The organism is Solimonas aquatica (assembly GCF_900111015.1).
Lineage (GTDB): Bacteria > Pseudomonadota > Gammaproteobacteria > Nevskiales > Nevskiaceae > Solimonas > Solimonas aquatica.
Window position 1 is genome coordinate 167786 of record NZ_FOFS01000007.1, and the last position, 55585, is coordinate 223370.

The 55585-nt window shown below is 66.9% G+C and carries 52 protein-coding genes and 1 riboswitch (1 of these 53 only partly in view); of the genes, 10 read left to right on the forward strand and 42 right to left on the reverse strand.

What is annotated here, in order from left to right; translation table 11 throughout:
* Nucleotides 1-138: 138 nt before the first annotated feature.
* The 9 genes from BMY12_RS10310 to pip form a co-directional block, all read right to left on the reverse strand.
* Entirely contained in the window at nt 139-1194 is a 1056-nt protein-coding gene (locus tag BMY12_RS10310) for an FAD-binding oxidoreductase (RefSeq protein WP_093285520.1), read from the reverse strand.
* 62 nt (nt 1195-1256) lie between these two features.
* Complete coding sequence (locus tag BMY12_RS10315; RefSeq protein ID WP_093285523.1) at nt 1257-1553, reverse strand: hypothetical protein; 297 nt, start codon at nt 1551-1553, stop codon at nt 1257-1259.
* Nucleotides 1550-1792: a zinc ribbon domain-containing protein gene (locus BMY12_RS10320; RefSeq protein WP_093285525.1), complete on the reverse strand. Its 243-nt coding sequence runs from the start codon at nt 1790-1792 to the stop codon at nt 1550-1552. Before BMY12_RS10320 ends, BMY12_RS10315 begins: the two co-directional genes overlap by 4 nt.
* A 115-nt stretch (nt 1793-1907) precedes the next feature.
* Nucleotides 1908-2414: a hypothetical protein gene (locus BMY12_RS10325; protein ID WP_093285528.1), complete on the reverse strand. Its 507-nt coding sequence runs from the start codon at nt 2412-2414 to the stop codon at nt 1908-1910.
* A 10-nt stretch (nt 2415-2424) separates the two neighbouring features.
* Nucleotides 2425-2841 carry an MmoB/DmpM family protein gene (locus tag BMY12_RS10330; protein WP_093285530.1) on the reverse strand — a complete coding sequence of 139 codons (417 nt, stop codon included), beginning with the start codon at nt 2839-2841 and terminating at the stop codon, nt 2425-2427.
* Between the two features lie 14 nt (nt 2842-2855).
* Nucleotides 2856-4031, reverse strand: coding sequence for a ferritin family protein (locus BMY12_RS10335; protein ID WP_093285533.1), 1176 nt, complete (start codon nt 4029-4031; stop codon nt 2856-2858).
* A 158-nt stretch (nt 4032-4189) separates the two neighbouring features.
* Nucleotides 4190-4597, reverse strand: a complete 408-nt coding sequence (locus BMY12_RS10340; RefSeq protein ID WP_093285536.1) for a GFA family protein — start codon at nt 4595-4597, stop codon at nt 4190-4192.
* A 54-nt stretch (nt 4598-4651) separates the two neighbouring features.
* Nucleotides 4652-6244 (reverse strand): aromatic/alkene/methane monooxygenase hydroxylase/oxygenase subunit alpha, encoded by a 1593-nt coding sequence (locus BMY12_RS10345; RefSeq protein WP_093285538.1) that lies wholly within the window; start codon nt 6242-6244, stop codon nt 4652-4654.
* 467 nt (nt 6245-6711) lie between these two features.
* Nucleotides 6712-7659 carry a prolyl aminopeptidase gene (pip, locus tag BMY12_RS10350; protein WP_093285541.1) on the reverse strand — a complete coding sequence of 316 codons (948 nt, stop codon included), beginning with the start codon at nt 7657-7659 and terminating at the stop codon, nt 6712-6714.
* 148 nt (nt 7660-7807) lie between these two features.
* Here pip and BMY12_RS10355 point away from each other — a divergent pair, with 148 nt between their 5' ends.
* Nucleotides 7808-9664 (forward strand): lytic transglycosylase domain-containing protein, encoded by a 1857-nt coding sequence (locus BMY12_RS10355; RefSeq protein WP_245732442.1) that lies wholly within the window; start codon nt 7808-7810, stop codon nt 9662-9664.
* On the opposite strand, the gene BMY12_RS10360 is transcribed toward BMY12_RS10355, so the two are convergent.
* From BMY12_RS10360 to BMY12_RS10410, 11 genes are all read right to left on the reverse strand, one after another.
* Complete coding sequence (locus tag BMY12_RS10360; protein ID WP_093285544.1) at nt 9665-10156, reverse strand: DUF456 domain-containing protein; 492 nt, start codon at nt 10154-10156, stop codon at nt 9665-9667.
* A 39-nt stretch (nt 10157-10195) separates the two neighbouring features.
* Entirely contained in the window at nt 10196-10606 is a 411-nt protein-coding gene (gene mscL / locus BMY12_RS10365) for a large-conductance mechanosensitive channel protein MscL (protein ID WP_093285547.1), read from the reverse strand.
* A gap of 30 nt (nt 10607-10636) precedes the next feature.
* Nucleotides 10637-11506 (reverse strand): NAD-dependent epimerase/dehydratase family protein, encoded by an 870-nt coding sequence (locus tag BMY12_RS10370; protein WP_093285699.1) that lies wholly within the window; start codon nt 11504-11506, stop codon nt 10637-10639.
* A gap of 100 nt (nt 11507-11606) precedes the next feature.
* A complete protein-coding gene (locus tag BMY12_RS10375; protein WP_093285550.1) occupies nt 11607-12980 on the reverse strand; it encodes a DUF1501 domain-containing protein in 1374 nt (457 codons plus the stop codon).
* 39 nt (nt 12981-13019) lie between these two features.
* Complete coding sequence (locus BMY12_RS10380; protein ID WP_093285553.1) at nt 13020-14684, reverse strand: DUF1800 domain-containing protein; 1665 nt, start codon at nt 14682-14684, stop codon at nt 13020-13022.
* A gap of 203 nt (nt 14685-14887) precedes the next feature.
* On the reverse strand, nt 14888-16078 hold the full coding sequence (locus tag BMY12_RS10385) for a heme biosynthesis protein HemY (protein WP_093285555.1): 1191 nt from the start codon (nt 16076-16078) through the stop codon (nt 14888-14890).
* Nucleotides 16075-17106, reverse strand: a complete 1032-nt coding sequence (locus BMY12_RS10390) for a uroporphyrinogen-III C-methyltransferase (protein WP_177188940.1) — start codon at nt 17104-17106, stop codon at nt 16075-16077. The genes BMY12_RS10385 and BMY12_RS10390 overlap by 4 nt, the downstream gene beginning before the upstream one ends.
* 36 nt (nt 17107-17142) lie before the next feature.
* Nucleotides 17143-17898, reverse strand: a complete 756-nt coding sequence (locus BMY12_RS10395) for a uroporphyrinogen-III synthase (protein ID WP_177188941.1) — start codon at nt 17896-17898, stop codon at nt 17143-17145.
* On the reverse strand, nt 17895-18821 hold the full coding sequence (gene hemC, locus BMY12_RS10400; RefSeq protein WP_093285563.1) for a hydroxymethylbilane synthase: 927 nt from the start codon (nt 18819-18821) through the stop codon (nt 17895-17897). Before hemC ends, BMY12_RS10395 begins: the two co-directional genes overlap by 4 nt.
* A gap of 86 nt (nt 18822-18907) precedes the next feature.
* Nucleotides 18908-19651: a LytR/AlgR family response regulator transcription factor gene (locus BMY12_RS10405; protein WP_093285565.1), complete on the reverse strand. Its 744-nt coding sequence runs from the start codon at nt 19649-19651 to the stop codon at nt 18908-18910.
* Nucleotides 19652-19686: 35 nt separating this feature from the next.
* Entirely contained in the window at nt 19687-20763 is a 1077-nt protein-coding gene (locus BMY12_RS10410; RefSeq protein WP_093285568.1) for a sensor histidine kinase, read from the reverse strand.
* A gap of 452 nt (nt 20764-21215) precedes the next feature.
* Here BMY12_RS10410 and argH point away from each other — a divergent pair, with 452 nt between their 5' ends.
* Entirely contained in the window at nt 21216-22598 is a 1383-nt protein-coding gene (argH, locus tag BMY12_RS10415; RefSeq protein WP_093285571.1) for an argininosuccinate lyase, read from the forward strand.
* 83 nt (nt 22599-22681) lie between these two features.
* A complete protein-coding gene (locus tag BMY12_RS10420) occupies nt 22682-24409 on the forward strand; it encodes a sulfatase-like hydrolase/transferase (RefSeq protein ID WP_093285573.1) in 1728 nt (575 codons plus the stop codon).
* A 137-nt stretch (nt 24410-24546) separates the two neighbouring features.
* On the opposite strand, the gene speA is transcribed toward BMY12_RS10420, so the two are convergent.
* The gene (speA, locus tag BMY12_RS10425) at nt 24547-26445 is read right to left on the reverse strand and encodes a biosynthetic arginine decarboxylase (protein WP_093285576.1); all 1899 of its coding nucleotides are present in this window, start codon (nt 26443-26445) and stop codon (nt 24547-24549) included.
* Between the two features lie 85 nt (nt 26446-26530).
* Between speA and speE the strand changes: the two genes are divergently transcribed.
* Nucleotides 26531-27382 carry a polyamine aminopropyltransferase gene (gene speE / locus BMY12_RS10430; RefSeq protein ID WP_093285579.1) on the forward strand — a complete coding sequence of 284 codons (852 nt, stop codon included), beginning with the start codon at nt 26531-26533 and terminating at the stop codon, nt 27380-27382.
* A 106-nt stretch (nt 27383-27488) separates the two neighbouring features.
* On the opposite strand, the gene BMY12_RS10435 is transcribed toward speE, so the two are convergent.
* The 4 genes from BMY12_RS10435 to glnK all read right to left on the reverse strand — a co-directional run bounded on the left by BMY12_RS10435 (nt 27489) and on the right by glnK (nt 31368).
* Complete coding sequence (locus tag BMY12_RS10435; protein ID WP_093285582.1) at nt 27489-28778, reverse strand: ammonium transporter; 1290 nt, start codon at nt 28776-28778, stop codon at nt 27489-27491.
* A 79-nt stretch (nt 28779-28857) separates the two neighbouring features.
* The gene (locus tag BMY12_RS10440) at nt 28858-29196 is read right to left on the reverse strand and encodes a P-II family nitrogen regulator (RefSeq protein WP_093285584.1); all 339 of its coding nucleotides are present in this window, start codon (nt 29194-29196) and stop codon (nt 28858-28860) included.
* Between the two features lie 157 nt (nt 29197-29353).
* Nucleotides 29354-31012 carry an ammonium transporter gene (locus tag BMY12_RS10445; RefSeq protein WP_436278861.1) on the reverse strand — a complete coding sequence of 553 codons (1659 nt, stop codon included), beginning with the start codon at nt 31010-31012 and terminating at the stop codon, nt 29354-29356.
* Nucleotides 31013-31029: 17 nt separating this feature from the next.
* A complete protein-coding gene (glnK, locus tag BMY12_RS10450) occupies nt 31030-31368 on the reverse strand; it encodes a P-II family nitrogen regulator (RefSeq protein WP_093285587.1) in 339 nt (112 codons plus the stop codon).
* A 226-nt stretch (nt 31369-31594) separates the two neighbouring features.
* Here glnK and BMY12_RS10455 point away from each other — a divergent pair, with 226 nt between their 5' ends.
* Both BMY12_RS10455 and BMY12_RS10460 read left to right on the forward strand, forming a co-directional pair.
* Nucleotides 31595-31852 (forward strand): accessory factor UbiK family protein, encoded by a 258-nt coding sequence (locus tag BMY12_RS10455; protein WP_093285589.1) that lies wholly within the window; start codon nt 31595-31597, stop codon nt 31850-31852.
* 20 nt (nt 31853-31872) lie between these two features.
* Entirely contained in the window at nt 31873-33375 is a 1503-nt protein-coding gene (locus BMY12_RS10460; RefSeq protein ID WP_093285593.1) for a YifB family Mg chelatase-like AAA ATPase, read from the forward strand.
* Nucleotides 33376-33440: 65 nt separating this feature from the next.
* On the opposite strand, the gene BMY12_RS10465 is transcribed toward BMY12_RS10460, so the two are convergent.
* Nucleotides 33441-34187: a TorF family putative porin gene (locus BMY12_RS10465; protein WP_093285595.1), complete on the reverse strand. Its 747-nt coding sequence runs from the start codon at nt 34185-34187 to the stop codon at nt 33441-33443.
* 264 nt (nt 34188-34451) lie between these two features.
* Entirely contained in the window at nt 34452-34910 is a 459-nt protein-coding gene (locus BMY12_RS10470; protein ID WP_093285706.1) for a c-type cytochrome, read from the reverse strand.
* Nucleotides 34911-35077: 167 nt separating this feature from the next.
* On the opposite strand from BMY12_RS10470, the gene BMY12_RS10475 reads away from it, so the two are divergent.
* Both BMY12_RS10475 and BMY12_RS10480 read left to right on the forward strand, forming a co-directional pair.
* The gene (locus BMY12_RS10475; RefSeq protein ID WP_093285598.1) at nt 35078-36799 is read left to right on the forward strand and encodes a potassium/proton antiporter; all 1722 of its coding nucleotides are present in this window, start codon (nt 35078-35080) and stop codon (nt 36797-36799) included.
* A 207-nt stretch (nt 36800-37006) separates the two neighbouring features.
* On the forward strand, nt 37007-37513 hold the full coding sequence (locus tag BMY12_RS10480; protein WP_093285600.1) for a DUF1993 domain-containing protein: 507 nt from the start codon (nt 37007-37009) through the stop codon (nt 37511-37513).
* A gap of 6 nt (nt 37514-37519) precedes the next feature.
* Here BMY12_RS10480 and atzF read toward each other — a convergent pair whose 3' ends face one another.
* From atzF to BMY12_RS10550, 13 genes are all read right to left on the reverse strand, one after another.
* Nucleotides 37520-39274 carry an allophanate hydrolase gene (atzF, locus tag BMY12_RS10485; RefSeq protein ID WP_093285603.1) on the reverse strand — a complete coding sequence of 585 codons (1755 nt, stop codon included), beginning with the start codon at nt 39272-39274 and terminating at the stop codon, nt 37520-37522.
* Nucleotides 39271-42789, reverse strand: a complete 3519-nt coding sequence (locus BMY12_RS10490; protein ID WP_093285605.1) for a 5-oxoprolinase/urea amidolyase family protein — start codon at nt 42787-42789, stop codon at nt 39271-39273. Before BMY12_RS10490 ends, atzF begins: the two co-directional genes overlap by 4 nt.
* Nucleotides 42790-43131: 342 nt before the next feature.
* Nucleotides 43132-43767, reverse strand: a complete 636-nt coding sequence (locus tag BMY12_RS10495; protein ID WP_093285608.1) for an urea amidolyase associated protein UAAP2 — start codon at nt 43765-43767, stop codon at nt 43132-43134.
* A gap of 14 nt (nt 43768-43781) precedes the next feature.
* Nucleotides 43782-44597 (reverse strand): urea amidolyase associated protein UAAP1, encoded by an 816-nt coding sequence (locus BMY12_RS10500; protein WP_093285611.1) that lies wholly within the window; start codon nt 44595-44597, stop codon nt 43782-43784.
* An 11-nt stretch (nt 44598-44608) separates the two neighbouring features.
* Nucleotides 44609-45430 carry an ABC transporter ATP-binding protein gene (locus tag BMY12_RS10505; RefSeq protein WP_093285613.1) on the reverse strand — a complete coding sequence of 274 codons (822 nt, stop codon included), beginning with the start codon at nt 45428-45430 and terminating at the stop codon, nt 44609-44611.
* Nucleotides 45427-46245, reverse strand: a complete 819-nt coding sequence (locus BMY12_RS10510; protein ID WP_093285616.1) for an ABC transporter permease — start codon at nt 46243-46245, stop codon at nt 45427-45429. Before BMY12_RS10510 ends, BMY12_RS10505 begins: the two co-directional genes overlap by 4 nt.
* 32 nt (nt 46246-46277) lie before the next feature.
* The gene (locus BMY12_RS10515) at nt 46278-47351 is read right to left on the reverse strand and encodes a putative urea ABC transporter substrate-binding protein (RefSeq protein ID WP_093285619.1); all 1074 of its coding nucleotides are present in this window, start codon (nt 47349-47351) and stop codon (nt 46278-46280) included.
* 96 nt (nt 47352-47447) lie between these two features.
* Nucleotides 47448-47551, reverse strand: a riboswitch (guanidine-I (ykkC/yxkD leader).
* Nucleotides 47552-47600: 49 nt separating this feature from the next.
* Nucleotides 47601-49133, reverse strand: coding sequence for a DHA2 family efflux MFS transporter permease subunit (locus tag BMY12_RS10525; RefSeq protein ID WP_093285625.1), 1533 nt, complete (start codon nt 49131-49133; stop codon nt 47601-47603).
* Nucleotides 49130-50194, reverse strand: coding sequence for an HlyD family secretion protein (locus BMY12_RS10530; protein WP_093285628.1), 1065 nt, complete (start codon nt 50192-50194; stop codon nt 49130-49132). Before BMY12_RS10530 ends, BMY12_RS10525 begins: the two co-directional genes overlap by 4 nt.
* Before the next feature lie 14 nt (nt 50195-50208).
* Entirely contained in the window at nt 50209-50676 is a 468-nt protein-coding gene (locus BMY12_RS10535; protein ID WP_093285630.1) for a MarR family winged helix-turn-helix transcriptional regulator, read from the reverse strand.
* A 100-nt stretch (nt 50677-50776) separates the two neighbouring features.
* Nucleotides 50777-51223, reverse strand: a complete 447-nt coding sequence (locus BMY12_RS10540; RefSeq protein WP_093285709.1) for an acyl-CoA thioesterase — start codon at nt 51221-51223, stop codon at nt 50777-50779.
* Between the two features lie 50 nt (nt 51224-51273).
* On the reverse strand, nt 51274-51621 hold the full coding sequence (locus tag BMY12_RS10545) for a carboxymuconolactone decarboxylase family protein (RefSeq protein WP_218140161.1): 348 nt from the start codon (nt 51619-51621) through the stop codon (nt 51274-51276).
* Between the two features lie 43 nt (nt 51622-51664).
* A complete protein-coding gene (locus tag BMY12_RS10550; RefSeq protein ID WP_093285633.1) occupies nt 51665-53101 on the reverse strand; it encodes a WS/DGAT/MGAT family O-acyltransferase in 1437 nt (478 codons plus the stop codon).
* A 114-nt stretch (nt 53102-53215) separates the two neighbouring features.
* Between BMY12_RS10550 and BMY12_RS10555 the strand changes: the two genes are divergently transcribed.
* Nucleotides 53216-54232, forward strand: a complete 1017-nt coding sequence (locus tag BMY12_RS10555) for a right-handed parallel beta-helix repeat-containing protein (RefSeq protein ID WP_093285635.1) — start codon at nt 53216-53218, stop codon at nt 54230-54232.
* Entirely contained in the window at nt 54232-54798 is a 567-nt protein-coding gene (locus tag BMY12_RS10560) for a DUF2946 family protein (RefSeq protein ID WP_093285638.1), read from the forward strand. The genes BMY12_RS10555 and BMY12_RS10560 overlap by 1 nt, the downstream gene beginning before the upstream one ends.
* Nucleotides 54799-54947: 149 nt before the next feature.
* Here the strand turns inward: BMY12_RS10560 and BMY12_RS10565 are convergent, their stop codons facing one another.
* Together BMY12_RS10565 and BMY12_RS10570 are read right to left on the reverse strand one after the other, a co-directional pair.
* Nucleotides 54948-55400 carry a metallophosphoesterase family protein gene (locus BMY12_RS10565; RefSeq protein WP_281242419.1) on the reverse strand — a complete coding sequence of 151 codons (453 nt, stop codon included), beginning with the start codon at nt 55398-55400 and terminating at the stop codon, nt 54948-54950.
* Nucleotides 55401-55425: 25 nt separating this feature from the next.
* Nucleotides 55426-55585, reverse strand: the 3' portion of a protein-coding gene (locus BMY12_RS10570; protein WP_093285643.1) for a hypothetical protein. Its footprint extends 383 nt past the window's final position; 160 of the gene's 543 nt are visible here — the last part of the coding sequence; its start codon lies off the right edge, out of view; the stop codon is at nt 55426-55428.

Genomic DNA, 55585 nt, shown 5'->3' on the forward strand with positions numbered 1-55585 from the left:
CCCTTTCGGGACGGGGCCGTTTTGCCGCAGGGCGGCGTTGGCAGCCGCTTGCTTGGAACCACCAAGCGGCGCGTCTGCCGCCTTGCCCTGCGGCAAAACGACCTCCGTCGCAGACGCGCGCAATTCACGGATAGGTTCTTAGCCGCCACTGGCCACGAACTCCTCGCGGTGGACCCTGTGTTCCGGAATGTTCAGGCGTTCGCAGCTGGCACGCGTGGCCTCGACCATCGCGGCCGGGCCGCAGATGTAGACCTCGGGCTTGCGCGCGAGCGCAGCGAAATGCTGCTCGAAGGCCGTCACCGCATTGCCGGTGTAGCCCTGCCATTGCGGCGGCGGATCCATCAGCGCCAGATGCAGGGTCAGGCGCGGCATCGAAGCCGCCAGCTCGCGCAGCTCGTCTTCGTAGTACAAGGCCGCCTGATCCTGCATGCCGAAGAACAGATGGCATTCGCCGCGATAGTCCTGGCGCGCCAGCCCACGCAGCATGCTCAGCAGCGGCGCAAGGCCGGTGCTGCCGCCGACGAAGGCATGGAGCCCTTCGTCCTGATCGCCGGGCTGGAAGGTGAACGCGCCGAGCGGGGCGCGCAGCTTCAGAACGTCGCCGGGCACGGCGCGCTGCTGCAGATAGGTGGAAAAGCAGCCGCCCGGAACCAGGCGGATGAGGAATTCCAGAAGTCCGGAATCGTCCGCAATGTTGGCGAAGGAGAAGGCGCGCGTCTGCTCGCCGTCCGGCAGCTGCAGCTCTGCATACTGCCCCGGCTGGAACTCGATGCGCTTGGCTTCGTGGCTCACGGGGTCGCGCACCTGCAGCAGCAGCTTGTAGACCGTGCTGGACAGGCGTTCGACGATTTCGACCTGCGCTTCAAGATTCTCGCTGCTGCAGCTGCCCAGGCGGTCGCTGGTGTAGGGGAAGGCCAGCGCCATGTCGCTGCGCGGGAAGGTGTCGCAGGCAACCACGACGCCATCTTCTTCTTCCTTGGGCGAGAGCACCTGCACATTGACGCGATCGCCGAAGGCATATTCGCCTTCCATGCATAAGGCCTTGCAGCTGCCGCAGAAGGCCTTGCGGCAGGAGCACAGCAGAACCACCTGCTGGCGCAGGGCGGCGCTCAGAATGTCTTCGTTCTCCGCGCATTCGAACTGGTGCAGAGCGCCATCCTCGAAATTGGCGGTAATGGTGTAACGGCTGTCCATGCTTTGAAAAAATCCCCGGAAATGAAATTGAATTGACTGGTTCTGATGGCTGAGCGGCCGGCTCAGCTCGGATCGTTCGGCGAAGCTTCATCGCCCGCCGCGATCAGCCGCGCCACCGTGGGGCGCCTGAAGAAGCCGATCTTGCCTTTGGCACTGACGATGCAGCTCTCCACCCGCAGGGCGCTGCCGGTGTGCAGGTGACGGTCGCCTTGAAACAGGTCCCAGCGCAGCAGCATTTCGAGTTCTGTCGCGTAAACCCGGAACTCGCCGTCCTCGTGGATCAGAACGGTGGCGCCGACTGCCTGCGGGAGTCCATCCAGCCTCGGAATGGCCGGGGTGTCGCCGCTTCTGGTGTTCACGATTCGTCTCCGCCCGGCGCGATGATCGAATGAAAGCGGTCGTTGCGGGTGTGCGCGATGTAATCGTTCTTGCGCACATCCTCATCGCTGGGAAACGACACGATCTGCTCCTTGCATCGCGGGCAATGCAGCCTGCCGCCGACGCTCAGGGTCATGCCCGCGGAAAACTTGTGCGCGCAGGCGCCGCACTTGTAGCTGTATTCGAACTGCTTCGTGCTCAGCTCGTCTGGATATTTCATCTCGCTCCTCCCTCGCGCCGGATGACGATGCGGGCCAGCCCGCCGCACTTGGCGAGCGTCCCTCGTGAGCGGGGCGCGCAGGCGCACCCCGCTCACGAGGGCTCGCGCATCGTGGCTACTGGACGTGTATGGGCGTCACGTTACGGGCCTTGCGCAGTTCCTCGATCGGCGTCACCAGATAGTTCTCGGCGCGCAGCTTGAGGAGCTTGCTGACCAGCTTCTTCTCCACCGGGGCGAAGTAGTTGATCGGCATCATCGGCGGCTTGCAGGCCTTGCGGTACGCAACGCAGAGCTGGCCCAGTTCGATGGCGGAGTCGACTTGCGCGGCTTTCTCCCACCAGCTGTTCGCGACCTCGCGGGCGCAGCGGCCGTCGATGGTCTTGTGCAGCAGATCGTCATCGGACAGCGTTTCCTCGGCGTGCAGCTGCGAAACCCGCATCTCGATGCGCGATTCGATCCAGTTGGCTTCCTTCTTGAGATCGTAGGTCTTGCGGTCGGGACCCAGATGCTGCTCGCGGAAGTTGCGCAGCATCTCGATGCCCTCGCGGGCGGTGCGCAGGGTGCCGATCCGTTCCAGCCACTCATCGCGCGTGGGAGTGTGGTACCAGTGCTGTTTGGACATTGTCGTCTCCTCAGTAGACGCTATCGATCTTCGTTTCCAGGCCCAGCAGTTCGTTGGTGAGGACGAACTGATTGCCCAGTGTCATGGCCCGGCCGATGGTGGTGCTGACGTTGACCAGGAAGTCATAGACCGTGTACTTCTTGCCCAGGATTTCCGTGGCTTCGTCGCAGTCGATCACGATCTTGCCGTTGACCTTGATCCACCAGTAGCCGCCCCTGTCGTCGACGGCCAGCGCGGGGTTGTCATCCATCATCGGCCGGATCATTTCATCGACGATGACGTTGATCTCCTCGGTCTTCATCAGCGCCAGCACCACCGCGTCACTGGTGGGCAGCGTGCAGTTCTTCTCCGAGAGGAATTCGTCGACGAAGGCCTGTCCGGTCTTGTTGTTGGTTCCGGAGTTGTATCCGTTGATATTCGTGCTCATGGTCGATCCCCTTCTCAGTAGCCTTGCATCACGTCGGCGATGAATGCTTCGGCGTCGAAGCGGTAGTCGATCGGCTCGGCGAAACGGCGCGCCCAATCGTTGACGATGCGCCGCACCGCGGCCTCGACGCTCGCCTTGCAGGTGATGCCCTCGACCTGCAGCGGCAGCGTCTTGTAGATGGCCAGGAAGGCCTTGAGGGCGGCCTGCGTGCCGGGCAGATAGCGCTTGGTCCAGGCGCGCAGGTAGCGACGGTTGTGCGCGCCGTACACCGGCTCTTCATCGATCAGCATCTTCACGCAGAAGGCCTGCAGGGCATCGCTGGCCTGCTGGTGATAGGTGAGTGCCTGCGACTGGATGAACGGCGTCAGGGTGTCGCCATGCAGGCCCGCCAGGCGCTGGAAGAACTCGCGACGCACGAACTGGCCGAAGATGTGATCGTAGATGCCGTGAATCGCCCACAGCTGCTCGACCCAGTCATAGACGCCCATCCAGATGTGCTGGACGAACTCGCGCGCCGGCTGCCAGATCGGGTCCTGCATCCAGGCCTGCTTGGCGGCGGCCAGGCTCGGGTCGAAGTCGGCGAACAGCTTGCCGAGCAGGATGCGCTCCATCTGGATCATCTGGCCGGCGTCGTTCTTGTCGAAGCCCGCCTCGGAAATCCAGGTCTTCAGCAGATCGGACAGTGCGCTGTAGACGGTGGTCGAGTGCGCGCTGAACAGGCCGTACTCGTTGTAGACCAGGGCGCCGTAGTGCGTGCCGAGAATCTGGTTGCGCCAGTCGGCATTCATCATGCCGGCGTCGCCGCTTTCCGCCCAGCTCTTCATGGTGCGCTCGGCAGTCTGACCTTCCTCGGTCTTCTGCTTGACGTAGGGCATGAACCAGCGCTTGGCCGGATCGCGGAAGTAGAACCAGTTTCCGGCGATCACCGCGGTGGATTCGATGCTGTAGTTGGGACGCCCGCCCGGCCACTTCTGCACCGACTCGCCAACCTCCTGGCTGCCGGGCACCGAGTCCACGGAGTTCTGTGCGTGCAGCATCACGGCCTCATACTCGGTGAGGCGCCGCCAGCCACGCTTGGCGAAGGGAATGTGATCGCGCTTGCTCTCGAGCGGCTGCTCGGGAATGGCGGCCTGGATGATGGTCTGGCGATAGGGATCGACCATTCCTCTGACAAAGCTATTGGAAGACATGTTCTGTTCCTTCGTGAAAGACGTCGAAGTAGCAGGAGCCCACCCCTGCCCGTGCTGGGGCAAGGCTCCGTAAGCGCTGAGGGAGAAACCGGGCCCGGCTCGCGTCGGCGCCGCCAGAGACGGCGAGCCGGGCGCGGCCGGTTCCCGGCCACCGCTGTTCAGCCGGGCATGCGCGCGAAGCTCGGCAGGCCGGCGGCGATCTGATGGAACGGTTGCTGGTCAACCGTGAAGATCGCCACCTGCGGGCCGCCAAAGGCGTCCGGGCGGTCCAGCGTGCCGAGCTTGATCACCGTGGTGCCGGGCAGTGCCGGGGAGTGCGTCACCATGTGGGTGCCGCATTCCGGGCAGAACTCGCGGCTCACCGGATTTTCCAGATCGCTGCGCCGGAACTGCTTGACCTTGCCTTGCAGATAGCGGAAGCCGGAATCCGGCACCACCACGCAGACATTGGGACTGCCACCGGAAATGTACTGGCATTCCCGGCAGTGACACTGGGCGACCAGTGTCGGCTCGGCGTCGATCTCGTAACGCACGGCCTTGCAGTAGCAACCGCCCTGGATTTTCATGCTTGCTCTCCTCTTTGTGATGGATGCGGTGTCGTGCCGCATCCCGCTGGGTGGTCAGTGCGCAGGCTGCCAGTTCAGGATCCGCATCGGATCGGGAACGGTGAAGTTGATGCGCTTGAGATCGTCCAGTGTCCACATGTCGGTGGAACGCAGATGCGGCTGCGCCATCAGGGTCTTGCCGTCGCTGCGCACGCCGCCCGCGGCCTTCACCAGATCCGACAGTTCCCAGCCTTCGAACTGCTCGAAGAAGTTCTGGAATTCATAACGCTCCGGCTCCTGCAGCCACATGCGCTCGCCGTGCGGTTCGGAGAAGGCGAAGCGCTTGCCGTTCTTTTCCAGGAAGCTGGGCTTGAGCGCGCCCTTACCCAGCGTCGGGCAGAACGGCAGCGAGGAGGTGTGGTCGATGAAGATGCCGTGTCCGCGCTGCAGCATCCAGACCGCGCCGCTGAATCCGGAGCGGGGATCCTCGAAGCCCAGGGCGCGCCACTCTTCGTAGATCTTGCCGTAGTGCTCGTACCAGCCCGGATAGTTGGCTTCGAACCATTCCATGTCCTGACGGTCCGGCAGCTCCAGGCGGATGCCGGTCAGCGGCCACAACGCGAAGGCCAGCAGCGCCAGATCGTGATGCGCCCACACCGCGTCCTTCTTGGCATCGGCCAGGCACTTGGGCGACTTCAGGCCGAACTGCTGCAGGCGGCCCAGCCAGATGCCGGCCCAGTCCTCGTACACCCAGCGGTTCCAGGACTTTGCCCAGGGCTCCACCTTGAAGCGCGAACCGTACTCCAGCGCCGCGCCGACGAAAGGCGTGAGGAACTTGTGCTGGGTCCAGAACGCGTTGTCGAGATCGGTCTGCAGATACTTCATCGTGTCCGGGTTGTTCATGATGGAGACGATGGTCTGATAACCGTTGGCCATGTGCCGCAGCTCATCGGTTTCGATCGACAGGAACACGGTCGGGGTGATCTCGTCGCCATTGGCGGCCGCCCATTCGGTCAGCGCCACGATCAGCGGATTGGTGAAGCAGGCCTCGGCCACCAGCTGCAGATTAATCGAGCTTTCCACCGCGTCGCCGGCGAGGAAGCCTTCGCCGAAGGCGCGCTTGACGCCCGGGTACAGCGGGTTGATCGCGCGCAGCTGGCGCATGTTGGTGAAGCCGGCCGGATCGTAATAGTGCTTGCTGTAGTAGTAGCTGACCGAGGCGCACTGATTGACGTGGCGGACCTCGTCGATGACCTGCGCCAGATAACCGTTGCGCTGTTCCGGCGACTGCGCCGTGTCCCACAGCAGCGCCGAACCGGCGAGCGCGCCGTATTCACCGGTTTCGAGGAAGTTGGCAACCAGCTTCATGAACTCGCCCCAGCGCGGATGCACCTTGTTGCCGGCGTCGAGACGATCGAGTCCGTCGAGCAGGGTGCCGAACTGGCGTTCTTCCTTGGCCGACTCCATGCGCGCGTACTCCTTGGCGGTGAGCTTGAACTGCTCGCGCGTGTTGACGTCCATGTCGTACTTGGTCGGATACTTTCCGGCCTTTTCCTTGAAGTCCCAGGTGAAGTCCTGCAACCACTTGTGGACTTCCTGCGGATCGACGCTGCTGGGCGCCGGATTGTTCTTGAGGGCCTGCTTCACAGCCAGGTTCGATGCTGCCATGAGTACTTCCTCCAGTCTTGGTGATACCGCTTGCCCGCCTCAGTCTCCGGCGTCCTCGTTCATTCGCGGTATCGCGGACCATCCTCCTGCGGGATCGCCTGCTCGCGGACTTCAGATCGCAGCCGGTGCTTCTGACGCTATGGCGGCGACATTAGGCAGTCGCGGCAGGCTTGTCGCCTATCATTTGTTAGGAAATATCAGGGGGTGCACCGGGGCGAGAAAACGCAGTGCTGATGCGCCTTTCGCGTTTACATTCTCATTCACATTGGCGGCGTGAATGCCCGCTTTACACGGTGCTTCCGCTGCCCGCCTTGATCCAGGTCAAGCAAGGCTTCGGCTGATCGATGCAGCGCTGCGGCGCCGCCCGGACGCGTCACGCCGCCCTTGCAAGGCGGTGGATGCCAGCGGTGCGTGACGATGCCGCTTGCGGCCGGGCCCGGGCAAGCGCAATAAGAGGAAGCGGTGTCCTACAGCGCGGCGAAGCGGTCCGTGGCGTCCACCAGCCTGGCCAGCGTGCCCGGCTCGCTGGCGGCGTGACCGGCATCGGCGACGATCTGCAGCTCGGCTTCCGGCCAGGCGCGATGCAGATCCCAGGCCGAACGCATGGGGCACACCACATCGTAGCGGCCCTGCACGATCACGCCGGGAATGTGGCGGATGCGGCCGATGTCGGCCAGCAGCTTGTCGTCGCGATCGAAGAAGCCCTTGTTGACGAAGTAGTGACATTCGATGCGGGCAAAGGCCTCGGCGAAATGATCCTCGCCGAAGCGCGCCACCATATCGGTGTTCGGAAACAGCTTGCTGGTCGCGCCTTCCCAGATGCTCCAGGCGCGCGCCGCAGCGACGCGCACGGCTGCGTCCTCGCTGGTAAGGCGGCGGTAATAGGCGCTCAGGTAGTCGTGACGCTCTTCGCTCGGAATCGCGGCCTCGTAAGGTTCCCAGGCATCCGGGTACAGGCAGTTGGCGCCGTGCTGATAGAACCAGTCGATCTCCTGCTTGCGCAGCAGGAAGATGCCGCGCAGCACCAGCGCGCTGCAGCGCTCGGGATGCGTCTCGGCATAGGTGAGCGCCAGCGTCGAACCCCAGGAGCCGCCGAACACCAGCCAGCGCTCGATGCCCAGGTGCTCGCGGATGCGTTCCATGTCCGCGACCAGATCCCAGGTGCTGTTCTCGCGCAGCTCGGCATGCGGTGTGGAGCGTCCGCAGCCGCGCTGATCGAAGAGCACGATGCGGTAGCGCGCCGGATCGAAGAACTGGCGATGCCAGGCTTCGCTGCCGCCGCCGGGGCCGCCGTGCACGAAGATCGCCGGCTTGCCTTGCGGATTGCCGGATTCCTCCACATAGATCTCGTGCAGTTCGCTGACGCGCAGGCGCAGTGTGCGATAGGGCTCGATCGGAGGATAAGGCTTGGCCATGGTGGGGCTCGGTTCGGAACGCCGTCGTCGGAGTGTTTGATTCTCCCGGTACGCGCCGTTTGCAGCAAGCCGCCGGGCCGCTGTCGTTAGACATTCGCGCCGGCAGTTACTACCATCGATTGCAGCCCGCGCCACACCTCGATACAGGATGCTGAACTTGCTGCACGCCGCAAGAATTTCGCTGCCGCGAGGCCTCGCCCTCATCGCTGTGCTGATGCTCTGCGCGGCGCGCAGCGGGGCACAGGAGTCGGCAGGCGCTGGCGCAGGCACCGCGCTCAGCAACCCGACGCCAGCAGCTGCGGCCCCGGCGCCCGTCAGCACGGGTGCGCCGCCGGCTTCGATCGCCGCGCCGGCGGCGCCTGCAGCCCCCAGCGCCGTGGTGATGCCGGCGGTGGCACTGCCGCAGACCGTGCTGCCCGACAACCGCTTCCCGCGTTACGAGGCGCTCAAGCCGGCGGTGAGTTTCTGGACGCGCGTGTTCGGCGAATACTCCGAGCTGCAGAGCGTGGTGCATTCCACGCTCTATCCCAATCGCGTGTTCAAGGTGCTGGATTACCGCCAGGACGCCTTGTGGCAGGACCGCTTCCAGCTCGACAAGCGCCGGCGCGGCGAGGAGCAGGACGCCAAGGAAGAGTTCGACCGTCTGCTCAAGCAGGTGGACGAGCAGCGCTACGCGCCGCAGAACCTCAGCGGCGAAGCGCGGCGCCTCTACGATCTCTATGCCGATCTGCCCGGCGAGGACAAGTACCGCAAGCTGATCGGCACCGCGCGCGTGCAGCGCGGTCTCAAGGAGCGCACCGACAAGGCTCTGGAAGTCTCGGACCGCTATCTGCCGTCCATGGAGAAGACCTTCCGTGGCTACGAGCTGCCGGTGACGCTGACGCGTCTGCCGCTGGTGGAATCCAGCTTCAATCTCGATGCCTATTCCAAGGCCGGCGCCGCCGGCATCTGGCAGTTCATCCCCTCCTCGGCGCGCATCTACATGCGGCTCAACGAGGTGGTGGACGACCGCCGCGATCCCTGGGCCTCCACCGATGGCGCGGCGCGGCATCTGAAGGACGATTACACCCTGCTGCAGGACTGGCCGCTGGCGATCACCGCCTACAACTACGGCCGCGCCGGCATCGCCCGCGCCCTGGACAAGGTGCAGGGTGCCAGCCTCATGGACCTGATCAATCGCTTCGAAAGCGATCGCTTCGGCTTTGCCTCGCGCAATTACTACGCGGAGTTTCTCGCGGCGGTGGACGTGGAGCGCGCCTATCGCGCGCGCGCGGCCCTGAGCGCAGCGGCCAAGCCGCTGGAGTTCGAGGTGGTGGAAACCCAGCACTACGTGCCCTACGACACCCTGCGCCGCCTCTGCGGTGCCAGCGACGAGGCCTTCCAGCGCCTGAATCCCGCGTATCGGCCCGAAGTCATCGAAGGCAAGCTCTACGTGCCGCCGGGCCATCTGATCCGCGTGCCCTACGGCAGCGCGCGCGCCTTTGAGGTTGGCTACGCCAAGCTCGGCGAGCACGAACGCTTCGACAGCCAGCGCGTCATGTATCTGCTGCACAAGGTTGCCAGCGGCGAAACCCTGGGCCGCATCGCCCACGACTATCACGTGCCGCAGAAGGCCATCATCGCCGCCAACGAGCTGAAGTCGGTGCACGCGCTGCGCGTGGGGCAGGTGATCCGGATTCCGCCGCGCGAGGAAGCGCGGCCCGGTCCGATCACGGTGGCGCTGGGCGAGGCCACGCCCTCGCAGACCCTGGAGCAGAAGCTCAAGCAGGCGCGTGAGGAACAGCGTGAGGACGCCGCTTCACGCCAGTACGAGCAGAAGCAGAAACAAAAGCAGAAGGACAAGGCCAGGCTCAGCGTCGCGCGCACCCACAAGGTCGCCGCCGGGCAGACGCTCAGCGGCATCGCCAAGCGCTACAAGGTGTCGGTGACGGCGCTGCGCGAGGCCAACAACCTGCCCGAATCGGCCACGCTGCGCGTGGGGCAGAAGCTCAAGGTCCCCGGCTGATCACAGCCAGTAGGAAATCAGGAAGATCCCGATCATCGCCAGGCTCAGCGCGAGCTTGGCCAGGGTGCCGATCAGCATGCCGAACCAGGTGGCAAAGCCCACGCGTGCGGCTTGTGTGACATGGCTGCGCGCCATCAGCTCGCCGATCACGGCGCCGGCAAACGGCCCGATCAGCAGACCCGGAATGCCGAAGAACATGCCGGCGAAACTGCCGATCAGTGCGCCGCTCAGCGCCTGCTTGCTGGCGCCCACGCGCTGCGCGCCCAGCGCCGAGGCGACGAAGTCGATGGCCACGGTCAGCAGCACCAGCACGCCGAGCAGAATCAGGGTCGGCGTGCCGACGTGCCGGTAATCATCCAGCAGCGCCGCCAGCCATAGGCCGAAGAACACCAGCGGCGGACCGGGCAGTACCGGCAACAGCGTGCCGACCAGGCCGCCGGCAATCAGCAGCGCGACGCCGGTCCATCCCAGCAGCTGCAGCAGCGTGTCCATGGGCAAGGCTCCTGCGCCGCGGCATCGCGGCGACGGTGCTTATTTCTGCTTGAGCAGATCGCGGATCTCGACGAGCAGCCTGGCTTCCGCGCTCGGTTCCGGCGGAGGCGGCGGCGGCGCGGGCGCAGCTGCCTGCTCGCGCTTGAGGCGGTTGATCAGCTTCACGAACATGAAGATCGCAAAGGAGATGATGATGAAGTCGAAGACGGTCTGGATGAACTTGCCGTAGGACAGCAGCACCGCTGCCTTGTCGCCTTCAGCGGCCTTGAGCGTGAGCGCGAGATCGGAGAAATCCACGCCGCCGATCAGAACGCCGATCGCCGGCGTGATGACGTCGCCCACCAGCGAGGACACGATCTTGCCGAAGGCGGCGCCGATCACCACACCGACGGCGAGATCGACGACATTGCCGCGCATCGCGAATTCGCGAAACTCCTTGATCATGCTCATCGGCTCTTCCTTTGGTTCCCGGGTGCTGTGTTATTGGATGCAGGACGGCAGACCGCTGGCCAGATCCGGATAGCGCGGCGTGAACTTCAGCTCGCTGCGCAGGCGATCCGTCTTCAGACGCCTGGATTCTTCCATAAACGACCACATCGCGGGAGACAGTGCGGCTTGTGCCTGCGCGTAATCCAGCTGCGGCGGCTGCGGCAGGCCCAGCAGCTGCGCGCAGCGGATGAAGTAGTCCGCCATGCTGCTGGGCGTGCCGTCGCTGACGTGATAGGCGCGACCGGCGCGGCCGTATGCCGCCGCGTGCAGCGCGGCGCGCGCCAGATCATCGGCATGGATGCGATTGCTGCAGGGCGACTGCTCGGGCTTCACGATCGGCAGCCCCTGGCGCAGACGTTCGATGGGCAGACGTCCGGGGCCGTAGATGCCGGGCACGCGCAGGATGATGACCTCGCCCGCGCCCTGCGACTGCCAGTGCAGCAGCGCGCGTTCCGCATCCAGGCGCCGGCGGCCACGCGCGCTGCGCGGCGCCAGCGCTTCGTCCTCGTCGATCCAGCGGCCCTGGCAGTCGCCGTACACCGCCGGTGTGGAGATGTAGACGATGCGCGTGATGCGGCCGCGCTGCGCCGCCAGCCAGCCGCGCAGGCGCGCATCGCCTTCATCCTGCGTGGACGGCGGCGCGAACCAGAACAGCAGCGGCCAGTCGCCGATGTCCTGCGGCTGATCCAGATCGTGCAGCTGCCGCTGCGCGACGTCCGGCTGCAGCAGGCGTCGGGCATCGCGCAGCAGCGCGTGGGGCGTGCAGGGCGAGTCGTGCAGCAGACGCGCGACGCGCATGCCGATATCGCCGTAGCCGGCGATCAGCGCACGTGGCGGCAGCAGGGAGAAAAGTCCGGACATGGCCGGCAGTGTAACGCCGGCCTGCTGCGTCAGCGTGCAGCGGCCGCGCCTTTGCGAAGCGACAGGCCCAAGGGCAGCGATGCCCTTGGCCATCGCCCTGTCAGCTGCTCATGAAACCGATGTTGCGCGTGCTGAAATTGCGCAGATTGGGGAACACGGTGTCGAGATCGGCCGAGGACACGCCGAACCAGCTGGCCAGGGTCGCGCCCAGCTGTTCGGTCGAGTAGTAGGGAATCACGCGGCCGGAGCCGGCATCATCGCTGTTGTTGAGCAGCAGCGAGGGCATGGCGCCGTAGACGCCGCCGCCGGTCACGCCACCGCCGATCACCAGCGACTGCGAACCCCAGCCGTGATCGGAGCCGTCGCTGTTGGCGGTCAGGGTGCGGCCGAAGTCGGTGGCGGTGAAGGCGGTGACATTGCCGCTCACGCCGAGCGCTTCGGTGCTGGCCTGGAAGGCGCCGAGGCTGGCGCTGAGGTCGGCGAACAGCTTGGCCTGCGTGGCCAGCTGATTGTCATGCGTGTCATAGCCGCCCTGGCTGACGAAGAACAGCTGGCGCTTCACGCCCAGACTGCCGCGCGCGGCAATCATCTTCGCCACCATCGCCAGCTGCTGGCCGAGGCTGGAGCTGGGGAAGCTCACCGGCGTGCTGATGCCGTTGAGTGCGGTGGCCAGACGCTCGGCGGTGTTGATCGCGCGGCGCTGCACCTGCGAGACCTGCTGGATCATCGGATTGCTTTCGGCATCGGCCGCATCGAGCAGGCCGGTGAACAGCGCGCGGCGTGCGCTGGCGCGCGAGTCGCCGGCCTGCCAGTAACGCATGCGCGGTGCGCCGCTGCTGCTGAGCACATAGGGCACGGTGTCGATGCCGGCCTGCCAGGTGTTGCGGCCGGCGATGCTGATATTGGTGGCGAGGGCGCTCTGCGCGGCGGCGCTGGCCATCAGATCGGCGACGCGTCCGGCCCAGCCGCTGGGCTCGCTGCCGGCCATGCCCGCCATCACCTGGCGTTGCTGATCGATGTGCGAGAACAGCTGCGGCGGCAGCGGCACGCTCTTGGCCTGGAACTGCGCGCGCGTCAGCGGCGCCACCAGCGGACCGACATTGCCGACGATGGCCAGCTTGCCGTTGTTGTACAGCGACTGCAGTTCCGGACAGGCAGCATGAAAGCCGTAGCGATTGCTGCCGAGCAGCGGCAGCGACAGCAGCGAATTGAGCGAGAGCAGTCCGCTCAGCGGCAGCGTCAGCGTGCTGCGGATCGCGCTGTACAGGCCATAGGCGCTGGCCGAGGTGGGCACCACCAGATTGGCGGTGTCGCAGCCGCCGAACAGGAACACGCAGACCAAGGCGCGGTAATCGCCGGAGGCGCTGGAGGTGGCGGCGAGCGCGCGCTGATAGGCACCCAGCGTGGCGAACAGCGAGCTGCCGGCGGCGATGCGGACACCGAGCTGGAGCAGGCGGCGGCGGTCGGGATTCATGAACAGGACCTCGGATGGCAGATCAGGAGAACGGTTTTTTCAGCGCTGCACATAGGACTGCGGCAGATGCATCAGCAGGTCCAGCGCTTCGAACACCCGCACTTCCGGCTGTGTGGAGGGAATGGTGGCCAGATAGGTGCTGAGCTTTTTCTGCACCGTGGGCGAGGTGCTGCTGTTGTTCAGATACAGATCCAGCTGTGCCACCAGATTCACCGGCGAAGACGCCAGCGTTTCCCAGGGCCGCAAGTCCAGGCTCACCGTGGTGCTGTCGCTGACCGTGCTGTTCTTGCTGGCGCGGTAACGGATCGCGAAGTAGTACAGCGCGGTGCCGCCGTTGTTGACCGTGGACTCGTCGAGGATCTGCAGCTCCGGCGCCACCAGACCGGCATTGGCCAGGGCGCCCGGCGGGCTGTAGTCGGGACGGTAGAAATTGAAGACCGAGGGCGAGCGCAGCGGCGCCTGGGCGAACGCTGCTTCGGGATAGGGGAAGTCATAGCGGCCGTTGCCGGCGCTGGCCTGGAACAGACGCCACATCTGCGCCAGACGGATCAGCGGTTCGCGCACCTTGCCGTAGCCGCTGCTGCCCAGGGCCTCGCTGTCGAGCAGGATGGCCCTGGCCACCGCCAGCAGATCGCCGCGCACGCCCGAACCATTGTTGTTGAACACCGCCGCGACGCGGGCGACATAAGCCGGCGAGGGATTGCTGCTGACCAGACGCTGGATCAGCTGGCGGCTGATGAAGGGCGCGGTGTTGGCGTGGTTGAACAGCGTGTCGAGCACGCGGTTGAGCTCGGCGTCGGCGCTCTGTCCGGCGGCGATGCTGACGTTGTCGATGATGGTCTTGGCGCTGACATCGTGCATCGAGGCGGTGGCCTGCATCGGTGCGGTCCACTGCGCGGTGCCCCAGATGAAAGTGCCGCCGGGCCAGCCCCAGCCGGTCAGGGCATTGGCCTGCTGCTCCACCTGGGTCTGCGTGTAGGTGGCAATGGTGGCGCCGCTGCCGTCGGTCTGCGCGGCGCCATTGGCCTGCAGCTTGATCAGGCCGACGGTGAACAGCTGCATCAGCTCGCGCGAGAAATTCTCGTCGGCGCGGATGTTCTTGCTGGGGTCGGCCTTGCGGCTGCCGAACATGTTCAGATACCAGCCCATCGCCGGTGCGCGCGCCACCTCGCCGAGCAGCGTGCGGTAATTGCCCAGCGCGTTGCGGCTGAGGATGTCGTAGTAGTAGGCCAGCGCGCGCGGCTGGCCGGCCAGCGTGCTCTGATCGGAGACCACCAGAATCTGCGAGAGCGCAAAGGCCATGCGCTGACGCAGCTGATCGCTGCCTTGCACGGCGCAATACCACCAGGCTTCGACGCGCGCGGCCTGCGAGAGCGTGTAGCCCTGCGCGGTCTGCGCGTCCACCCGCGACAGCTCCGAGCAGGGCGTGGCGGCGGCCTGCGTCGCAAACCATTTGTCGTAGCTGGTCTGCGCGGCCAGCGAATTGATCTCGGCCTGCGTGCCGCCGAAGCTGGCGCGTGCCAGGAAGCGTGCCGCCGCAGCGCTGCCGATGGTCTTGCTGGCGGCGGTTTCCATCACCGCGGTGTCGCTGCCCAGCAGGCCGCTGTCGGACGCGGTGCTGCCGGTGCTGCCGCTCCCGCCACCGCCCCCGCAGGCACAAAGCAGGACGAGCAGGAAGGCGGGCGAGCGAGCGAGCAGTTTCATGGGGAGGACCCGACACAGGAAGCTGCAAGCTGTAACGGTTACTGCATCGCGCCGGCGCAGGGCCGCCGCGACTCAAGGGCGTGGATTGACGGACGGAAGGAGGCTTGCGTTTTGCACTACGGGAAACCCTTATCAGGCTGTGCCCGACAAAGGCGGAACGCTGGCGCGGGTGACGGAAAAACGTAAGCCTGAAGCGGCTTTTTCTACGAGGACAGGACGGTGAACTCCAGGCCCTGTTTGTAGAACTGCCGCGCTGCGTCGCTGTTCTGGGTGAGTTCGGACAGTCGCGCCAGTTCCAGATAGGCGGCCGGGCTGGGCGCGACGCGCAGCACCGCGTCGAGATAGCTGCGCGACTTGCCCCAGAGCTTGTTGCGCAGGCAGACGCGGCCGGCGGTGATCAGCAGCTCGGGGCGTTCGCCGTAGCGCAGCAGCCAGCTCTCGATGGCCGCAAGCTGGCTGAGTGGCTCGTCGCTGTGCAGCTCGCCGTAGAGCGTGGCCAGGGTGGCGTCCCAGTCGCGCGCCATCACCTCGCTGATCAGGGCCAGGGCCTCGGCATGCGCATTGAGCCGTGCCAGACCGCGCAGATATTCGTTGCGCACGGACGCCTGCTGGCGCAGCTCGCGCGGCGCGCTGTCCCAGACCGTCTTGAGCCGTTCCAGACGCGCCTGCTCGCGTGCGTCGCGCAGGCAGGCCAGCAGCGCCGGCGTCAGCAGCTCGGTGTAGCGCTGCTCGCTGAGCAGGGCGCGCGCGCCCGGTTCCAGCAGCAGCTGGCGCAGCGATTCGTGCGCCTGCAGGCCGGCATAGCTCAGCGCCAGCAGTTCCAGCGCGTAGGGATGCTGGGCATTGAGGCCGCGCAGCTTCAGCGCGGTGTCGCGCGCGGCGGTGTGCTGGCCGCGTTCCAGCTGCAGCTCGGCCTGCGTCAGCAGCGTCGCGAATTCCATTTCCGGCGCGATCTCGCTGGCCAGACGCAGGTAGTGGTCGCGACGATCGCCGGCGCCCAGCTGCTGCGCGGCGCGCGCGGCGGCCAGGTAGTTGAGATGGCCGGCGTGATGGTCGGCGGCGCGGCGCACCAGCTCGATCTCGGCGCGCTTCCAGTTGCCTTCCAGCAGACGCAGCAGGCCGGCCTCGAAGGATTCCTGCGCCTTGCGCTCGCGACGCTGCGCCAGCGCGCGGCGCACGGTCATGGGCAGCACCAGCATCGCCAGCAGCAGGCGCAGGCCGCCGCCGAGCAGCAGCAGTATCAGCGCCAGACTGCCGATCAGACCCAGCAGCGAGGTCTCCACGATCCAGTGATGGAAGCTGATCAGCACATACCCGGTTTCCGCGCGCAGATAGAACGCGGCCATCGCGCCCAGGGCCAGCACCGCCAGGGCAATCAGCAGCACGCGGATCATGGCGCGGCGGCCAGGAACTGGCGCAGCAGGCCGAGGCTGCGGCTGGTGTCGGGCAGCGGCGGATTGAGGTCCAGCGGCTGCAGGCGCTGCAGCTCGGCCTTGGCCGCGGCCACGCCGGGATCGTCGTCGCGGAAATAAGCGTCGAGCCAGGCGCCGGCGGATTCGGCCAGATCGCGGAAGCTCACGGTGTCACGCCGCAGCAGCGCCACGCGCGCGCCTTCCAGCTTGAGCGCCAGCACCTGCACGATCAGCGCTTCCTGTTCCTGCGTGAGCAGCTGCGGCGCCGGACCGTTGTCGCGGCGCACGGTGAAGATATCGCCCAGGGCCTGACGCACCGAAGCCCAGAGCCGCCCGTACCAGGGCGCGTCATCGGCCACCAGCACCCGCTGCGGATGCGCGTCGAAGCGCGAGGGCGCATGCGTGGCCAGCGGCAGATGCGGCACGCGCTCGATCAGGCTGGAGAGCGTCAGCGCGGCGCCGGTGAAATCGGGCAGCGGCACGGCCTGCAGCTGCGCCCTCTCTTGCGCCAGGGCCTGACGCACGGCGTACAGGCGCGGCTCGCGCAGATTGGCCAGGCGCGCGTCGGCCTCGTCCAGTGCGACGAGGGCGGCCGGCACGTCGCCGGCCAGCTGCAGACGGTCGCTGGCCAGCAGCAGCAACTGCTCCACGGAGGCCAGCTGGAAGCGGCCGCGGCCGCCGGAGAGCTGTTCCTTGAGCTGGCCCAGGCTCTGGTCCTGGGCATCGAGGCGCTGCGCGAAGCTGGACACCTGGCTGCTGCTGCGCTGCGTGCTGGCGGCGAGATCGGCCTGATGCGCCTCCAGGCGGTCGGCCTGTGCTTCCAGGGCATTGAGGCCGCGCACCAGCTGCTGCTGGGTGTCGCGCTGCAGCGCCAGGCTGCTGGCGATGCGCGTGTACAGCCAGGCGCCGCCGCCGGCCAGCAAGGCGGCGAGCAGCAGCAGCAACAGCCAGCGGCGCAGCGAAGCGCCGCTGCTCTCGGAGTCCTCGGTCACGGCCTTATGCGAATCCACGATGTGTTCGATTGAAAAACGGTTGCGGATGCCGGTCTACGACGCCAGCGCTTGTTCCAGGCAATGCAGATAAGCCGCGTCGCTGACCTGCTCGGGCAGCAGCAATGGGCCCTGACAGCCCAGCGTGCGCGCCTGTTCTACCACACGCTGGCTTGGCACAACCAGCCGGGCCTGGCACAGCAGCGCGCGCGCCGCCTCGTCACACAAGGCCAGCAGCTGCTGCAAGGCCTCGCCGCTGGTGAGCAGCACGGCGTCGCAATCCTGCAGCGCGGCGCGGACCCGTTCCGGCGTGTGTGGCAAGGCCACGCGCCGGTACACCGCCGCCAGCTCCACCTGTGCGCCGCGCGCGCGCAGGGTCTCGGCCATCAGCTGGCGCGACTTCTCCCCGGTGACGATCAGCAGACGCTGGCCGGCGACGGCCTGCAGCAGCGGCAGGGCCAGCACGCCCTCGCTGGAGAAAGCGTCCTCGGGCAGCAGCGGCAGCTGGCCGCGCGCCTCCAGGGCGACGGCGGTGGCGGCGCCGATGGCGATGCTCTGCGGCCAGGGACCGGCATCGAGCTGCGCGGCGAACTCCACGGCATTGACGCTGGTGAAGATCCAGGCTCTGGCGCCGTGCGCCTCGCGCAGCTGGCGCGCGGCGGCGGCCGGCTGGCGCACCGCCTCGATGCTCTGCAGCGGCAGGCGCCGGACCTCGGCGCCGCGCGCCTGCAGCAGACGACAGAGGTTTTCGGCCTGCGCCGCCGGCCGCGTCACCAGTACGCGCCGGCCTTGCAGGCTGGCGGCGGCGCTCACGCGGTGTGTATGCCCAGGGCCGCGAGAATCTCGCCGGCGCCTTGCGCCAGCAACTGCGTGGCGAGCTGCGCGCCCAGCTGTGCGGCATGTGCCGCCGGGGCACGCGATTCGCAGCGGATCAGGCGCGAGCCATCGGGAGCGCCGACGATGCCGGTGAGCAGCAGCTGGTCGCCCTGCGCCACGGCGTGCCCGGCCACCGGCACCTGACAGGCGCCGCCCAGGCGCGCGTTCATGCTGCGCTCGGCGGCCAGACGCGTGGCGGAGGCCGCATCGGCCAGCGGTGCCAGCAGCGCCTGTGTGCGCGCGTCGTGTTCACGGCATTCGATGCCGATCACGCCCTGGCCGATGGCAGGCACGAAGCGCTCCACGGCAAAGCTTTCGCGGATGCGCGCGCCCAGGCCCAGGCGCGACAGGCCGGCGTGGGCGAGCAGGATCGCGTCGTAGAGCGCCTCATCGAGCTTGCGCAGGCGCGTGCCGACATTGCCGCGCAGATCGCGGATGGTGAGGTCGGGACGCATCGCGCGCAGCTGCGCCTGCCGGCGCAGGCTGGAGGTGCCCACCACCGCGCCCGCCGGCAGATCATCCAGGCAGGCGAAGTGATTGGAGACGAAGGCGTCGCGCGGGTCTTCGGTGGCGAGGAAGGCCGCGAGCTTGAGGCCCTCGGGCTGCTGCACCGGCACATCCTTCATGGAATGCACGGCGATGTCGGCGCGCTGCTCCAGCATCGCCTGTTCCAGCTCCTTGACGAACAGGCCCTTGCCGCCGACCGCCGCCAGCGGGCTGGACAGCAGCTGGTCGCCGCGCGTGGTCATCGGCACCAGTTCGACCTGCAGCTGCGGATGCGCGGCCTGCAGCCGGCTCTTGACGTGCTCGGCCTGCCAGAGCGCGAGCGGTGACTCGCGCGTTGCGATTCTTAAGAGCATGTGAGGCGTGAGGAGTGAGGCGCAAAAAAGATTAAGGGTGGTGCAATCGCGGTGGGCGCGGAGTTTAACGCCTCACCCCTCCCGCCTCAGGCCTCGGTGAGGAAGCGCCGCACTTCCGCCAGGCGCCGGCGCGAGACCGGCAGCGGTTGCGCGGCGTGCTTCATCTTCAGCCAGTGGTGCTGCTCGCCGTGACGATCGCGGTCGAGGCTGGCGATGAACTTGGTGTTGACCAGGGCCTTGCGGTGGATGCGCAGGAACTGCGGCTGCAGATCCTCTTCCAGGGTCTTGAGCGATTCTTCGATCAGCACCTCGCCGTGCAGATGCGCGACGGTGGTGTATTTCTGGTCGGCGAGGAAGTACACCACGTCCTGCACCGGCACGCGCACCAGACCGTCACGGGTGGTGGCGAGAATGAATTCGCGCTTGAGCGGCTTGTCGGCGGGCGCCGCGACTTCGCGCGGACGCTGCGCGCGGGTGGGCTTGCGCACGCGCTGCAGGGCGTCGCGCAGCTTCTCCATGCGGATCGGCTTGAGCAGATAGCCCTGCGCGGCGGCCTCGAAGGCCGACACCGCGTGCTCGGAATAAGCCGTGGTGTAGATCACCGCCGGCGGCACATCCATTTCCGCCAGCTGGCGTCCCACCTGCAGGCCGTCCATGCCGCCCATGCGGATGTCGAGCAGCACCAGATCGGGCTCCTCGTCGTCGATCACGTCCAGGGCCGACTCGCCGTCGGAGGCTTCGCCCACGACCTCGTAGCCGGGAAACTCCTGCAGCAGACGCTTCAGACGCTCGCGAGCCAGCGGCTCGTCATCCACGATCACGACACGCATGGGGCACTCTCCGTGTAAGTCAGTCCGCCGTCTTTCTAGGTGCGCGGCAAGGGCGCTGTGAGTCGTGACAATACCAGTCTGGCGCGAAACACGCCGCCCTCCAGCCGCAGGTCGCGGCCCAATTCCAGCCGCGCACCGTCACCGTAAATCAGCTTGAGGCGTTGGGCAATATTGTCGACGGCGACGCGATTGCCATGCTTGTTGCCGGCGTCCGGCGGCATGGGGTTGCTCACTTCCAGAACCAGGCGGCCGAAGATCTCGCGCGCGGCGATGCGTACCGTGCCGTTCTGCGCCAGACGCGAGATGCCGTGGTGCACGGCGTTCTCGATCAAGGGCTGCAGAATCAGCTTGGGCACCGGCCATTCCAGCAGCTCCTCGGGAATGTCCCACTCCACGGCGAGCTTGTCGCCCAGGCGCAGCTTCTCGATGCGCAGATAGGCGCTGCACAGGGAAATCTCTTCCATCAGCTGCGCCATCTGCTGGCCTTTCTCCAGGCTGGCGCGGAACAGGTCGGAGAGGTCTTCCACCATCATCTCGGCATCGTGCGGACGGATCTGGATCAGCGCCGCCAGGCTGTTGAGCGAGTTGAACAGGAAGTGCGGTCGGATGCGCGCATTGAGCGCCTGATAGCGGGCCTCGGCCTCGGCGCGCACCTGCATGTTCCATTGGTGGCGGATCCAGAAGTAGCGCAGCAGCAGCAGCGCCACCACTGCGGCAATCGCGGCGTGGCGCAGGATGAAGGGCAGGCGCTCCTCGTTGCCGATGAACTGCCAGCTCATGGCCTGATTGAGGTAATAGGTCAGCTCGGCGATCAGGGTGACGATGACCACCAGCAAGCCCCAGCAGGCGAAGAACACGATGCCGGGCCGCGCGTACTTGAGCCAGCGCCGCGCCCAGCACAGGGTGGCGGCGGCGCAGAGGCTGATCCACTGCAGATACACGGTGAGCAGCAGGCCGCGTTCCACTGCTTCCACGCCGCGGCGTTCGCCCGCCAGGGTCAGCACCAGCGCCAGCATCGCCATCGAGAAGGCCAGCGTCAGCACCGGACGCCCCTCGCAGAAGTTGGGGATGAGATCCAGCCGGTGGCGGCTGAGGGGCGTGATGCGCTGCACGGGCGGGAGCGGGGTTTGGCGGTGGCGCCTGAATTCGGATGCGCAAGCTTCGCAGCGTGGCGCGCGCCGGGCAAGCTGCGGCAGACACCGTACAGCCGGCACCAGGGCCTGCTAACGCTATGGCGGTCGCTGTGACGGAGGCTGTTCTGGCGCAGGGCAAGGCGGCAGACGCGCCGCTTGGTGATTCCAAGCCAGCGGCTGCCAACGCCGCCCTGCGCCAAAACCGCCCCGTCCCTTCCGGGTTGCGCCAGAAATCGCGCCATGCGGCGTTGCGAAACTTGGCCTTGGCACCACCAAGGCCTGCGTTTCGCGCCTTGCCTGGCGCGATTTCTGGCAGCAACGCAGCGATCGTCCATAGCGTTGACAGACCCTGGTCGCCCGCCGGCCCTTGTGACCCGGCAGCGGCGTCTATAATCCGCGTCCCGTTTTGGTATCAGAGCCTCGCGCACATCATGTCCGGCAATCAGAAACTGTGGGGCGGTCGCTTTGCCGAATCCACCTCCGCGCTCGTCGAGAAGTTTTCCGAATCGGTGAGCTTTGACGCCCGCCTGTACCGGCAGGACATCGCCGGCAGCCAGGCGCATGCGCGCATGCTGGCCAAGGTCGGCGTGCTCAGCGAGACCGATGCCCAGGCCATCGTGCAGGGCCTGGATGCGATCCGTGACAGCATCGAGTCCGGCCGCTTCGAGTGGAGCGAGCAGCTCGAAGACGTGCACATGAACATCGAGGCGCGGCTCACCGAGGCCATCGGCGAGGCCGGCAAGCGTCTGCACACGGGCCGCTCGCGCAATGATCAGGTGGCCACCGATCTGCGCCTGTACGTGCGCGACACCATCGATGCGCTGCTGCCGCTGATCGACCGCGTCACCGAAGGCCTGCTGAACCTGGCCGAGCGCGAGGCCGACACCGTGATGCCGGGCTTCACGCATCTGCAGATCGCCCAGCCGGTGAGCTTCGGCCATCACATGCTGGCCTGGCGCGAGCAGATGCTGCGCGACCGTTCGCGTCTGGTGGACTGCCGCAAGCGCCTGAACCTGCTGCCGCTGGGCGCCGCCGCCCTGGCCGGCACCGTGTATCCCATCGACCGTCACTACGTGGCCGAGCTGCTGGGCTTCGACGGCGTCACCGAGAACTCGCTGGACACGGTCTCGGATCGCGACTTCGCCATCGAGTTCTGCAGCGTCGCCAGCCTGATCATGGTGCACCTGTCGCGCTGGAGCGAGGAGCTGATTCTGTGGGCGACGCCGATGTTCGGCTTCGTCAATCTGCCGGACCGTTTCTGCACCGGCAGCAGCATCATGCCGCAGAAGAAAAACCCCGACGTGCCGGAGCTGGTGCGCGGCAAGACCGGCCGCGTGATCGGCAATCTGCAGGCGCTGCTGGTGCTGATGAAGGGCCAGCCCCTGGCCTACAACCGCGACAACCAGGAAGACAAGCCGCCGCTGTTCGACAGCGTGGACACCGTCAGGGCCTGTCTGCAGGTCTATGCCGAGATGATTCCGGCCATCGAGGTCCGCCGCGAGAACTGCCGCGCCGCCGCCGCCAAGGGTTATTCCACGGCCACCGATCTGGCCGACTACCTCGTGCGCAAGGGCCTGCCGTTCCGCGATGCCCACCACGTGGTGGGCAGCACCGTGGCCTATGCGCAGAAGAAGGGTTGCGACATCGCCGAGCTGGATCTGGCCGAGCTGCAGGCGCAGTCCAAGCTGATCGAAGCCGATGTCTACGCCTGCATCAGCCTGGAAGGCTCGCTGGCCGCACGTAACCACTACGGTGCCACCGCCCCGACCCAGGTGCGCGCCGCCATCGCCCGCGCGCGCCAGCGTCCGAGCTGATTTCCGGCATCACAGCGGGGATTGACGGACTTGGCGGGCTAGGGCGGCGCGCGTACAGTGCGCGCCGGTTTTGTGACATTTTCATGAACACTTCCGTCCTGTCCATCCCGCGTCGCATCTGGCCGGCGCTCGCCGCGCACGCGCTTCCCGCCGCGCTCACGGCGGCGGCGCTGTATCTGTCCGTACAGCGCAGCGACGATGCGGTCTGCCTGCTGATCAATCTGGGCCTGTTCGCGGTGCCGGCGCTGCTGGTGGCGGCGCTGTCCGGGCGCCTGAGCTTTGCCATCGCCGTGGCCAGCCTGCTCAGCGTGCTGCTGTGGACGGTGGGCGAGTTCAAGAAGATCTACTTCGACAACCGCCTGGCGCTGCTGGACTTCACCTTTCTCTCCGAGCCGGCCAACTGGAGCATCGTGCTGCGCTATCCGCGCCTGGAATGGGCGGCGGCGGGCTTCCTGCTGGCCTGCGTGCTGATGGCCATCTGGGCCTGGTGGGCGCGGCGCGGCAGCGCGCTGGGCTGGACGGCGCGCGGCGTGTGCCTGCTGCTGCTGGCCGGCTGGAGCACCTTTGCCTGGCAGAACCGCCACTACCACAGCTGGGAAGTGTTCCGCGACGATGCCGATTGCGGCCTGCTCAAGACCTGCGGCGTGATGAGCCGTCTGGTCTATTCCTACGCGATCTTCGAAGTGCCCGACGCCCTGCCCAGCGGCGACCCCACGCTGTTCGCATCCAGGGCGCAGCAGCTGCAGCCGGTGCCGGCGGCGCTGCCCGGCGCGCGCCCCGACGTGGTGGTCTGGCTCAACGAATCCACCTTCGATCCGCGCGACTACCAGGTGCCCGGCGCGAAATGGCCGCGCCTGAAGATGTTCGACAAGCTGCCGGAGACGCGCGCACGCGGCCTGCTGCGCGTGCACACCTTCGGCGGCAAGACCTGGCTGTCGGAGTTCTCGCTGCTCACCGGACTGGTGCCGGATGATTTCGGTGCGCGCCGCACCACGGTGTTCAATGCCGTGGCGCCGCATGTGCAGGACAATCTGCCGCAGCGCTTCCGCGCCAGCGGTTATCGCGCCATCGTGCTGATGCCGACCATGAAGCGCTTCTACGGCGCCGCGCGCACCTACGAGGCCATGGGTTTCGAGCAGGTGCTGACCCTGCGCGATTTCCCCGAGTACGACAACATTCCCGGCGACGAATGGGATATCGCCGAGAGCGATCGTCTCGCCGAGGCGGCGGTGACCCTGCTCAAGCGCAATGCCCAGGCCAGCGCCGGTGAGCATCGTCCGCTGTTCCTGTACATGCTCTCCATCCACGAGCACGCGCCGTACTCGAAGAAAACCAAGCCGCTGCCGGGCCTGGTCAAGACCGGCCTCAAGCCCTCGCTGGCGGCCAAGCTCAGCGATTACCAGGCCAAGCTCGCCAAGCTGGATCGCGGCATCGGCATGCTGGAAGCCTGGATGAGCCAGCAGTCGCATCGCACGCTGTGGGCCTACTTCGGCGATCATCAGGCTTACTTCGAAGAACCGCAGCCGCCGTATGCCTACGCGCTGCCGCAGCCGGACTACGTCACGCAGTACCAGATCCGCGCCAACTTTCGTCCGCTCAATCCTGTCGACGCGCCGGGCTTTCTGGATATCGCCCTGCTGCCCTCGCTGATTGCCGACTATGCCGGCCTGGAGCGCGACACCTACTTCGACGGGCTGTCGGCGATGCGCCGGCTCTGCGAAGGCAGGCTCGAAGACTGCGCGGACAGCGCGCTCAAGGACAGCTTCAAGGGCTGGGTCTACCGCCCGCAGCTGGCCTTGCTGGGGCATTGAGGCGCTGCGAAAGATAAAGAATCACGCCCAGGCGCAGGCAAAGTCATCAGCTGCGCCGCAGCGCGCCGCTGTCGCCGCTTTTGAGCGCCTTGGCGCCTCTGCGTGATTCTTGTGCTGTTTCGCTGCTGTCAGGCCCCTCAGCCCTCCGACAGATAGGTATAGCCGCTCAAGCCCGCTTCCAGCTCCGCGAACAGTGCGTCCTGCGCCATGCGCGGCAGCTGCGTGGCGGCGAGCTTGCTGCGGTAGGCGGCGGAGAGTTTTTCCGGTTCCAGGTGCACGTAGCGCAGCAGCTCGTCGGTGCGGTCGCCCTGCTCGGCGCCGGCCAGCTGCCAGCCGCCCTTGCCGTCCAGCACCAGGTTCACGGCATTGGTGTCGCCGAAGAGGTTGTGCATGTCGCCCAGGATTTCCTGGTAGGCGCCGACCATGAAGAAGCCCAGCAGATAAGGCTCGTGCTCGCGCAGGCGGTGCAGGGCCAGGGTCGGCATCAGGCCTTCGTGGTCCACGTACTGGTCGAGGCGGCCGTCGGAATCGCAGGTGAGATCGCAGAGCCGCGCGCGCAGCTCGGGGCGCTCCTGCAGACGGTGGATCGGCATGATCGGAAACACCTGCTCGATGGCCCAGGCATCGGGCATGGACTGGAACACCGAGAAATTGCAGAAGTACTTGGGCGAGAGCTTTTCGCGCAGCTCGTCGATGGCCTCGCGATGCGCGCGGATCGCCGGGTCCAGCTTGGGCAGCACGGCGCGCGCCAGGGCGTAGTAGGCGGCTTCGGCGTAGGCGCGCTGCGGCAGGCTGAGCAGGCCCAGGGTGTATTGCAGCTGCACATCGGCGAAGAACTGCGCGCCATCGTGCAGGGTCTCGATGGGCCCTTGCTGGTCGATCTGCGCAAACAGCGCGTGCAGTTCCTGCAGCATGGCCGGGGCGTCGGCTTCGGGCGCGGGCAGGGGCTGCTGCGGGGCCTCGTCGTGATCCACCACATCGGTGATCAGCACCGCGTGATGAGCGGTGAGCGCACGGCCGGATTCGGAAATCAGGTCCGGCTCGGGCTCGCCGGCCTCGCCGCAGACCTCCTGCAGGGTGCGCAGGATATTGCGGGCGTATTCGCGCAGGCTGTAGTTCATGGAGCAGAAGGAGCGCGAGCGCGTGCCTTCGTAGTCCACGCCCAGGCCGCCGCCCACGTCCACCACCTTCACCGGCGCGCCGAGCCGGCGCAGCTCCACGTAGAAGCGCGCCGCCTCGCGCAGGCCGCGCGCCACGTCCTGGACATTGGCGACCTGCGAACCGAGGTGGAAGTGAATCATCTGCACCGCGTCCAGATGCCCGGCACGGCGCAGGATCTCCAGCGCTTCGAGAATCTGCGGCGCGGACAGACCGAACTTGGCCTTCTCGCCGCCGGTGTTCTGCTGGGTGCTGGTGAAATTGGCCGACAGGCGCACGCGCAGGCCCACCAGCGGCGCGACCTGCAGGTTGGCGGCTTCCTCGATCAGCAGCGGCAGCTCGGAGAGCTTTTCCACCACGATGTAGACGCGATGGCCCAGCAGCTGGCCGATCAGGGCGCGGCGGATGTAGGCGCGGTCCTTGTAGCCATTGCAGACGATCACGCTGCCCGGCCGCGCCAGGCCCAGCACCGCCGCCAGCTCCGGCTTGCTGCCGGCTTCCAGGCCCACGCGCTCGCCGCCGTGGCGGACGATCTCCTCCACCACATCGCCCTGCTGGTTGACCTTGATCGGGTACACCGCCGTGTAGCGGCCGGCGTAGTCCAGCTCCTGGATCACGCTGGCGAAGGCGCCGGTGAGCTGATCGACGCGGTCGTGCAGGATGTCCAGGAAGCGCACCAGCACCGGCAGCTGCAGGCCCTGCTCGGGCAGGCTGCGCGCCAGCTCGTAGAGGTCGATGGCGGCGCTGCTGCGGCCACGGTCCGGCAGTACGCTCAGGTGGCCCTGGGCATTGACGTCGAAATAGCCCTCGCCCCACTGCGGCAGGTTGTAACGCTCCCGCGCCTGGGCCAGGCTCCACGGCTGCTGCTTGTCATTCATTTTCGATGGTCACCCGATATACTCGCGCGGCATTTTTGACCGCCTGCGGCGTGGGGCGGGAATCCGTAATTTTAGGTGATTGACGATGACACTGGATCGCAGCTGGTTTACCGAGCCGATGGAGAGCACCGGCACGGCGTTTTCACTCAAGGCCGAGAAGGTCCATGAGGAGCAGACGCCCTACCAGAAGATCGAGATCTTCAAGACCGAAACCTTTGGCTGGCTGATGACCATCGACGGCTGCACCATGGTCTCCACCCGCGACAACTTCCTCTATCACGAGATGATGTCGCATCCGGCGCTCAACTCGCATCCGAATCCGAAAAACGTGGTGATCGTCGGCGGCGGCGACTGCGGCACCCTGCGCGAGGTGCTCCGGCATCCGGAAGTGGCCAGCGCCACGCAGGTGGAGATCGACGAGCGCGTCACGCGCCTGGCCGAGCAGTATTTCCCGGAGCTGTGCGAAAAGAACGCCGATCCGCGCGCCACGCTGTTCTTCGGCGACGGCATCCAGTGGATGAAGGACGCAAAGCCCGGTTCCATCGATCTGATCATCATCGACTCCACCGATCCGGTCGGCCCGGCGGAGGGGCTGTTCGGCAAGAAGTTCTATCTGGACTGCATCAAGGCCCTGGGGCCGGACGGCATGCTGGTGCAGCAGTCGGAATCGCCGCTGCTGCATCTGGGGCTGATCAAGGAAATGCACCAGGCGATGCGTGAAGCGGGTTTTGTGCAGACGCATCTGCTGCATTTCCCGCAGGTCATCTATCCCTCGGGCTGGTGGTCGGCGTCCATTGCCTGCAAGAAGGCCGGGCCGCTGGCCAGCCGCCTGGACGAGGCCGCGATTGCGGCGCTGGATGCGCAGTTCTACAACGCCGACACCCACCGCGCCGCGTTTGCGCTGCCCACCTACGTGCGCAAGGCGCTGGGCGCCTGAGGTTAACGTCAACAGGCCCTAGTCTTGGCAAACCGCGGGGCGGCTCAGGCATGCCTGAGCCGCCCCGTTTTTTTGATGCGCCTGAAGCGCAATGGCGATCAGGCGATCACAGGCCCTGCAGGTCGTAACCGCGCTCGTTGTGCTGCGCGGTGTCCAGGCCCTGCATCTCGTCCTCGCCGCTGACGCGCAGGCCGTTGATCGCGTCCACCAGCCATAGCGCTGCGGCGCTGGCCGCTGCCGTGTACAGCGCCACCACCACCACGCCCAGGGCCTGCACGCCCAGCTGCGAGCCCATGCTCATGCCCGGCGCGTAACCCTGGCCGCTGAACACGCCCAGGGCATCGGAAGCGAACACACCTGCCGCCAGCGTGCCCAGCATGCCGCCGATGCCGTGCACCGGAAACACGTCGAGCGAGTCGTCGATCTTCAGCACGCGCTTCACGAAATGGGTGGCATTGAAGCAGACCACACCGGCGACGATGCCGATGATCAGCGCGCCGCCGGGGCCGACATAACCCGAGGCCGGGGTGATGGTGCCCAGACCCGCGACCATGCCGGTGACGATGCCCAGGGCGCTGGGCTTCTCGTACTTGCGCCATTCCAGCGCCGTCCAGGCCAGCGCGCCCGCCGCCGCCGCCGTGTGCGTGACCAGCGCCGCCATGCCGGCCTGCGCGTTGGCGGCCAGCGCCGAGCCGCCGTTGAAACCGAACCAGCCCACCCAGAGCATGCCGGCGCCGGTGGCGGTCATGGTCATGTTGTGCGGCATCATCGGCGTGTGCGGGAAGCCGTTGCGGCGACCCAGCATCAGCGCCGCCACCAGCGCGGCCACGCCGGCGGTGATGTGCACCACGGTGCCGCCGGCAAAATCCAGCAGGCCCATTTTCTTCAGCCAGCCGTCATCGGCCCAGACCCAGTGGCAGACGGGCGCGTAGACGATCAGCAGCCATAGCGCCGAGAACAGCAGCACCGAGGAAAACTTCATGCGCTCGGCGAAGCCGCCGATCACCAGCGCCGGCGTGATGGCGGCGAAGGTGAGCTGATAGAGGCAGAACACGGCCTCCGGCAGGGTGCCGATCTCGCGCCCGCCGATGCCGGCGAGCATGGCCTTGGACAGGCCGCCGATGAAGCCGCTGCCCGGCGCAAACGCGAGGCTGTAGACGCAGGCCACCCACAGCAGCGAGACCACGCAGACGATGGCGAAGCACTGCACCAGCACGCTCAGCACATTGCGGGCGCGCACCAGGCCGCCGTAGAACAGCGCCAGGCCCGGCAGCGACATGAACAGCACCAGCGCCGTGGCGCTGAGCACCCAGGCGGTGTCGCCATTGTCGGCGGCCTGCGCCGCGCAAGGCAGGGCCCATGCCGCCAGGGCCGGCGGCAGGAAGGTTTTTTTCATTGTGATCTCCCCGGAAACGGTCAAAAAGCAAAAACCCGGTGACGACGAGCGTCACCGGGTTGGTGGTGAAACTTGAAGCTTAGACGGCGTCGACGCCGGCTTCGCCGGTGCGGATGCGCACCGTCTGTTCGAGGTCGTAGATGAAGATCTTGCCGTCTCCGATCTGGCCGGTCTTGGCGGCCTTGACGATGGCATCGGCGGCCTTGTCGGCCACGTCCGGCGCCACGGCGATTTCGATCTTGACCTTGGGCAGCAGGTCGACCGTGTATTCCGCACCGCGGTACAGCTCGGTGTGGCCCTTCTGGCGACCGAAGCCCCGCACCTCGGTGACCGTCATGCCCTGTACCCCGATGTCGGCGAGCGCCTCGCGCACGGCGTCGAGTTTGAAGGGCTTGATGATGGCGATGATCATCTTCATGGGAGTCTCTCTCGCGAAGTTTGTTGTGCCTGGCAGTTTAGCATGCACATCCCGTGCAACCGCGAACCGCTTTTGATACGCACAAAGAAAGAGGGCGGACTCTTTCGAGCCCGCCCTAACCCACCGGAGAAAAATCGGTGTTGTGCGATCAGAAGCCTTAGTTGTAGGCCTTTTCGCCGTGATCGGCGAGATCCAGACCTTCTTCCTGTGCTTCGTCGCTGGCGCGGATGCCGATGGTGAACTTGAGGGCCAGCAGAATGACCGCGGCCACCGAAGCCGACCACAGCAGCGAGGTGCCGACCGCCCAGAGCTGCGCCGTCATCTGCGTCGCCAGGTCGTAAGCGCCCACCGCCTCGGCGGTGTAGTCGAACACGCCGGTGCCGCCCAGGGCCGGGTTCACGAAGTAGCCGGTGCCCAGGGCACCGATGATGCCGCCCACGCAGTGCACGCCGAAGGCGTCGAGCGCGTCGTCATAACCGAGCAGGGACTTGAGCTTGGTCGCGGCGAGCAGGCAGACCACACCGGCAATCGCGCAGATCCAGAACGCGCCCAGCGGACCGACGAAGCCGGCGGCCGGGGTGATGGCAACCAGGCCCGCGACGATGCCCGAGCACACACCCAGCAGCGAGGGCTTGCCCTTGAGCAGCCATTCGGTGCCGGCCCAGGCCACACCCGCGACGGCGGTGCCGAACAGGGTGTTGAAGAAGGCCAGACCCGCGGTGCCGGTGGCTTCCAGGTTGGAACCGGCGTTGAAGCCGAACCAGCCCATCCACAGCATGCCGGTGCCGATGGCGGTCATCATCAGGCTGTGCGGAGCGAAGTGGAACTTGCCCAGGCCCTTGCGCGGACCGACGATGATCGCCGCGACCAGCGCCGCGATACCGGCGTTGATGTGCACCACGGTGCCGCCGGCGAAGTCGATGGCGCCCTTCTGGAACAGGAAGCCGGCGTGGCTGGCCGCCGTGGCCGCCGCATCGGCATCACCCTTCGGATAAGCGTCCGGACCATCCCAGTACCAGACCATGTGCGCGATCGGCAGGTAGGAGAAGGTGAACCACAGCACGCTGAAGATCATCACGGCGGAGAACTTCATGCGCTCGGCGAAGCCACCGGTGATCAGCGCCACGGTGATGGCGGCGAAGGTCAGCTGGAACATCACGTAGACCATCTCGGGCAGGTACTGGCCCTTGCTGAAGGTCGCCGCGACGGTGCTGGGATCCACGCCATGCATGAAGAACTTGTCGAGCGTGCCGTAGAAGGGGCTGCCCGCCGTGAACGCCACGCTGTAGCCGTAGACCACCCACAGCACCGCGATCACGCAGAAGATCGCGAAGCTCTGCATGACCGTGGACAGCGCGTTCTTGCCGCGCGTCATGCCGGCGTAGAACAGGGCCAGGCCCGGTACCGTCATGAACAGCACGAAAGCCGTGGAGACCAGCATCCAGGACACGTCGCCCTTGTTGCAGTCAAAGCCCTTGTCGCCGCAATGCGGCACGGTGGCGGCGGCCGGTGCTTCGGCGGCAGCGGCCGCCTCGGCCGGCGCCGCTTCAGCCGCCGGGGCGGCGGCGGCTTCCGCCGGTGCTGCTTCAGCAGCGGCCGGGGCCGGTTCGGCGGCCGGCGGCGCAGCGGCTTCCGCCGGTGCAGCCTCGGCCTTCTTCTCTTTCTTTTCCTTCTTGGCGGCCGGCGCAGGTGCCGCCGCAGGTGCTTCGGCAGCCGGGGCTTCGGCGGCCGGAGCGGGTGCTTCGTCCTCGGCCCAGGCGCCCGGCGCGAGGCCGCAGATGGCCGCCAGCATGGCGGCGCTCAAAAGTTTGCGCATCATTGTGCTTGTCCCCCTCAGAGAGCGTCTTTGCCGGTTTCGCCGGTACGAATGCGAATGGCCTGATCCAGGTTGTAGATGAAAATCTTGCCGTCGCCGATCTTGCCGGTGTGCGCGGCCTTGCTGATCGCATCGATGGCGGCGTCGAGCTTGTCGTCCCCCACGGCGACTTCGATCTTCACCTTGGGAAGAAAATCGACAACGTATTCGGCACCACGGTACAGCTCGGTATGCCCTTTCTGGCGGCCGAACCCCTTCACCTCGGTCACCGTAATGCCAGCCACGCCGATGTCTGAGAGTGCTTCGCGCACCTCGTCCAACTTGAACGGCTTGATGATGGCTGCGATCAATTTCATATAAATCACTCCTGAGTCGGAAAGCGTGCTGACGCTAGGGGAGCCTTGTAACCCCAGCGGCCCGGAGGCATAAAAGCATGGACCATGCCAAGCAATGGACGCGAAACTGAGGGCTTACCCCACCTCGTTGCGCCATGATGGTGCATGACGCCTTGTCGCGAATCAGCGCCGCTCGGGCATAATTTCCCCTGCGCCGCAGCGCCTGCGGCCGAATGGAAGCAAGTCAATGGATACGGGCCGCATCGAAGACCTCGCCGCCAAGCTGGCCGGCATCCTGCCACCGGGCCTGCGCGGCCTGGGCAGCGAGCTGCAGGACAATTTCCGCGCGCTGCTGCGCGCCAACCTGGACAAGTGGGACCTGGTGTCGCGCGAGCGTTTCGACACCCAGGCCGAGCTGCTGGTGCGCACCCAGAAGAAGCTGGCGGCGCTGGAAAAGCGGGTCCGGCAGCTGGAACAGCGCCAGGGTTCGCAGTCGGAGTCGTAAAGGGGTTTTAGCCTGCGGGCATGTCGCTCGCCACGGTTCTTTCCCGCGCCCAGAACGGCCTGACCGCCGATCCCGTCAGTGTCGAGGTGCACCTCGCGCCCGGCCTGCCGGGCCTGAACATCGTCGGCCTGCCGGAAGCGGCGGTGCGCGAGGCCAAGGACCGCGTGCGCGCCGCCATCGTCAACAGCGGCTACCGTTTTCCCCTGCAGCGCATCACCTGCAATCTGGCGCCCGCCGATCTGCCCAAGGAAGGCGGACGCTTCGATCTGGCCATCGCCCTGGGCATCCTGCTGGCCTCGCGCCAGCTGCCGGAAACGGCACTGCAGGCGCGCGAGGTATTGGGCGAGTTGTCGCTGTCCGGCGAAATAAGGCCGGTCAAAGGCGCCTTGCCTGCAGCGCTGAAAGCGGCGGCGGCCGGTCATGGTCTGCTGCTGCCGGCCGCCAATCGCGAGGAAGCGGCCCTGGCCGCGAATCTCGCCCTGTATCCGGTGCAGCGCCTGGGCGAGCTGTGTGCCGAACTGCATGCCGGCACCTTGTGCGCGGCCGAGTCCGCGCCGCCGGTGGCCGAGTGCGGGAGCCCGGCGCCGGATCTGCTCGAAGTCCGTGGTCAGGCACAGGCCAAGCGCGCCCTGGAAATCGCCGCCGCCGGTGCTCACTCCCTGCTGCTGATCGGTCCGCCGGGGGGTGGCAAAAGCATGCTGGCGCAGCGGCTGCCGGGCCTTTTGCCACCGCTGAGCGATGCCGAAGCACTCGAAGTGGCGATGGTGGCCTCCATCAGCCAGGGCTTCGATCCGGCGCGCTGGCGGCAGCGGCCGTTCCGCGCCCCGCACCACACCGCCTCCGGGGTCGCGCTGGTGGGCGGCGGCAGCCATCCCAAGCCCGGCGAGATCACCCTGGCGCACGGCGGTGTGCTGTTTCTCGACGAGCTGCCGGAGTTCAACCGCCAGGTGCTGGAGGTGCTGCGCGAGCCGCTGGAGCGCGGCGCCATCACCATTTCCCGCGCGGCGCGCCAGGCCGAATTCCCGGCGTGTTTCCAGCTGGTGGCGGCGATGAATCCCTGTCCCTGCGGCTATCTGGGCGATGAGCACAGCCAGTGCCGCTGCACGCCGGATCAGGTGCTGCGTTATCGCGCGCGCATTTCCGGCCCCTTGCTCGATCGCATCGATCTGCGGCTGTTCGTGCCGCGCGTGGAACGCGCGCAGCTGATGGGCGAGGGCACCACGGGCGAGACCAGCGCCACAGTGCAGGCGCGGGTGATGAGGGCAAGGCAGCGGCAGCTCGACCGCCAGGGCAAGGCCAATGCCCAGCTCGGCACCCGCGAGCTGGACCGTTACGCCGCTGCCGATGCCGAAGGCCGTGAGCTGCTGGCGCAGGCCCTGCAGCGCTTCGCGCTTTCGGCGCGCGGCTATCACCGCGTGCTGCGCGTGGCGCGCAGCATTGCCGATCTGGAAGGCAGCGAGCCCCTGCGCGCCGCGCACATCGCCGAAGCGCTGCGCTATCGCGAAACCCTGCAAGCCGCCTGAGCCCGCAAAAGAAAAGAAAAGAAAAGGGCCGCACGAGGCGGCCCTTTTCCCGATGCGGATACGGCTTACAGCGAGAACGTCTTCTTGATGCCGATCATGACCATCGGATCGTCGCTCTTGAGCGTCGTGTCGATGACCTGGAAGGTGGCGCTGAGGCTCTCGTCGATGGTCTTGGCCAGACCGACCGAGTAGTCGACATAGCTGTCCTTCGTCTCACAGTTGCTGAGGCTGTAGCAGAGCGCGACATCTTCGCCGGTCTTGGTGTAGCCAGCTGAAGCGGTCAGCTTCAGGCTGTCCGAGAGCGGGATGGCGGCGCTCAGCGAGTAGTACGACTCATCCACCGCATCGCTGTAGCCGGTGCTCTTGCCGTTACCGAAATACTTCGGGCTGTAGTAATACTTGAACGAGAGCACGCTGTAGCTCACGCCAAAGTAGCCCTCGAAGGTGTTGACGTTGCTGGGGCCGTGATCTTCGAACTGTTCCGGGTAGATGTAGCCGATACCGCCGATATCGAAGGTGAAGTCACCGAGTGCCTTGGTGAAGCCCGCGTAGAAATCGGTCTCCGTGCCGCCGGCAGTATCACCAGGGCCATAGCCCCAACCGATGTTGGACGCCCAGAAGCCGGCGTAAAGGCCCGAGTCGTGCGAGTAGTCGACACCGCCCTGGATGGCAGCGCCGCTGGTCTGCTGCAGGCCGCGGAACATATAGGTGCTGACGGCCCCGACGTTGCCCGTGACGCCTGCGAACGCGCTACCCGAAAACGCGGCAGCTCCCATGAGTGCAGCGACCGCCACTGAACGCTTGAGTTTCATTTAAAGACCTCTTCCCGAGTGGATAAATGTCCGCGTGCTTCATTGCACTGCGGCCCCGGCCCAAAGTTGCAAGCCCCATGCCACTCGTTGGCGCAAATGACGAGGCTGTGACAGCCCCAAAAGGCATGAGGAATTACCCGGTGCCGGCCAATTCACGCACCAAATGAGGGCCGATTTAAAATCGAGCCTCTTTTTAGTGCGCGACCAGGCGACCCAAAAAAAACGCCACCCGAAGGTGGCGCCTTTCTTAAAGCTTACCGAGGCTTAGAGGCCGGTCTGCTTGAGCATGTGCTCGACCGCGCCCTTGATTTCGTCATCGCTGAGGCTGCCATCGCCACCACGAGGGGGCATGGCATTGAGGCCGGAGATGGCCTTCTGCACCAAACCGTCCACCCCGCCCTGGGTCTTCAGGCGCTCGCCCCAGACGGCCTTGTCGCCGACCTTGGGCGCGTTCATCACGCCGGTGGCGTGGCAGCCGGTGCAGACCTTGCCATAGACCTCTTCGCCGCTCATGGCCGGACGCGCGGCCTGTGCGGCGGCAGCGGCCTTGACCAGCACCGCGGGGTCGGTCACCACCGTGCCGGCCGGCTTGATGCGCGCTTCCAGGCGCGCCAGCGCCGCTGCATCAGCATGACCTTCGCCGGTATCCAGCAGGCGGGCGGCGATGATGCAGATGAAGAAGATGCCGAACAGCACCGCGAGCACGGCGCCGAAGTTGATCATGAACACTTTATCGTGGTTCTGGTTCGCCACCGCGCGACTCCCCTGCGCTTATTGGATTGGGAACAAAAGACGCGCAAGTATAGCGACATGCCACGCAAGGCGACTAGGCACAGCCGAGCCGCATCGGCTGCCATCGGTCCTGCACCTCGCCCGCGTACACTTCGCGCATGAGCCTCGATTTTTCCAGCCATCTCATCCTGCTGGCCGCCCTGCTGTTTCTTGTCAGCATCCTCGCCACGGTGCTCACGCCGCGCCTGGGCGTGCCCCTGCTGCTGATCTTCCTGCTGGTGGGCATGCTCGCCGGCGAGGACGGCCCCGGCGGCATTCATTTCAACAACTATCCGCTGGCCAATCTCGCCGCCACTGCGGCGCTGGCGGTGGTGCTGTTCGACGGCGGCATGCGCACGCCGCTGCACAGCTTCCGCACCGGTCTGCGTCCGGCCTTGATGCTGGCCAGCTTCGGCGTGCTGATCACCGCCGGCGCCACCGCGCTGTTCTGCACCTGGCTGCTCAAACTCAGTCCGGCGGAGGGTTTCCTGATCGGCGCCATCGTCGCTTCCACCGACGCGGCGGCGGTGTTCTCGCTGCTGGGCGGCAGTGCGCTCTCACTCAATGAGCGCGTCGCCTCGGCGCTGGAGATCGAATCCGGCACCAATGATCCGATGGCGATCTTCCTGACCCTGGCCACCATCACGTATCTGCAGATGCCCGACAGCTTCGGCATCTGGGATGCGCTGCGCCTGCTGTTCTGGCAGATGAGCGCCGGCGCGGTGCTGGGCGTCGGCGGCGGCTGGCTGCTGGTGCGCGGCCTGAACCGTCTGCGCCTGGGCGATTCCATGGTGCCGCTGCTGGCCCTGTTCGGCGGCCTGGCCATCTTCGGCCTCACCGCACTGGCCGGCGGCAGCGGTTTTCTTGCCGTGTACCTGGCCGGCATCTTCCTGGGCAATCGCGCGCTGCGCGGCGCCGCCACCATCCGGCGCTTCCACGACGGCATGGCCTGGATGGCGCAGATCGGCATGTTCGTGATTCTGGGCTTGCTGGTCTCGCCGCGACAGCTGGAAGGCGTGATGCTGCCGGGCCTGGTGCTGTCTGCGGTGCTGATTCTGGTGGCGCGGCCGGCGGCGGTTTTTCTCAGCCTGGCGCCGTTCAAGTTCCCGTGGCGCGAGCAGCTCTACATCGCCTGGGTGGGTCTGCGCGGTTCGGTGCCGATCGTGCTGGCCACCTATCCCTGGCTGGCGGGGCTGCCCAATGCGCAGCTGTTCTTCAACATGGCCTTCTTCATCGTGCTGGTGTCGCTGGTGGTGCAGGGCTGGACGGTGGCGCCGCTGGCGCGCCTGCTCGGTCTGCAGGTGCCGGCCACTTCCGCGCGCATCCATCGTGACGACATCGATCTGCCGGGCCAGCAGGGCTATGAGGTGGTCAGCTATCGCCTGCCGTCCAACAGCAAGCTGATCGGGGTGCGGCCCAAGCAGCTGCCGATTCCGGATGTCTCGCGCGTGATCTGCGTCGCGCGCCGCGGCCGGGTGCTGCACTACCGCGACTGGGGTGAGCTGCAGGCCGGTGATTACATCTCCCTGCTCGCCGCCCAGACCCAGCTCGACGCCCTGGACCGGGTGTTCGAAGCGGTGCACGGCGAAAGCGAGACCACGGCGCGGCGCTACTTCGGAGAATTCACGGTGCGCGCGGATGTGCTGCTGGCCGATCTCTGCGAGGCCTATGGCCTGCGCCAGCCCGAGCACCGGCCGGGCAAGACCATCGCCGAGCTGCTGCAGAAACATCTGCCGCATCCGGTGGTGGGCGATCGTCTGCGCCTGGGCGATATCCAGCTGGTGGTCAAAGAGGTGCAGGGCGACCGGCCCACGCTGATCGGCTTGCGTTTGCCGCACTGAAGCGGCGCAGGCCGTGCGCAAAAACGCGCAAAAAAAAGCCCTCGCGCGAGCGAGGGCTGCAATAGAAAGGCTTGGGCCTTTCCGGAGGAGAGACTTTGGCCTGCGGCGCCTGGCGTCCGGCGGGCCTGGGTTACATAAAGCAGCTAGCGTGCCAAGTTACGAGCGCTGCGGTAGCGGGTCTTAATCAAGCCACGAAGGAGCGAGATCATGAGTCTGTCCATGTACGAGGCCAGCGTGCCGGTTCTGCGCCGCACGCTGAGCAATCTGAAAGCAGTGCTGGAAAAAGGTGCCGCGCACGCGCAGGCGCGCAAGCTGGAGGACAGCGTGTTCACCGAAGCGCGGCTGTTCCCGGATATGTTCCCGCTGTGCCGGCAGGTGTGGATCGCCACCGATATGGCCAAGGGCTGCGCCGCGCGTCTGGCCGGTGTCGAGCCGCCGCGCTATGAAGACAGCGAGCGCAGTTTCGCCGAGCTGGTATCACGCGTGAACAAGACCCTGGCCTATCTGCAGGACTTCACCGCCGCGCAGATCGACGGCAGCGAGAACCGCGCCATCGTCCTGCAGATGCGCAGCGGCGCGCTGGAGTTCAAGGGCCAGGATTATCTGCTCGACTTCGTGCTGCCGAACGTCTATTTCCACGCCGCCACCACCTACAACATCCTGCGCCACAACGGCGTGGAGCTGGGCAAGCAGGATTTTCTCGGCAAGACCTGAGCAGGCTCAGGACGGCGGCGCGGCGCGATACGCGCGCCAGCCGCCGTAGTGGGTGATGTCGCTGGCTTCGGCAATCGCCTGCGGCTCGCAGATGAAGCCCTTCACCCAGCGCCCGTCCGCCAGCTCCAGGCTGCCGATGCCCAGCGGCGCGTGCACGCCGGCCAGGAAGCGGCCGACGTTTTCCATCGGCAGATCCCAGAGCTCGACTTCGATGGCGGCGCCCTCGCCGCTGCGCGCCAGGCCCGGCTTGGGCGGCGTGGTGTTGCGCAGGGCGTAGAGCCGATACGCGGTGCTGGTGTGCGTGGCTTCGACGAAGCTGGCGCCCAGCTCGGTGAGTTCACGATTCAGCGGCATGCCGCGCAGATGCGCGCCGACCACCGCAACCCGCAGGCTGCTCGCGGGTTTGGGCTGCGCCGCGGGCAGGATCTCGCGCTTGAGCCAGCGGCGGCCGAAGTCGGCCAGGGCGCGGTCCTGCCAGGCCGGTGCAATCAGGGTGATGCCGCTGGGCAGACCGTCGCTGCGGAACGCGGCGGGCAGCGCCAGGGCCGACCAGTCGAGCAGGTTCACGAAATTGGTGTACAGGCCCAGGCGACTGTTGAGTTCAACCGGATCGGCCTGCATCTGCGCCACGGTGTACACACTGGGCGCGGTCGGCACCAGCAAGGCATCGACGCTGGCCATGATCGCGTCCGCCCGCTGTTGCAGCTCGCGACGCCGGTACTCGCCTTCGAAAGCATCCACCGCGCTGTAACGCAGGCCCTGCTCGACGATGCCGCGCACCGTCGGGTCCATGTCCTGCGCATGCGTGCGCAGGAACTCGCCCGCCGCCGCGCTGCGCTCGGCCACCCAGGGGCCGTGATAGAGCAGCGCCGCGGTGTCGAACAGCGGCGTGAAATCCACGCTCACGAGTTCCGCGCCCAGGCCGCGCAGCTGCTCGCAGCTCTGCGCGAACGCGGCTTCGGCCAGGGCATCGCCGTACCAGGGCGGGTCCTTGGGAATGCCGAAGCGAAACCCGCGCAGGCGCAGCGGCAGGGTCGGTGCCGGCCGCGAGTAGATGTCCTGTGCATCGAAGCCCGCCGCCTGCAGCGCCACGCATTCGGCATCGTCCACGTCCAGCGCGAAGACCGAGATGCAATCCAGGCTGCGGCAGGCCGGCAGCAGGCCGCGGTTGCTCAGCCAGCCGCGCGTGGGTTTCAAGCCCACCAGATTGTTGATGCCGGCCGGCACGCGGCCCGAACCGGCGGTGTCGGTGCCCAGGGCAAAGCTCACCAGACCGGCGGCCACCGCCACCGCCGAACCGGAGCTGGAACCGCCGGAAATGTAGTCGCCGTTGTACACGCAGCGCGGCGCGCCATAGGGCGAGCGTGTGCCATTGAGGCCGGTCGCAAACTGATCGAGATTGGTCTTGCCGATCACCAGGGCGCCGGCCGCGCGCAGCCTGGCCACCACCTGGGCGTCTTCCGCCGGCTGATACGCATAGGCCGGACAGGCCGCCGTGGTCGGCAGACCGGCGACATCGATGTTGTCCTTCACCGCGAAGGGAATGCCCCAGAGCGGCCGCGCGGGATCGGGCGTCTCGCCCAAACGGCCTGCGGTTTCCAGCAGCGCGCCATCGTCGAAGCGGCTGATCCACACCGCCGGGTCCGGATACGCCGCGATGCGCGCCAGCAGCTCGCGCATCATCTGCAGCGGCGTCAGCGAGCCCTGCCGATACAGGGCCTGCAAGGCCGCGATTCCCGGCAGCTTGGGCAGCGAGTTCATGCATCCTCCAGTACGACCACGGTTTGACCGGCCTGCACGGTGCGGCCGGCGCTGCAGCGCAGCTCGCGCACGCGGCCGGCTTGCGGCGCGGTGACTTCCATCTCCATCTTCATCGACTCCAGCACCAGCAGCACCTGTCCGGCCTGCACGGTGTCGCCCGGCTGCACCAGCAGCTTCCAGACGCTGCCGGTGACCTGCGAGGCCACCGCGCTGCAATGCGCAGGCAGCGCGTCCTCGCTCGGCGTACCGCCGCTGTCCTCGACACTGAAGCTGTCCAGACCGCGCGCCTTCCAGTCGGCGCGCTCGGCTTCAAACGCGGCCTGCTGACGGCGCTTGAAGGCGCTGATGCTCCCGGCCTCGCGCGCCAGAAACGCCGCGTACTCGCCGAAGGCCAGCTGCGTCGGTTCGATGCGCAGCGGATAGCGACCGTGCGGGAAGGCCGCGCGCGCCTCGGCAAGCTCTTGCTCGCTGACCGGATAGAAGCGGATCTGGTCGAAGAAGCGCAGCAGATAGGGCTCGGTGAATTCAGCGGTCTTTTGCCAGCGGTTCCACATCTGCACGGTGCGGCCGAACAGCTGGTAGCCGCCGGGACCTTCCATGCCGTACACGCACAGATACGCACCGCCGATGCCCACCGCGTTCTCCGGCGTCCAGGTGCGCGCCGGGTTGTACTTGGTGGTCACCAGGCGATGGCGCGGATCGATCGGTGTGGCCACCGGCGCGCCCAGATACACATCGCCCAGGCCCATCACCAGATAGCTGGCATCGAAGACGATGCGCTGCACATCGGAAGCGGAACCCAGGCCGTTGATGCGGCGGATGAACTCGATGTTGTCCGGGCACCAGGGCGCATTGGGCCGCACCAGTTCCTGATACTTGCGCATCGCCAGCTGCACGGAAGAATCGTTCCAGGACAGCGGCAGATGCACGATGCGGCTGGGCACGGTGACGCTCTCGGCCGCCGGCAGGCTCTGCTCGATCTCCTGCAGCAGGCCCAGCAGCTGCGTGCGCTTCAGGCGCGTGCTGTCGTAATGGATCTGCAGCGAGCGGATGCCGGGCGTGAGATCGATGACGCCGGGCAGACGCTGCGCCTGCAGGGCCTGCATCAGCAGATGCACGCGCAGACGCAGGGCCAGATCCAGCATCATCGGCCCGTATTCCACCAGCAGGTAGTCATCACCGGCACGGCGATACACCACCGGCACCGCGCCCTGCCGCTGCGCGACGATGGGCGAGCCGCGCGCGCCGCCGGCCACGGGCCTCTCCAGCTGCGCATCTTCCGCAGCACGGAAGCGGACCTTGTCGCCGGGCTTCAGCTGGCCCAGCTTCCAGAGGTCTTCACGACAGACCACCGCCGGGCAGACAAAACCACCGAGACTCGGACCGTCGGGACCGAGAATGATCGGCATGTCGCCGGTGAAGTCGATGGCGCCGATCGCGTAGGCGTTGTCGTGGATATTGGAAGGATGCAGGCCGGCCTCGCCGCCGTCAGGCCGCGCCCAGGCCGGACGCGGCCCGATCAGACGCACGCCGGTGCGCGCGCTGTTGAAATGCACCTCGTATTCGGCGGCGAACAGGGTGTCGATGTCCTCGGCCGTGAAGAAATCCGGTGCGCCATGCGGACCGTAGAGCACCGCCAGCGTCCACTCGCGCATGAGCTGCGGACGTTCCTGCGGTGCGATGGCCTGCGCCGCGCCATGCGGCTGGGTGTCGATCTGCAAGCTGTCGCCGGCGCGCAGCACGCCGGTGGCATGTCCGCCGAAACCGCCCAGGGAAAAACAGGCGCGCGAGCCCAAGTACAGCGGCGCGGCGATGCCGCCCTGCACGGCCAGATACGTGCGCTGGCCGGCGCCTTCGATCTTGCCCAGCTGCAGGGTCTGACCGGCCTTGATGGTGACGGGCTCGTAGAAAGGCACCGCCTGTTCATCGAGCCGCGCCTGCATCGCCGCGCCCGCGAGGGCAATCACCGTATCGCTCCAGAAACGCAGCGTCGGCCCGCTCAGCGTGCATTCCAGCGCCGCCGTGCCGGGCGCATTGCCCACCGCGCGATTGGCCAGCTGCAGGCTGCGTGCATCCATGGGCCCGGAAGGCGGGATGCCCACGTCCCAGTAGCCGAGCCGGCCGGGATGATCCTGCACGCTGCTCTGCGCGCCGGCGGCCAGCACCTCGATGGCGCGTGGCTGGTAGGCGAAGTCCTTGAGCACGCGCGTGGCCACTGCGCCGCTCAGGAAGGCCTCGCTGCCCAGCACCGCGCGCAGATAATCCAGATTGGTCTGGATGCCGCAGACCACCGAATCGTCCAGCGCCGCGCGCAGCGTGGCGATGGCGGCTGCGCGGTTCTCGCCGCTGGCGATCAGCTTGGCCAGCATCGGATCGTAGAAGGACGACACCTCGGTGCCGGTCTGGATCCAGCCATCGACGCGGATGCCGGGCGCAAAGCGCAGCTCGGTGAGCAGGCCCGAGGACGGCGCGAAATTGCGCTGCGGATTTTCCGCGTACAAGCGCACTTCCACCGCCGCGCTGGTCGGCTGCAAGGCAGCCTGTTGCGGCAGTTCCAGCTCGCCGGCGGCCTGGCGGATCATCCACGCCACCAGATCGATCCCGAACACCGCCTCGGTGACCGGATGCTCGACCTGCAGGCGCGTGTTCACTTCTAGGAAGTAAAAATCCTCGCGCGCCACGTCGTAGATGAATTCCACGGTGCCGGCGGATTCATAAGCCACCGCCTCACCCAGCGCGCGCGCCGCCGCATGCAGGCGCGCGCGCAGCGTATCCGACAGACCCGGCGCCGGCGTTTCCTCCACCACCTTCTGGTTGCGTCGCTGCAGCGAGCAGTCGCGCTCGCCCAGCGAGACCACGCGGCCGCGTCCGTCGCCAAAAATCTGCACCTCGATATGGCGCGCGGTCTCGACATAACGCTCCAGATACACGCGCGCATCGCCGAAGCTGGACTGCGCCATGCGCTGCACGGCGGCGAAGCGCGCGGCGAGTTCCTCGGCGCCGTAGCACAGATGCATGCCGATGCCGCCACCGCCCGCCGTGCTCTTGAGCATCACCGGATAGCCGATGCGCTGTGCCTCGGTCAGCGCCTGCTCGGCGCTGTCGAGCAGGCCGCTGCCGGGCAGCAGCGGCACGCCGCTGGCCTGTGCCAGCGCGCGCGCCGTGTGCTTGAGGCCGAAGTCGCGCAAATGCTCGGGGCGCGGGCCGATGAAGCGGATGCCGTGCGCGGCGAGCTGTTCGGCAAAGCCGGCGTTCTCGCTGAGAAAGCCATAACCGGGATGCACGGCCTGCGCGCCGCTCTGCCGGCAGGCGGCCACGATGGCCTCCACATTCAGATAACTCTCGCGCGCCGCGGCGGGGCCGACGCGGATGGCTTCATCGGCGGCCAGCACCGGCGCGCTGTAGCGGTCGGCATCGGAGTACACCGCCACCGAGGCGATGCCCATCTTCTTCAGCGTGCGGATCACGCGCGCCGCGATCTCGCCGCGATTGGCAATCAGGACTTTCTCAAACATGGCGGACGCCCTGCTGCAGCAGCTTTGCCTGCACGCGCTGGCAGCAGCGACCCCTCTCCCCCGACCCCTCTCCCGCAAGGGGAGAGGGGAGTGGTGGCCGAGGCGATGGAACCGGTGTGTGCTCCTCCGGGCGCCGTTTCATCTCAGCCCTCACCGAACTCGGCTGCCGGCTTACGACGAAAGCTAGACTGCCGCCACAGGCCCGTTCCCCTCTCCCCTTGCGGGAGAGGGCCAGGGAGAGGGGGCGCTCGATCAGGCTGCAGAGTGTCCTCTCCCCCGGCCCATCCGCGGCAAGGCGAGAGGGAAACAAGGCGCGAGCTGATTGCAGGGATGCGGCGAGGTTCATGCGCCCTCCCAGATCAGCACGCGCACCGGCGTCGGGTGGAAGCCGTTGCAGGGATTGTTGATCTGCGGACAGTTGGAGATCACGCAGAGCACGTCCATCTCGGCGCGCAGTTCCACGTAATCACCGGGCCTGGACACGCCATCGACGATGGCGAGCTTGCCGTCCGGTTCCACCGGCACGTTCATGAAGAAGTTGATGTTGCCGACGATGTCGCGCTTGTCCATGCCGTGCTTGGCCACTTCCACCAGGAAATTTTCGCGACAGGCATGCATGTAGCGCGTGTGATGGCCGAAGCGCACGGTATTGGCTTCGCAGGAGCAGGCGCCGGCGCTGGTGTCGTGCGCGCCGCAGCTGTCGGCGGTCACGGTCAGCATGAGATTGCCCTCGTTGGAGAGGATGCGCGTGCCCTCGCCGATATAGGCATGGTTCTGCGCGCGCAGCGTGTCCTGCGCGCTGTAGCGCTCGGAGAAGTCGTCGGCGCGGTAGAACAGCGTGTCCACCGCCTGCTGGCCTTCCACATCGATGATGCGCAGCACCTGGCCGCGCTTGACGAAGCCGGACCAGGGTGCAGTGGCGGGGATGGTGTAGTCGTAGATCGCGGTGGCCGGATCGCGGGTGTCGAGCGAACGCATGTCGGTCTCTCCCCTTATGCGAACCGCGCGTCGGTGTTTTCGAACGCGCGCCGCGCCTCGGCGGTGGCGCGGCGACACAAGTCGTCCGCCGCGGGGGGCGCGGCGCGCAGCAGCAGGGCTTCGATCTCCTGCGGCGCATAAGCGCCCGGCGCCAGCGGATGCGGGCAGTTGGAGACGGCGACCAGCAGGTTCATCTCGGCACGCAGCTCCACGAAATCACCGGCGGCGAGCACACCGTCCTGCCAGTGGAAGCGGCCTTGGGCATCGGTGCGCACCGGCGCGAAGAACGTGAGGCAGGGCGCGAGATCGCGGCGTGACAAGCCATGCTTGCCGGCGGCGAGCACGAAGTTGTCGCGCGTGTTGCGCAGCATGGCCGCGCCGTAGCGCGCGGCATTGCTCTGCGCGGTGCTGCCGCCCAGCAGGCTGTCATGCGCGCCGCAGCTGTCCTCGACGATGGACGCCAGCACGCGGCCCATGTCGGAGAGCAGCACGCGGCCCTTGCCCAGCGCCGCCGTCCATTGCACCTTCACGGTGGCGCCCGCGTCGTAGCGCACGGAAGTGTCCTCGGCATTCCAGCAGAAGAAGGACACGCCGGGCGTCGCGCCCGGATTGCGCAGGCGCAGGCTCTGGCCGCGCTTGAGGGTCGCCGTCCAGTACCAGCCGCCGGGAATGACTTCGCGATGCAGCACGCGCTGTGCATCGAAGCACGCATCGCGCGGCGTGGGTGGGGGCAGCGGCAGGCCGGCATCCTGGCCGGCGGCTTTGAGCGCTTCATAGCGCTGGCGGTTCGCCGCGATCTGCGCGGCGACTTCGGGCGAGAGGCTGGACATCGTCTGACTCCTCAACTCAAGACAGGCGCCAGGTCGTCCTGGCGGGGTGCTTGCGGAGGAGTCGGGTCGTCCCGACCGGCAGATGATAGCACCGCGTTTTTGTCGCGGCGCTTGTGGACTTCGATGTTCTGCGTGATCACGGCACCGTAACGCAGGCGCTCCGCATCGCGCTTGCGTCGCGCGTCGCGGTCGAACACCACCACGCGCGTGCCCAGGGTGAAGGCCTCACGCAGGTCATGGGTGACCATGACGATGGTGATGCCGGTTTCCTTCCAGAGTTTTTTCAGCACCTCGTGAATCTCGGCGCGGATGCCGGGGTCGAGTGCACCGAAGGGTTCGTCCAGGAGCAGCACCTTGGGTCTGGTGATCAGGGCCTGCGCCAGGGCCAGGCGCTGCTGCATGCCGCCGGAAAGCTGGGCCGGATACTTGTGCAGGGACTCGCCCAGGCCCACGGCGTCCAGCAGCTGCGTGGCGGCCTCGCGCTGGGCGCGCCGCTTCGCGCCGAACAGGCGCGCCAGCAGCGGCGAGGCTTGCAGCTCCGGGCCCAGCAGCACATTGCCGAGCACGGTCAGATGCGGGAACACCGAGTAGCGCTGGAACACCACGCCGCGATCCGCGCCGGGTTCATCGGGCAGCGGCGCGCCATCCAGCAGCAACTCGCCACGCGTGGGTCGTTCCTGGCCCAGCAGCAGTTTCAGGAACGTGGTCTTGCCGCAGCCCGAAGGTCCGACAATGGACACGAAGGCGCCGGACTCGATGTCCAGGCGGATCTGTTCGAGCACGATCTGCTCGCCGTATTCCACCCAGACATTGCGCACACTGATCGCGCTCATGCGCGTACCTCGTGCGCCCAGGGAAACAGGCGGCGCGAACACTGCACGAGCAGGGTGTCGGCCACATAGGCCAGCAGCGTGATCCAGGCGACGTAGGGCAGGATCAGGTCCATGGACAGATAGCGACGCACCAGAAAGATGCGATAGCCCAGGCCTGCATCCGCCGAGATCGCTTCCGCCGAGATCAGGAACAGGAAAGCCGGACCCAGCATCAGGCGCGTGGATTCGATCAGTCGCGGCATGGCCTGCGGCAGCGCCACCCGCAGCATCACCTGCCAGGTCGAAGCGCCCAGGGTCTGCGCCTTGACCAGCTGCTCCTTCGGCAGCTGACTGACCTTCAGTGCCAGGTCGCGGATCAGGCAAGGCGCCACGCCGATGATGATCAGCATCACCTTGGACAACTCATCCAGACCGAAGGCGATGAACAGGATCGGCAGAATCGCCATCGGCGGCACCATGGAAATCACGGCCATCAGCGGCGAGAACGTCGCGCTCATCATGGGCAGCAGGCCGATGGCCAGGCCCAGCACCAGGGCGATGGCGATCGAAATCGCCAGACCCTGGCCCAGACGCTTGAGGCTGACCTTGGTGTCGGCCCAGAAGATGCGCTCGCCGGTGCGACGGTCTTCTTCCAGCGCGGTGCGGTGCAGGGTCTGCACCATGCTGCTGAGCGAAGGCAGGACCTTGTCTTCGGCATTGACCGCCAGACGCTGCGCCGAGGCCATCGCATACAGCATCGCGATCAGCGCGAAGGGCAGCAGCGCCAGCAGCCAGCGACCGCCGCGATTGGGCGTGACATTCATCAAGCGACGCATCGCTTAGCTCCGGTGAGCGCGGATGGGCCTGATCAGAGCTTGCCTTCCGCCGCCATCGTCATGTACGTGGCATCGAAGCGCATCTTGATATTGCTCTTGCTGCCCAGGGTCTGGCCGCCGGGGAAGGCGATGCCGACGAAGTCCTTGTCCGGTGCGTTGGCGCCGAGCAGACCGTGATCGAAGGAGAAGCTGCGCACCAGCTCCATGGTCTGCACCAGCTTGGCGTCCTTGGTGAAGGCCGCCGCTTCCGCCGACGTGTAGAACATCCGGGTGGTCTTGAGCTGGCCTTCGAAGCTGGCACTGCTGGCGCCGGAGAGCTTGGCCATCGCCGCGCGTGCGGCCACGCCGTCGGCGCCCGTGCTGCTCATCACTTTCAGCGTGTCATACCAGATGCCGGCCAGGGCCTTGCCCAGCGCCGGATTGTCTTTCAGGGTCTGCGTGTTCACCACCAGGGTGTCGATGATCTCGCCGGGAATCTTGCTGGAGTCGAACACCAGGGCCGCGCCCGGTTCGGCCTTGATCTCGGAGAGCTGCGGGTTCCAGGTCACCACCGCCGTGGTGTCCTTGGCCTTGTAGGCGGAGACGATGTCGGCATCCGAGGTGTTGACGGTCTTGATGTCCTTCTCCTTGAGCTTCACCGAGTCCAGACCGCGCGCCAGCAGATAGTGCGAGACCGACAGCTCCACCAGGTTCACCTTCTGGCCCTTGATCTCCGCCAGGGTCTTGCCCTTCTTCAGCACGATGCCGTCGTTGCCGTTGGAGTAGTCGCCGATCAGCAGCGCGGTGGTGTCCACGCCGCCGGCGGCGGGAATGGTCAGCGCGTCCATGTTGGTGACGGTCACGCCGTCGAACTTGCCGGCGGTGTACTGGTTGATCGATTCGACGTAGTCGTTGATCTGGGTGATCTTGATCTTGATGCCGTACTTGTCGGCCCACTTCTTGACGATGCCGGCCTGCTCGGCGTACGGCCAGGGCATCCAGCCCACGTAGATCGACCAGGCGATGTCGAATTCCTTCTTCGCCTCGGCGTGTGCCGGCTGGAGCAGGGTGAGGCTGCACAAGGCAGCGGCGGTGAGCAGCTTGAAGCAGTGTTTGAGCGCGCGCATATCCGGTCCTTTGCAAAGATTCACAGGGCCGGCCGCGTATCGGTGGAGTTCAAGACAACGGAGCACTCGAACGTGAACCAGATACTGGCCGTCGAGGTCTCCCGGGTTTTTATCCCGCCGTGCACCGGGTTCGCGCCCGGCCGGCAGCTCTCGGACCAGTCGCGCACTGTTTTAGCGCCGGAACCCTAGCCACCAACTCTAAGATGTATACAAGAGCAAGCCGCGTGCCATTCTTGCGGCGACGCTCGCTCAATCAAGCACGATGGGCTCCTGGCGCTCGGGCGGCGGTTCGCTGCCCTTGGGGCGGAACAGCAGCAGCAGCGGCATGCCCAGCAGCACGCCCCACATCATCACCTTGAAGTCGGCGATGGTGGCGAGCATGCCGGCCTGACGATTGATCTCGGCAATCAGGGTGCTGAGCGTCACCGCCTTCGGCAGACCGCCGGCGGCCTGCAGGTATTGATCCACGGCTGGATTGAAGGCGGTGATGTGCTCGGTGAGATAGGCGTGGTTCACCTGTGCCAGCCGCACCTGATAGGCAAAGGCGCCGGCGATGCCCAGGCTGCTGCCGACATTGCGCACCAGACCGTAAACCGAGGTGGCCTCGCCGCGATCACGGGCCGGCAGGGTGAGAAAGGTCAGGGTGGACAGCGGCACGAACACGAAGGCGATGCCCACGCCCTGCAGGATGCTGGCGCCATAGAGATGCCACATGGGCACATCGAGCGTGTAGTGCGACATCCAGGCCAGGGACAGCACGGTGCTGATCATGCCGAACAGCATCAGCGAGCGCGTGCCGACGCGGCCGATCAGCCGGCCCACCAGCCACATCGCGATCATGGTGCCGGCACCGCGCGGGGCGATGGCCAGGCCGGCGGCAAAGGCCGGAAAGCCGCGCAGGTTCTGCAGGAACGGCGGCAGCAGCGCGGAGGTGGCGAACATCACCACGCCGACGATGCCCACCAGCGCCAGGCCGGAAACGAAATTGCGGTCGGCGAACAGATGCGGGCTGAAGAAGGGCCGCGGATGCGTGAGGCTGTGCACCACGAACATGTAGAAGCTCAGCATCGCCAGCATGCATTCGATCATGATCTCGCGCGAATCGAACCAGCCCTGGCTTTCGCCGCGATCCAGCATCAGCTGCAGCGTGCCGATGGCCAGGCTCAGCATCGCGAAGCCTTTGAGATCCAGGGACTGCGTCGAGGTGGACTTGTCATCGTGGGGCAGGGACAGGCTCAGGCCCATGAAGGCCAGGATGCCGATCGGCAGGTTGATGAAGAAGGCCCAGCGCCAGTTGTAGAACTCGGTGAGAAAGCCGCCGACCGTAGGCCCCAGGATCGGCCCCAGCATCACGCCCATGCCCCACAGCGCCATCGCCGAGCCATGCTGCTCGCGCGGATAGGCATCGAGCATGATCACCTGCGAGATCGGCACCAGCACCGCGCCGAACACGCCTTGCAGCAGGCGGAACAGCACCATCTCCGGCAGCGAGCTGGCGATGCCGCAGAGCATGGAGGCGATGGTGAAACCGGTGATTGCCACCAGCAGCACGTTCTTGCGGCCGAAGCGTGCGCTGAGATAACCGGTGGGGCCGGTGGCGATGGCCGCCGCCACCACGTACGAGGTCAGCACCCAGGACACCTGATCCGAGGAGGCGCTGAGCGAGCCCTGCATATGCGGCAGGGCAACGTTGGCGATGGTGGAGTCCAGGGCCTGCAGCATGGTCGCGGCCATCACCGAGAGGGTGACGATGCCGCGCGCCGCCGGCGCGATCTGGCTCATCGCAGCGCTGCTTGCGTGGGCGCGGCCTGCCGTCCGCTCTCGGTGTCGATGCGGATCTCGCTGCTCATGCCGGCGCGCAGCGCGGGCTCGTCGTTCTGATGCTGGATCCGGATGCGCACCGGCACGCGCTGCACCACCTTCACCCAGTTGCCGGAGGCGTTCTGCGGCGGCAGCAGCGAGAACTCGGCGCCGGTGGCCTGACCGATGCTCTCCACCACGCCCTGCCACTGCGTGCTGGTGTAGGCATCGACGTCGATCTCGACACGCTGGCCCACGCGCACCTTCTCCAGCTGCGATTCCTTGAGATTGGCTTCCACCCAGGGGCCGGCGGCATCGACCACGCTCAGCACCGGCAGCGCCGGGGTCACATACACCCCCACCTGCGGCACCTTGCTGGCGATGCCGTCGATGGGCGCGCGCACTTCGGTGCGCTGCAGTTCCAGGCGCGCCTTGTCGAGCGCCGCCTGCGCATTGGCGTAGGTGGGATGATCCGCCACGGCGATGTCGGGATTGCCGTCGAGCTGCGCGCGCAGTTCATCGACATCGCGCTGCGCGCTGAGCGCCTTGCTCTCGGCAACCTGCAGCGCGTGCTCGGCGGCGTCCAGCGCCGAGGTGGGCGTGGCGCCCAGCGCCTGCAGGGCCTGCATGCGGTGCTGGTCCACGCGGCGGTAACGCAGATCGGCCTGCGCCGACGCCAGTTCCGCGACTTTCTGCGCGTAGCTGGCCTTCAGCGCCTGCACCTGCAGACGCGCGGTCTGCAGCGCGGCCTCGGCCTGCTGCACGGCCACCGCATAGGGCGCCGGGTCGATGCGGAACAGCAGCTCGCCCTTCTTCACCGCCTGGTTCTCGCGCACCAGCATGGTGTCGATCTTGCCGCTGACGTCGGCGCTGACGTTGACCATGTAGGCCTTCACATAGGCGTTGTCGGTGCTGATGTAGCGGCCGCCGAACAGCCAGAGATAGACGGCCGTCAGCAGCACCAGGGCCGGCACGCCCAGCAGCAGCACGCGGCGCAGGCCGGGATGATTGAGCAGCGATGGGTTCACGGGGTTCTGGGCCATGACGATGGTGTTCCTCAACCCGCGCGCGTGCGCGTGCGGGGGCTGGCGTCCTCGGCCAGCAGATTGGCCTTCACCCGCAGCAGCAGCGACTCCAGCTGTTGCTGCTCCTGCTCGCTCAGGCCGCGCATGGCTTCGGCACGCGCCTCGCGGGCCAGCGCCCAGAGCTTGCTGAGGATGGGATCGGCCTGTTCGGTGAGATGGAGGCGGAAGGCGCGGCGGTCGTTTTCATGCGACTCGCGGCTGACCCAGCCGGAACGTTCCAGGCGGTCGATCAGCTGCGTGACCGTGACCGGATGCACTTCCAGCTTTTCCGCGAGGCTGGCCTGGGTCAGGCCCGGCTCCCGGGCGATGGCGGCCAGCGCCAGGCTCTGCGGCTGGGTCAGCTTCAGATGCTGGGCGCGGCGGCCGAAACTCAGCCGGTACAGGCGGCTGATTTCAAACACCAGGCTGACGAAGCCGGGGGCTGGAGGCTTAGCGGGCATATCATTAGCGTACTTATGATTTGCCCGCAAAGCAACCGGCCGGGACTGCCAGGCGCGAGGCGAAGCTCTGCCGCTGCTCTGGCGGCTTGCCTCTCACATCTCACGAACAGGCGCGCAGTCCCTTCAGGCGCTCGGCGTGCTGCAGGCGCGACTCGCGGCGCAGCTGGGCTTCGGCGTGGCGGCGTTGTTCGTCGGCGCTGACCGGCGTGAGTTCCGGCACCGGGCGCGGCCGGCCCTTGGCGTCGAGCGCCACGAAGGTCAGGTACGCCGAGAGGATGTGGCGGCGCTGCTCACCGTCGTAGCTGCGCGCGTCGACCTTCACGCCCACTTCCATGGAGCTGTGCCAGGCGCGGTTGACCGAGGCATTGAAGATCAGCACATCGCCACGCATGGCCGGCGCCACGAAATGCACGGCATCGACGCTGGCGGTGACGCAGACGCCGCCGGCGTGGCGATCGGCGCAGACCGCCGCGAAGCGATCCATCTGCGCCATGATCAGACCGCCGAACACCGTGTCGTTGGCGTTCAGATCGTTGGGAAACACCATGTAGACCTGCTCGCGCACCGCCGAGTAGTCCACCGTGTGCACCTGGCCGCTCACGGCTGCGGCGCCGGGCTGTCGTTGTAGAACTTCATGGCCATTGCGCCATGCAGGCTGGCGGCGCCGGCGCGCAGGGCGGCGGCGATGAAGCTGGTTTCCGCCAGCTCCTCGGCGCTGGCGCCGGCCTTCTTTGCGGCCTTCACATGGGCTTCGATGCAGTACGGACACTGCGTGCTCAGGGCCACCGCCACCGCGATCAGCTCGCGATACTTCTGCGGCAGCGCGCCGTCCTGCCGGCCGATCAGCTTTTCCAGGCCCAGCCAGGCCGCGTATTCCTGCGGCGCCGCGGCCTTCATGGCCTTGAGCTGCAGGACGTCGTTGGGGTCGTGGTAGTGCGCGGTCACGGATGCGGCTCCTGGTTGGCGACGGGTTTGCGGACGGGCGCGCTCAAGCGCCCTGGCTGCGGCTGCGCCGGCTTTTCTTCACCGCCGGCGCTTCGGGCTGGGGCTGCGGCTGCAGTTCGCCGGCGGCCTCTTCCAGCTCCACCAGACCCTGCTCCAGATAATCGAGCAGGCGCTGGATGCGGGGCAGGGTGCGGCGGCAGGCGATGATGCCGAACTCCAGACGGTCCACGTAGCTGGTGAGCGTGATGTTGAGCGCCAGGCCGTCGGTGATGACCGACACCGGATACATGCCTTCCAGGCTCGCGCCGCTCCAGTACAGCGGCCGCTTGGGGCCGGGCACGTTGGAGATGATCACATTGAAGGACTGCCAGCGCGGCGCCAGGCCCGTGGCGATGTTCAGGCCGGCCGGCGCCATCACCGCCGCCACGTAGTTGAGCATGGCCGCGCCGCCCAGGCGCGAGTAGCGCCGCTTGGCGTCCTGCACCGAACCGCGGATGGTTTCCAGGCGGTCCAGGGGATTGGCCAGATGCGTGCCGAGATTGGCCAGAATCATCGCGATCTGATTGCCCTCGTCGGAATCGTCACGACGCAGCGACAGCGGCACCATCGCAATCAGCGGCTTCTGCGGCAGCGCCTCCAGATCCATCAGATAGCGGCGCAGGGCCGAGGCGCACATCGCCAGCACGATGTCGTTGACCGTGGCGTGCAGCGGCTTGAGCAGGGCGCGGATGCGCGGCAGGCTGTAGGACTGCGCGGCGAAGCGCCGCGAGCCGGTGATGCGCTGATTGAGAATGCTGCGCGGCGCCTGGAAGGCCGAAACGAAATCGGGGTTCTCGCGCGCCTCGCGGATCGAACGGTACAGCTCGCGCGTCACCACCGGAATGGTCGCGGCCTGGGTGCGCGCGCCCTCGATCAGCCGCGCCAGACCGACGATGGCCAGGTCCGCACCGGGTTCGCGCTCGCGATTGCGGCGCTGCAGGGTCCAGGGCGGCGTCAGCTCTGCGCTGCGGTCCTCGCTCATGCTCTTGCGCAGGATGCGCGTGGCGGCGATGCCGTCCACCAGGGCGTGATGGATCTTTGCGTAGATGGCGAAGCGGCCGTCCTCGATGCCGCTGATCACATACAGCTCCCACAGCGGCTTGGCGCGATCCAGCGGCGCACTGTGCAGCTGCGAGACCAGGGCCAGCAGCTCGCGGATGCGGCCCGGCGCCGGCAGGGCGAGATGGCGGAAATGCGCTTCCAGATCGAAGGCCTCGTCCTCCACCCAGAACCAGTTGCCGAAGCGACGGTTCAGACGCAGGTTGAAGGGCGGCAGGGCCGCGGTGGCCTCGCGCAGCTTCTCGACCTGCCTGGCGAGAAAATCGGCCGGGGCGTCGGCGGGTGGACGCAGCAGCTGCAGACCGCCCACGTGCATGGGCTGGTTGCGGCGTTCTAACAACAGGAACAACTGGTCCAGCGGACTCAGCGGCTTGGGCAGCATGAGGGCTCCAGTTTTTTTGGGGGAAACGCGAGTCTAGGCGAAAAGTGCGGGCGCGGTGGCTGACGAGTCTCACGCTTCATAGGACAATAGCGCGCTTTGCCGCGCACACCTCGCATGATCCGCCTCGCTCTTCGCTCTGTTGGCCTGCTGTCCGCGCTGCTCCTGCTCGCACCCGCGGCGAGCGCTGCTTCCTGCACGCTCAAGCTCAAGCCGGGCGCCGCACTGCAGGCTGCGGTGGACCGTCTGCCCGCCGACAAGCCCGCCACGGTGTGTCTGGCCGCCGGTGAATATCCGCTGGCGCATGCCCTGGAAATCCGCCGGGGCGGTCTGACGCTGCGCGGCGCCGGCGCACGCAGCGTGCTGCGGCTGCGCGAAGGCACGCGAGAGCCGGTGATCGTGATCGGTGATGCGCACAATGAAGTGCCGGCGCAGGCGATCCGCGAGGTGCGGATGGAGGCGTTGCGCGTGATCGGCGCCGACAGCGATGGCGAATTCACCGCCGACCGCCCCTGGCTCAGCAACAGCGCCATCGTCGTGCGCCGCGGCGAGAACATCGTGCTGCGCAAGCTGGAGGTGAGCAGCTGCCGCAGCGCCTGCATCCTCACCGAGCGCGACACGCGCGGCGTGCGCATCGAGGACAGCGAGATCAGCGGCTCGGTCTGGGACGGCCTGTCCTTCAACCGCAGCGCGCAGATCCTGGTGCGCGGCAATCAGATACACGGCAATCGCGCCGCCGGCATCACCGTCGAGCATCTGGAGGACAGCCGCATCGAGGACAACCGCATCGAGGCCAACGGCTCGCACGGCATCTATCTCTCCGACGCCTGGCGCAACCGCTTCAGCGGCAACCGGTTCATCGGCAACCGCAACGCCGGCGTGTTCCTCACCTGCTCGGTGCGCTACCACGAGCCCGCCCCGGTGCTGTGCTGGGACAACAGCATGAGTCAGGGCAATGTCTTCGAGCACAACCGCTTCCAGCACAACGAGCACGGTTACGATGTCGGCGCCGACGACGCGGCCAATTGCAGCAAGCCGGAGTTTCTCGGCAACATCTGGCGCGATAATGACAGTGACGCCCCCAACCGCGATCCGCAGCCGCAGCGCTTCGGGCTGTGCACCAGGAGCTCGTGATGGAAGACTGGGTTTACAAGGCGATGTCGCGCTGGCCCGATGTGCCGGCACTGTATGGCTGGCTGTCGCTGGACCGGCGCGGCCATTGGCGTATCCGCGGCGAGATCATCAGCCGGCCGCAGATCATCGACACCATCAACCGCAATTACGCCGTCGATGCGCGCGGCTGCTGGTACTTCCAGAACGGGCCGCAGCGCGGCTACATGCAGCTGGAGTACGCGCCCTTCGTGCTCTACGTGCACAAGGATCATCTGCGCACCCATACCGGCCAGACGCTCAGCGATCTGCTGATGGCGTTTCTCGACGAGGAAGGTTCGCTGCTGCTGCTCAGCGAGTACGGCGCCGGCCTGCTGCTGGACCAGGATCTGCCCTGGGCGCTGACGCGGCTCTACGCCGGCGAGGCGCCCGCCGATGAGGCGCAGCTGCTCGCCGCGCTGCAGCGGCCCTCGGGCGCCGAGACCGGCCTGGAACTGCATTACGCGCAGCAGCGCGTGCCGGTGCAGCGACTGGACCGCGACGCGATGCCCGAGACCTTGAGCTTCGTGCGCGAACCCAGGGCCTCTTAACCATCGCTTTACGCGCTGCGTTGCTGCCGGAAATCGCGACATGCGGCCTTGGCAGCCGCTGGCTTGGAACCACCAAGCGGCGCGTCTGCCGCCTTGCCCTGCGCCAAAACAGCCTCCGTCGCAGCGGGCAAAGTGATGGTTGACAGGCCCTAAGCCGGAAGCGTGATCAGCTCCGCCTGCGGCGCCGGGCCATCCAGGCGCAGCAGCGCCAGCGAGATCGGCAGGCTGAAGCGCCGTGGTCCGGCGCTGCCGGGATTGAGGTAGAGCACGTTCTCGCGCCACTCGATCTTCGGCCGGTGCGTGTGGCCCGTCACCACGATATTCACGCCCGCCGCAGACGGCGCAAAGCCCAGGGTCTTGAGATCGTGCAGCAGATGCAGGCGCCAGGCGCCCAGCTGCAGGCAGCGGCAGTCGGCCTGGGTGCTGGCCCAGTGATCGGTGTCGTTGTTGCCGCGCACCGCCATCACCGGCGCCAGCGCCGAGAGCGAATCCAGCACCGCCGCATCGCCGATATCGCCGGCGTGCAGGATCAGCTCACAGCCGGCCAGGGCCTGCCGCGCGGATTCGCGCAACAGGCCATGGGTGTCGGAGATCAGGCCCAGGCGGCGGGCCGGCGAGCGCTGCGGCTCAGCCGCCGGTGTCGATTTCCACGGCGCTGAGCTTGCCGTCCGGCGCGTAGAAGAAGCGTACGGTGTCATCCTTGCCATCGTACACGGTGTAGCTGATGCCGCCGCGGCTGGGCCGGCCCAGCACCGCCTCGACCTGCGCACGCGTGGCGCCGATCTTC

What these genes read in the sequence shown, in the direction of transcription:
- BMY12_RS10465 (WP_093285595.1), bottom strand. Translation starts at nt 34,187, where the DNA reads ATGAAACTCAAGCGTTCAGTGGCGGTCGCTGCACTCATGGGAGCTGCC.
- BMY12_RS10495 (WP_093285608.1), bottom strand. Translation starts at nt 43,767, where the DNA reads ATGCGTTCGCTCGACACCCGCGATCCGGCCACCGCGATCTACGACTAC.
- BMY12_RS10385 (WP_093285555.1), bottom strand. Translation starts at nt 16,078, where the DNA reads ATGATCCGCGTGCTGCTGATTGCCCTGGCGGTGCTGGCCCTGGGCGCG.
- BMY12_RS10530 (WP_093285628.1), bottom strand. Translation starts at nt 50,194, where the DNA reads ATGGCCCAGAACCCCGTGAACCCATCGCTGCTCAATCATCCCGGCCTG.
- BMY12_RS10525 (WP_093285625.1), bottom strand. Translation starts at nt 49,133, where the DNA reads ATGAGCCAGATCGCGCCGGCGGCGCGCGGCATCGTCACCCTCTCGGTG.
- BMY12_RS10470 (WP_093285706.1), bottom strand. Translation starts at nt 34,910, where the DNA reads ATGATCAACTTCGGCGCCGTGCTCGCGGTGCTGTTCGGCATCTTCTTC.
- hemC (WP_093285563.1), bottom strand. Translation starts at nt 18,821, where the DNA reads ATGCTCTTAAGAATCGCAACGCGCGAGTCACCGCTCGCGCTCTGGCAG.
- BMY12_RS10505 (WP_093285613.1), bottom strand. Translation starts at nt 45,430, where the DNA reads ATGAGCGCGATCAGTGTGCGCAATGTCTGGGTGGAATACGGCGAGCAG.
- BMY12_RS10550 (WP_093285633.1), bottom strand. Translation starts at nt 53,101, where the DNA reads ATGCTGCCCAAGCCGCTGAGTCCGCTGGACCAGTTGTTCCTGTTGTTA.
- BMY12_RS10335 (WP_093285533.1), bottom strand. Translation starts at nt 4,031, where the DNA reads ATGTCTTCCAATAGCTTTGTCAGAGGAATGGTCGATCCCTATCGCCAG.
- BMY12_RS10440 (WP_093285584.1), bottom strand. Translation starts at nt 29,196, where the DNA reads ATGAAGATGATCATCGCCATCATCAAGCCCTTCAAACTCGACGCCGTG.
- argH (WP_093285571.1), top strand. Translation starts at nt 21,216, where the DNA reads ATGTCCGGCAATCAGAAACTGTGGGGCGGTCGCTTTGCCGAATCCACC.
- BMY12_RS10310 (WP_093285520.1), bottom strand. Translation starts at nt 1,194, where the DNA reads ATGGACAGCCGTTACACCATTACCGCCAATTTCGAGGATGGCGCTCTG.
- BMY12_RS10455 (WP_093285589.1), top strand. Translation starts at nt 31,595, where the DNA reads ATGGATACGGGCCGCATCGAAGACCTCGCCGCCAAGCTGGCCGGCATC.
- BMY12_RS10555 (WP_093285635.1), top strand. Translation starts at nt 53,216, where the DNA reads ATGATCCGCCTCGCTCTTCGCTCTGTTGGCCTGCTGTCCGCGCTGCTC.
- BMY12_RS10460 (WP_093285593.1), top strand. Translation starts at nt 31,873, where the DNA reads ATGTCGCTCGCCACGGTTCTTTCCCGCGCCCAGAACGGCCTGACCGCC.
- BMY12_RS10420 (WP_093285573.1), top strand. Translation starts at nt 22,682, where the DNA reads ATGAACACTTCCGTCCTGTCCATCCCGCGTCGCATCTGGCCGGCGCTC.
- BMY12_RS10345 (WP_093285538.1), bottom strand. Translation starts at nt 6,244, where the DNA reads ATGGCAGCATCGAACCTGGCTGTGAAGCAGGCCCTCAAGAACAATCCG.
- BMY12_RS10540 (WP_093285709.1), bottom strand. Translation starts at nt 51,223, where the DNA reads ATGGTGTTTCCCAACGATCTGAACGCCAACGACACGGTGTTCGGCGGT.
- BMY12_RS10475 (WP_093285598.1), top strand. Translation starts at nt 35,078, where the DNA reads ATGAGCCTCGATTTTTCCAGCCATCTCATCCTGCTGGCCGCCCTGCTG.
- BMY12_RS10325 (WP_093285528.1), bottom strand. Translation starts at nt 2,414, where the DNA reads ATGTCCAAACAGCACTGGTACCACACTCCCACGCGCGATGAGTGGCTG.
- speE (WP_093285579.1), top strand. Translation starts at nt 26,531, where the DNA reads ATGACACTGGATCGCAGCTGGTTTACCGAGCCGATGGAGAGCACCGGC.
- BMY12_RS10510 (WP_093285616.1), bottom strand. Translation starts at nt 46,245, where the DNA reads ATGCGTCGCTTGATGAATGTCACGCCCAATCGCGGCGGTCGCTGGCTG.
- BMY12_RS10405 (WP_093285565.1), bottom strand. Translation starts at nt 19,651, where the DNA reads ATGCGTGTCGTGATCGTGGATGACGAGCCGCTGGCTCGCGAGCGTCTG.
- BMY12_RS10370 (WP_093285699.1), bottom strand. Translation starts at nt 11,506, where the DNA reads ATGTCCGGACTTTTCTCCCTGCTGCCGCCACGTGCGCTGATCGCCGGC.
- atzF (WP_093285603.1), bottom strand. Translation starts at nt 39,274, where the DNA reads ATGAACTCGCTGCCCAAGCTGCCGGGAATCGCGGCCTTGCAGGCCCTG.
- BMY12_RS10445 (WP_436278861.1), bottom strand. Translation starts at nt 31,012, where the DNA reads ATGCGCAAACTTTTGAGCGCCGCCATGCTGGCGGCCATCTGCGGCCTC.
- speA (WP_093285576.1), bottom strand. Translation starts at nt 26,445, where the DNA reads ATGAATGACAAGCAGCAGCCGTGGAGCCTGGCCCAGGCGCGGGAGCGT.
- BMY12_RS10340 (WP_093285536.1), bottom strand. Translation starts at nt 4,597, where the DNA reads ATGAAAATCCAGGGCGGTTGCTACTGCAAGGCCGTGCGTTACGAGATC.
- BMY12_RS10355 (WP_245732442.1), top strand. Translation starts at nt 7,808, where the DNA reads ATGCTGAACTTGCTGCACGCCGCAAGAATTTCGCTGCCGCGAGGCCTC.
- BMY12_RS10380 (WP_093285553.1), bottom strand. Translation starts at nt 14,684, where the DNA reads ATGAAACTGCTCGCTCGCTCGCCCGCCTTCCTGCTCGTCCTGCTTTGT.
- pip (WP_093285541.1), bottom strand. Translation starts at nt 7,659, where the DNA reads ATGGCCAAGCCTTATCCTCCGATCGAGCCCTATCGCACACTGCGCCTG.
- BMY12_RS10360 (WP_093285544.1), bottom strand. Translation starts at nt 10,156, where the DNA reads ATGGACACGCTGCTGCAGCTGCTGGGATGGACCGGCGTCGCGCTGCTG.
- BMY12_RS10500 (WP_093285611.1), bottom strand. Translation starts at nt 44,597, where the DNA reads ATGTCCAGCCTCTCGCCCGAAGTCGCCGCGCAGATCGCGGCGAACCGC.
- BMY12_RS10515 (WP_093285619.1), bottom strand. Translation starts at nt 47,351, where the DNA reads ATGCGCGCGCTCAAACACTGCTTCAAGCTGCTCACCGCCGCTGCCTTG.
- BMY12_RS10560 (WP_093285638.1), top strand. Translation starts at nt 54,232, where the DNA reads ATGGAAGACTGGGTTTACAAGGCGATGTCGCGCTGGCCCGATGTGCCG.
- glnK (WP_093285587.1), bottom strand. Translation starts at nt 31,368, where the DNA reads ATGAAATTGATCGCAGCCATCATCAAGCCGTTCAAGTTGGACGAGGTG.
- BMY12_RS10490 (WP_093285605.1), bottom strand. Translation starts at nt 42,789, where the DNA reads ATGTTTGAGAAAGTCCTGATTGCCAATCGCGGCGAGATCGCGGCGCGC.
- BMY12_RS10375 (WP_093285550.1), bottom strand. Translation starts at nt 12,980, where the DNA reads ATGAATCCCGACCGCCGCCGCCTGCTCCAGCTCGGTGTCCGCATCGCC.
- mscL (WP_093285547.1), bottom strand. Translation starts at nt 10,606, where the DNA reads ATGAGCATGATCAAGGAGTTTCGCGAATTCGCGATGCGCGGCAATGTC.
- BMY12_RS10320 (WP_093285525.1), bottom strand. Translation starts at nt 1,792, where the DNA reads ATGAAATATCCAGACGAGCTGAGCACGAAGCAGTTCGAATACAGCTAC.
- BMY12_RS10480 (WP_093285600.1), top strand. Translation starts at nt 37,007, where the DNA reads ATGAGTCTGTCCATGTACGAGGCCAGCGTGCCGGTTCTGCGCCGCACG.
- BMY12_RS10535 (WP_093285630.1), bottom strand. Translation starts at nt 50,676, where the DNA reads ATGCCCGCTAAGCCTCCAGCCCCCGGCTTCGTCAGCCTGGTGTTTGAA.
- BMY12_RS10435 (WP_093285582.1), bottom strand. Translation starts at nt 28,778, where the DNA reads ATGAAAAAAACCTTCCTGCCGCCGGCCCTGGCGGCATGGGCCCTGCCT.
- BMY12_RS10330 (WP_093285530.1), bottom strand. Translation starts at nt 2,841, where the DNA reads ATGAGCACGAATATCAACGGATACAACTCCGGAACCAACAACAAGACC.